This window comes from Microcystis sp. M144S2 (genome assembly GCF_020246065.1).
GTDB lineage: Bacteria > Cyanobacteriota > Cyanobacteriia > Cyanobacteriales > Microcystaceae > Microcystis > Microcystis ichthyoblabe_A.
This window is the reverse complement of sequence record NZ_JADBTR010000113.1, coordinates 1-55965: the sequence shown is the minus strand read 5'-3', so window position 1 is coordinate 55965 and position 55965 is coordinate 1. Positions and strand designations below refer to the sequence as shown.

At 43.3% G+C, this 55965-nt stretch carries 59 protein-coding genes and 1 pseudogene; 37 read left to right on the top strand and 23 right to left on the bottom strand.

The genetic code is table 11. From position 1 onward, the window contains the following. The first annotated feature begins 233 nt into the window (after window positions 1-233). On the top strand, window positions 234-998 hold the full coding sequence (locus IM462_RS13575) for a hypothetical protein (protein WP_287703947.1): 765 nt from the start codon (window positions 234-236) through the stop codon (window positions 996-998). A 29-nt stretch (window positions 999-1027) separates the two neighbouring features. On the opposite strand, the gene glcD is transcribed toward IM462_RS13575, so the two are convergent. Continuing rightward, window positions 1028-2494, bottom strand: coding sequence for a glycolate oxidase subunit GlcD (gene glcD / locus IM462_RS13570; RefSeq protein WP_287703945.1), 1467 nt, complete (start codon window positions 2492-2494; stop codon window positions 1028-1030). A gap of 452 nt (window positions 2495-2946) precedes the next feature. Beyond that, window positions 2947-3498 (bottom strand): 2'-5' RNA ligase family protein, encoded by a 552-nt coding sequence (locus IM462_RS13565; protein ID WP_287703943.1) that lies wholly within the window; start codon window positions 3496-3498, stop codon window positions 2947-2949. Window positions 3499-3658: 160 nt separating this feature from the next. Here IM462_RS13565 and IM462_RS13560 point away from each other — a divergent pair, with 160 nt between their 5' ends. The 11 genes from IM462_RS13560 (at window position 3659) to rpmE (ending at window position 9067) form a co-directional block, all read left to right on the top strand. Beyond that, on the top strand, window positions 3659-3925 hold the full coding sequence (locus tag IM462_RS13560; protein ID WP_287703941.1) for a YciI family protein: 267 nt from the start codon (window positions 3659-3661) through the stop codon (window positions 3923-3925). A 269-nt stretch (window positions 3926-4194) separates the two neighbouring features. Beyond that, a complete protein-coding gene (infA, locus tag IM462_RS13555) occupies window positions 4195-4425 on the top strand; it encodes a translation initiation factor IF-1 (protein ID WP_002737109.1) in 231 nt (76 codons plus the stop codon). A 127-nt stretch (window positions 4426-4552) separates the two neighbouring features. Beyond that, entirely contained in the window at window positions 4553-4666 is a 114-nt protein-coding gene (gene rpmJ / locus IM462_RS13550; protein ID WP_012593611.1) for a 50S ribosomal protein L36, read from the top strand. A 93-nt stretch (window positions 4667-4759) separates the two neighbouring features. After that, window positions 4760-5143 (top strand): 30S ribosomal protein S13, encoded by a 384-nt coding sequence (gene rpsM / locus IM462_RS13545; RefSeq protein ID WP_002735415.1) that lies wholly within the window; start codon window positions 4760-4762, stop codon window positions 5141-5143. 39 nt (window positions 5144-5182) lie between these two features. Beyond that, complete coding sequence (gene rpsK / locus IM462_RS13540; RefSeq protein ID WP_002735413.1) at window positions 5183-5575, top strand: 30S ribosomal protein S11; 393 nt, start codon at window positions 5183-5185, stop codon at window positions 5573-5575. Window positions 5576-5768: 193 nt separating this feature from the next. Further along, window positions 5769-6710, top strand: coding sequence for a DNA-directed RNA polymerase subunit alpha (locus tag IM462_RS13535; protein ID WP_287703939.1), 942 nt, complete (start codon window positions 5769-5771; stop codon window positions 6708-6710). A 21-nt stretch (window positions 6711-6731) separates the two neighbouring features. Next, on the top strand, window positions 6732-7082 hold the full coding sequence (rplQ, locus tag IM462_RS13530) for a 50S ribosomal protein L17 (protein WP_002736334.1): 351 nt from the start codon (window positions 6732-6734) through the stop codon (window positions 7080-7082). Between the two features lie 2 nt (window positions 7083-7084). Further along, window positions 7085-7900 (top strand): tRNA pseudouridine(38-40) synthase TruA, encoded by an 816-nt coding sequence (gene truA, locus IM462_RS13525; RefSeq protein WP_002735236.1) that lies wholly within the window; start codon window positions 7085-7087, stop codon window positions 7898-7900. Window positions 7901-7940: 40 nt separating this feature from the next. Then, the gene (rplM, locus tag IM462_RS13520; RefSeq protein WP_002735375.1) at window positions 7941-8396 is read left to right on the top strand and encodes a 50S ribosomal protein L13; all 456 of its coding nucleotides are present in this window, start codon (window positions 7941-7943) and stop codon (window positions 8394-8396) included. A gap of 4 nt (window positions 8397-8400) precedes the next feature. Beyond that, window positions 8401-8814, top strand: a complete 414-nt coding sequence (gene rpsI, locus IM462_RS13515; RefSeq protein ID WP_002737094.1) for a 30S ribosomal protein S9 — start codon at window positions 8401-8403, stop codon at window positions 8812-8814. A gap of 19 nt (window positions 8815-8833) precedes the next feature. Beyond that, window positions 8834-9067: a 50S ribosomal protein L31 gene (gene rpmE, locus IM462_RS13510; protein WP_002760058.1), complete on the top strand. Its 234-nt coding sequence runs from the start codon at window positions 8834-8836 to the stop codon at window positions 9065-9067. Between the two features lie 444 nt (window positions 9068-9511). On the opposite strand, the gene IM462_RS13505 is transcribed toward rpmE, so the two are convergent. Beyond that, window positions 9512-9679, bottom strand: a complete 168-nt coding sequence (locus IM462_RS13505; RefSeq protein WP_016514325.1) for a hypothetical protein — start codon at window positions 9677-9679, stop codon at window positions 9512-9514. Window positions 9680-9826: 147 nt separating this feature from the next. On the opposite strand from IM462_RS13505, the gene IM462_RS13500 reads away from it, so the two are divergent. Continuing rightward, on the top strand, window positions 9827-10648 hold the full coding sequence (locus tag IM462_RS13500) for a sulfotransferase family protein (protein WP_287703936.1): 822 nt from the start codon (window positions 9827-9829) through the stop codon (window positions 10646-10648). 96 nt (window positions 10649-10744) lie between these two features. Here IM462_RS13500 and IM462_RS13495 read toward each other — a convergent pair whose 3' ends face one another. After that, window positions 10745-10945, bottom strand: coding sequence for a hypothetical protein (locus IM462_RS13495; RefSeq protein ID WP_002735656.1), 201 nt, complete (start codon window positions 10943-10945; stop codon window positions 10745-10747). Window positions 10946-11427: 482 nt separating this feature from the next. Here IM462_RS13495 and IM462_RS13490 point away from each other — a divergent pair, with 482 nt between their 5' ends. Then, window positions 11428-12381 (top strand): ABC transporter ATP-binding protein, encoded by a 954-nt coding sequence (locus tag IM462_RS13490; protein ID WP_287703934.1) that lies wholly within the window; start codon window positions 11428-11430, stop codon window positions 12379-12381. Between the two features lie 16 nt (window positions 12382-12397). On the opposite strand, the gene IM462_RS13485 is transcribed toward IM462_RS13490, so the two are convergent. Continuing rightward, window positions 12398-13153 carry a tetratricopeptide repeat protein gene (locus tag IM462_RS13485; protein ID WP_287703932.1) on the bottom strand — a complete coding sequence of 252 codons (756 nt, stop codon included), beginning with the start codon at window positions 13151-13153 and terminating at the stop codon, window positions 12398-12400. A gap of 44 nt (window positions 13154-13197) precedes the next feature. On the opposite strand from IM462_RS13485, the gene nblB reads away from it, so the two are divergent. The 4 genes from nblB to IM462_RS13465 all read left to right on the top strand — a co-directional run bounded on the left by nblB (window position 13198) and on the right by IM462_RS13465 (window position 16501). After that, window positions 13198-13863: a phycobilisome degradation protein NblB gene (nblB, locus tag IM462_RS13480; RefSeq protein WP_287703930.1), complete on the top strand. Its 666-nt coding sequence runs from the start codon at window positions 13198-13200 to the stop codon at window positions 13861-13863. 73 nt (window positions 13864-13936) lie between these two features. Further along, window positions 13937-15028 (top strand): tetratricopeptide repeat protein, encoded by a 1092-nt coding sequence (locus tag IM462_RS13475; protein ID WP_287703928.1) that lies wholly within the window; start codon window positions 13937-13939, stop codon window positions 15026-15028. 722 nt (window positions 15029-15750) lie between these two features. Beyond that, window positions 15751-16155 carry a retron system putative HNH endonuclease gene (locus IM462_RS13470; RefSeq protein WP_287703926.1) on the top strand — a complete coding sequence of 135 codons (405 nt, stop codon included), beginning with the start codon at window positions 15751-15753 and terminating at the stop codon, window positions 16153-16155. A gap of 196 nt (window positions 16156-16351) precedes the next feature. Then, a complete protein-coding gene (locus IM462_RS13465; protein ID WP_287703924.1) occupies window positions 16352-16501 on the top strand; it encodes an isochorismate synthase in 150 nt (49 codons plus the stop codon). A 79-nt stretch (window positions 16502-16580) separates the two neighbouring features. Here IM462_RS13465 and IM462_RS13460 read toward each other — a convergent pair whose 3' ends face one another. Both IM462_RS13460 and IM462_RS13455 read right to left on the bottom strand, forming a co-directional pair. Further along, the gene (locus tag IM462_RS13460; protein WP_002752180.1) at window positions 16581-16961 is read right to left on the bottom strand and encodes a hypothetical protein; all 381 of its coding nucleotides are present in this window, start codon (window positions 16959-16961) and stop codon (window positions 16581-16583) included. 59 nt (window positions 16962-17020) lie between these two features. Continuing rightward, a complete protein-coding gene (locus tag IM462_RS13455) occupies window positions 17021-17386 on the bottom strand; it encodes a phasin family protein (protein ID WP_287703922.1) in 366 nt (121 codons plus the stop codon). A 431-nt stretch (window positions 17387-17817) separates the two neighbouring features. On the opposite strand from IM462_RS13455, the gene hemB reads away from it, so the two are divergent. Beyond that, a complete protein-coding gene (hemB, locus tag IM462_RS13450) occupies window positions 17818-18804 on the top strand; it encodes a porphobilinogen synthase (protein WP_287703920.1) in 987 nt (328 codons plus the stop codon). 323 nt (window positions 18805-19127) lie between these two features. Here hemB and IM462_RS13445 read toward each other — a convergent pair whose 3' ends face one another. Beyond that, window positions 19128-21245 (bottom strand): PD-(D/E)XK nuclease family protein, encoded by a 2118-nt coding sequence (locus IM462_RS13445; protein WP_287703918.1) that lies wholly within the window; start codon window positions 21243-21245, stop codon window positions 19128-19130. A gap of 78 nt (window positions 21246-21323) precedes the next feature. On the opposite strand from IM462_RS13445, the gene IM462_RS13440 reads away from it, so the two are divergent. The 3 genes from IM462_RS13440 to IM462_RS13430 all read left to right on the top strand — a co-directional run bounded on the left by IM462_RS13440 (window position 21324) and on the right by IM462_RS13430 (window position 25808). Continuing rightward, entirely contained in the window at window positions 21324-22661 is a 1338-nt protein-coding gene (locus IM462_RS13440) for a proton extrusion protein PcxA (RefSeq protein ID WP_287703916.1), read from the top strand. A gap of 426 nt (window positions 22662-23087) precedes the next feature. Beyond that, window positions 23088-25214 carry a serine/threonine-protein kinase gene (locus tag IM462_RS13435; protein WP_287703914.1) on the top strand — a complete coding sequence of 709 codons (2127 nt, stop codon included), beginning with the start codon at window positions 23088-23090 and terminating at the stop codon, window positions 25212-25214. 399 nt (window positions 25215-25613) lie between these two features. Continuing rightward, a complete protein-coding gene (locus IM462_RS13430) occupies window positions 25614-25808 on the top strand; it encodes a type II toxin-antitoxin system VapB family antitoxin (RefSeq protein WP_002752171.1) in 195 nt (64 codons plus the stop codon). Between the two features lie 110 nt (window positions 25809-25918). On the opposite strand, the gene IM462_RS13425 is transcribed toward IM462_RS13430, so the two are convergent. The 7 genes from IM462_RS13425 to IM462_RS13395 form a co-directional block, all read right to left on the bottom strand. Next, window positions 25919-26527, bottom strand: a complete 609-nt coding sequence (locus IM462_RS13425) for a PIN domain-containing protein (RefSeq protein WP_002752169.1) — start codon at window positions 26525-26527, stop codon at window positions 25919-25921. Then, window positions 26524-27003 (bottom strand): hypothetical protein, encoded by a 480-nt coding sequence (locus tag IM462_RS13420; protein ID WP_008207308.1) that lies wholly within the window; start codon window positions 27001-27003, stop codon window positions 26524-26526. The genes IM462_RS13425 and IM462_RS13420 overlap by 4 nt, the downstream gene beginning before the upstream one ends. Before the next feature lie 20 nt (window positions 27004-27023). Beyond that, window positions 27024-27377 (bottom strand): DUF5615 family PIN-like protein, encoded by a 354-nt coding sequence (locus IM462_RS13415; RefSeq protein ID WP_287703911.1) that lies wholly within the window; start codon window positions 27375-27377, stop codon window positions 27024-27026. Then, the gene (locus IM462_RS13410) at window positions 27374-27610 is read right to left on the bottom strand and encodes a DUF433 domain-containing protein (protein WP_002752166.1); all 237 of its coding nucleotides are present in this window, start codon (window positions 27608-27610) and stop codon (window positions 27374-27376) included. The genes IM462_RS13415 and IM462_RS13410 overlap by 4 nt, the downstream gene beginning before the upstream one ends. 7 nt (window positions 27611-27617) lie before the next feature. After that, window positions 27618-28049 (bottom strand): type II toxin-antitoxin system VapC family toxin, encoded by a 432-nt coding sequence (locus tag IM462_RS13405; RefSeq protein ID WP_287703908.1) that lies wholly within the window; start codon window positions 28047-28049, stop codon window positions 27618-27620. A gap of 1 nt (window position 28050) precedes the next feature. Then, window positions 28051-28263: a hypothetical protein gene (locus IM462_RS13400; RefSeq protein WP_287703906.1), complete on the bottom strand. Its 213-nt coding sequence runs from the start codon at window positions 28261-28263 to the stop codon at window positions 28051-28053. Window positions 28264-28604: 341 nt separating this feature from the next. After that, a complete protein-coding gene (locus IM462_RS13395; RefSeq protein ID WP_419546707.1) occupies window positions 28605-29870 on the bottom strand; it encodes an RNA-guided endonuclease InsQ/TnpB family protein in 1266 nt (421 codons plus the stop codon). 102 nt (window positions 29871-29972) lie between these two features. On the opposite strand from IM462_RS13395, the gene IM462_RS21030 reads away from it, so the two are divergent. Next, on the top strand, window positions 29973-30113 hold the full coding sequence (locus tag IM462_RS21030) for a DUF2191 domain-containing protein (protein WP_071846437.1): 141 nt from the start codon (window positions 29973-29975) through the stop codon (window positions 30111-30113). Window positions 30114-30183: 70 nt separating this feature from the next. On the opposite strand, the gene dxs is transcribed toward IM462_RS21030, so the two are convergent. From dxs to IM462_RS13370, 5 genes are all read right to left on the bottom strand, one after another. Further along, the gene (gene dxs / locus IM462_RS13390) at window positions 30184-32094 is read right to left on the bottom strand and encodes a 1-deoxy-D-xylulose-5-phosphate synthase (protein ID WP_287703904.1); all 1911 of its coding nucleotides are present in this window, start codon (window positions 32092-32094) and stop codon (window positions 30184-30186) included. Between the two features lie 73 nt (window positions 32095-32167). Further along, a complete protein-coding gene (gene larB / locus IM462_RS13385; RefSeq protein ID WP_104395804.1) occupies window positions 32168-32938 on the bottom strand; it encodes a nickel pincer cofactor biosynthesis protein LarB in 771 nt (256 codons plus the stop codon). 181 nt (window positions 32939-33119) lie between these two features. Then, window positions 33120-34868, bottom strand: coding sequence for a ribonuclease J (locus tag IM462_RS13380; RefSeq protein ID WP_287703901.1), 1749 nt, complete (start codon window positions 34866-34868; stop codon window positions 33120-33122). 243 nt (window positions 34869-35111) lie between these two features. Then, window positions 35112-36002 (bottom strand): 4-hydroxy-tetrahydrodipicolinate synthase, encoded by an 891-nt coding sequence (gene dapA / locus IM462_RS13375; protein ID WP_287703899.1) that lies wholly within the window; start codon window positions 36000-36002, stop codon window positions 35112-35114. A 267-nt stretch (window positions 36003-36269) separates the two neighbouring features. Then, window positions 36270-37307, bottom strand: a complete 1038-nt coding sequence (locus IM462_RS13370) for an aspartate-semialdehyde dehydrogenase (protein WP_287703897.1) — start codon at window positions 37305-37307, stop codon at window positions 36270-36272. Between the two features lie 324 nt (window positions 37308-37631). On the opposite strand from IM462_RS13370, the gene tig reads away from it, so the two are divergent. The 12 genes from tig (at window position 37632) to IM462_RS13310 (ending at window position 50473) form a co-directional block, all read left to right on the top strand. Next, window positions 37632-39026 carry a trigger factor gene (gene tig / locus IM462_RS13365; protein WP_287703895.1) on the top strand — a complete coding sequence of 465 codons (1395 nt, stop codon included), beginning with the start codon at window positions 37632-37634 and terminating at the stop codon, window positions 39024-39026. A 405-nt stretch (window positions 39027-39431) separates the two neighbouring features. Continuing rightward, the gene (clpP, locus tag IM462_RS13360) at window positions 39432-40133 is read left to right on the top strand and encodes an ATP-dependent Clp endopeptidase proteolytic subunit ClpP (protein ID WP_002736918.1); all 702 of its coding nucleotides are present in this window, start codon (window positions 39432-39434) and stop codon (window positions 40131-40133) included. A 7-nt stretch (window positions 40134-40140) separates the two neighbouring features. Continuing rightward, window positions 40141-41475, top strand: coding sequence for an ATP-dependent protease ATP-binding subunit ClpX (clpX, locus tag IM462_RS13355; RefSeq protein ID WP_287703893.1), 1335 nt, complete (start codon window positions 40141-40143; stop codon window positions 41473-41475). Window positions 41476-41496: 21 nt separating this feature from the next. Further along, the gene (locus IM462_RS13350; protein WP_004160464.1) at window positions 41497-41706 is read left to right on the top strand and encodes a hypothetical protein; all 210 of its coding nucleotides are present in this window, start codon (window positions 41497-41499) and stop codon (window positions 41704-41706) included. Further along, a complete protein-coding gene (locus IM462_RS13345) occupies window positions 41684-42541 on the top strand; it encodes an alpha/beta fold hydrolase (protein WP_287703891.1) in 858 nt (285 codons plus the stop codon). The genes IM462_RS13350 and IM462_RS13345 overlap by 23 nt, the downstream gene beginning before the upstream one ends. Window positions 42542-42556: 15 nt before the next feature. Beyond that, complete coding sequence (locus IM462_RS13340) at window positions 42557-42781, top strand: peptidylprolyl isomerase (protein WP_287703889.1); 225 nt, start codon at window positions 42557-42559, stop codon at window positions 42779-42781. 487 nt (window positions 42782-43268) lie between these two features. Continuing rightward, on the top strand, window positions 43269-43847 hold the full coding sequence (locus tag IM462_RS13335) for a helix-turn-helix domain-containing protein (protein WP_002737810.1): 579 nt from the start codon (window positions 43269-43271) through the stop codon (window positions 43845-43847). Window positions 43848-43904: 57 nt separating this feature from the next. After that, window positions 43905-46619, top strand: coding sequence for a peptidase domain-containing ABC transporter (locus IM462_RS13330; RefSeq protein ID WP_287703887.1), 2715 nt, complete (start codon window positions 43905-43907; stop codon window positions 46617-46619). 33 nt (window positions 46620-46652) lie between these two features. Continuing rightward, window positions 46653-48347: a beta-barrel domain-containing protein gene (locus IM462_RS13325; RefSeq protein WP_185240925.1), complete on the top strand. Its 1695-nt coding sequence runs from the start codon at window positions 46653-46655 to the stop codon at window positions 48345-48347. Window positions 48348-48398: 51 nt separating this feature from the next. Next, complete coding sequence (locus IM462_RS13320) at window positions 48399-49145, top strand: peptidylprolyl isomerase (RefSeq protein WP_287703885.1); 747 nt, start codon at window positions 48399-48401, stop codon at window positions 49143-49145. A gap of 715 nt (window positions 49146-49860) precedes the next feature. After that, complete coding sequence (locus tag IM462_RS13315; protein ID WP_002738203.1) at window positions 49861-50223, top strand: DUF6972 family protein; 363 nt, start codon at window positions 49861-49863, stop codon at window positions 50221-50223. Next, on the top strand, window positions 50183-50473 hold the full coding sequence (locus IM462_RS13310) for a hypothetical protein (protein ID WP_002737941.1): 291 nt from the start codon (window positions 50183-50185) through the stop codon (window positions 50471-50473). Before IM462_RS13315 ends, IM462_RS13310 begins: the two co-directional genes overlap by 41 nt. A gap of 153 nt (window positions 50474-50626) precedes the next feature. Here IM462_RS13310 and IM462_RS13305 read toward each other — a convergent pair whose 3' ends face one another. Next, window positions 50627-51730 (bottom strand): T3SS effector HopA1 family protein, encoded by a 1104-nt coding sequence (locus IM462_RS13305; protein ID WP_287703881.1) that lies wholly within the window; start codon window positions 51728-51730, stop codon window positions 50627-50629. A gap of 24 nt (window positions 51731-51754) precedes the next feature. Beyond that, a complete protein-coding gene (locus IM462_RS13300) occupies window positions 51755-52924 on the bottom strand; it encodes a phosphotransferase (RefSeq protein ID WP_287703879.1) in 1170 nt (389 codons plus the stop codon). A 218-nt stretch (window positions 52925-53142) separates the two neighbouring features. On the opposite strand from IM462_RS13300, the pseudogene IM462_RS13295 reads away from it, so the two are divergent. Then, a pseudogene (locus tag IM462_RS13295) lies at window positions 53143-53583 on the top strand (alpha/beta fold hydrolase); the annotation flags it as partial. A gap of 12 nt (window positions 53584-53595) precedes the next feature. On the opposite strand, the gene IM462_RS13290 reads toward IM462_RS13295, so the two are convergent. Beyond that, window positions 53596-54546, bottom strand: a complete 951-nt coding sequence (locus IM462_RS13290; RefSeq protein WP_287703877.1) for an undecaprenyl-diphosphate phosphatase — start codon at window positions 54544-54546, stop codon at window positions 53596-53598. A gap of 371 nt (window positions 54547-54917) precedes the next feature. Here IM462_RS13290 and IM462_RS13285 point away from each other — a divergent pair, with 371 nt between their 5' ends. Further along, window positions 54918-55649 (top strand): glutathione peroxidase, encoded by a 732-nt coding sequence (locus IM462_RS13285; protein WP_287703875.1) that lies wholly within the window; start codon window positions 54918-54920, stop codon window positions 55647-55649. Window positions 55650-55965: the final 316 nt, after the last annotated feature.

Sequence of the window (55965 nt, the reverse complement as noted above, 5' to 3'; positions counted from 1 at the left end):
TTTGCTGAATAAATCTAAAAACCTTGTTGGGTAAAACTTTTAGACTTTTTGTCAATCAAAAAGTACCAGGTATGGGAGTGATCAGGGGGAAAATTCCGGGACTTTTTCCCTAAAAATTAGGTAATTGGCCACCTCAAAACCGGTAAAACCCCACACCCCACACCCCACACCCCACACCCTGCCCCCACCGAAAAACTTTTTCAGCAGACCCTAAATATCCAAGGAGAAAATTGATGACTGCCACCACTGACAATAACTCTAATCAACCTCTGGTTAGTTTGCGGGAAATACAAGAACTTGCCATCGCAATTACAGCCAAAAGCCTCAATCCCGCCATGCTAACAGTTGATTTCCTCAAATATTCGGGAATAGTTCCCCCCGACTGGGAATTAAATGGCCAGCCGGTACTTAATCCTAATTACGCTCAAGTTAATTTTCAAAATGGTATCAGCATCGTCGCCCAACCCCGGAAAATTACCTTTGTGGAGATAATTAACTCTCCCGATAGCCTGAACCTAAAACTGCCGGAAATTGTCGGTTTATATCTAGATAAACTCCCTTTAGCCGAATATCAAGCCCTGGGTATCGCCCCAAAAAGTATTGTTCCTCTCCCTAGTAGCCCCGATGCCGCTAAAAAATACATCACCGAAACTCTTCTGGCCCCCGGTCCCTGGCTCAATTTCGGTATAGCCCCTCTACAAGCCGGCATAAATCTACTTTATCAGTTAGAAACCTCTCAGCTATCCGTGGCGATTAACGAGGCAAAATTGCAATTACCCGATGGCCAAACCTTAGCGGCGCTATTATTTGCCGGTAACTTTAACTATAATCTGGCCGAGGGCAGCGATCGATTAAATCTGCTCAAACAATATCTGGGACAATGGCAAAAAGATCTAGAGATTTTCCGAGAATTAGTCACTCAGCGTTTTCTGGAAAGACAAGTCCCAGTTTTCCCCTCTAATATCAATCTGCCCCTAGGACCCCAAGCTGGACTGTAATCAGTCATCAGTCAATACTTGCCGATAACCTAAAACACATCCACCCCCCCAAACCCTTGTATTTTGGCATTAGCGGCTTCCCCACAGCTGCGCGGGGTGGGGAATAATTTCCCCGGGTTAGCTAAACCTTTGGGATTAAAGCAATCCCGCACATAGCCCATAGTTTCTAAGTCAATCTCGTTGAACATAGCGGGCATATAACAATTTTTATCGATGCCGATACCATGTTCCCCCGATAAACTGCCCCCAACCCGCACACAAAGTTTGAGAATTTCACCCCCTAATTCCTCCACTTCTTCCCAGGCCCCCTCTACCTTGTTATCGTAGAGAATCAACGGGTGTAAATTGCCATCCCCGGCGTGAAAAACATTGGCGATTTTATAACCGTATTTTTCACTTAAAGCCTTAATTTCCTGAAGAACATAGACCAATTGAGTGCGGGGAATCACCCCATCTTGCACAAAATAATTAGGGCTAATTTTCCCCGCCGCCGCAAAAGCCGCTTTTCTGCCCTTCCAGAGTTTCAAGCGGGTTTCGGCATCATTAGCTGTGGTGATATTTCTCGCCCCATTTTGACGGCAAATCTCGGCAACCCGATGTTTATTACTGGCGACTTCTACCCCTAAACCATCCAATTCCACTAATAAAACTGACTCGGCATCCCGGGGATAACAGCCGGTAGCCACCACATCTTCCACGGCGTTAATACTGAGATTATCCATAATCTCCATCCCCGCAGGAATCATTCCCGATTTAATAATATCCGCCACCCCTTGGCCCGCCGCCTCGATACTGGTAAAATCGGCCAGTAAAACACAGATAGATTCCGGAGTTTTCAGGATTCTTAAGGTGATTTCCGTGGCAATGCCTAAAGTTCCCTCGGAACCCACAAATAAACCAGTTAAATCATAGCCCGGTTGTTCCGGTACCGCACCCCCCACATCGATAATTGAACCGTCGGGAAGGACGATTTTTAAGCCCATAACGTGATTGGTAGTCACGCCGTATTTTAAACAGTGAACCCCGCCAGAATTTTCCGCCACATTACCGCCGATCGAGCAGATAATTTGACTAGAGGGATCCGGTGCGTAATAAAATCCCGCCCCGCTTACCGCTTGCGTCACCCAATTATTAATCACCCCGGGCTGTACCACCACCCTTTGATTATCTAAATCAACCCTGAGAATCTGATTCATCCGCGCCGTGACGATGAGAATCCCCTCTTCTAAGGGTAACGCCCCCCCCGATAAGCCCGTTCCTGCCCCCCTCGCTACCCAGGCAATCTCGTTATCGTGACAGAGTTTCACCACCGCCGCAATTTCTGCTGTGCTGCGAGGCAGTACCACAAGAGCGGGTCTTTGTCTGTATCCTGTGATACCATCGCACTCATAGGTTAATAATTCATCCTTACGACGGATGACTCCATCTTTACCGAGGATCGTTTCTAGCTGTTTGATCAGATTGGGGGAGATTTTCGGGGGATTTTTGAGTAACATAGGTTTCAGGGCGGCGGAGTCGCCATAAAATCGCTCTATAGGTTAAAATATCGTAAAAAAGCCAGAAATGAAGCTTTAAAAGCTGCTCTCTCCTATTTTAACACTAGAACCCCTTCCTCTGTAGAAATCGGGTGCATCTCGCACTTGCAGCAATACCGACAATCAGCAATTATCGGTGACTTTTAAATTATTACAGATATATCAGCAGCCGTCTGTAAGCATCCCACCGAAAAACTAATGCGCGGGGGGCTTGGGGGCGGCACTTCGACACGCTCAGTGACCGCGCCACGCCCCCAACGGGGGGTTTGGGGGGTTCTACCCCCCAAAAGCTTGGATTGAGGAAAAAAATCGAAAGTAACGCCCGATTTTAGTAGAGAGTTTCCCCTTAAAAATCCCAACTTAGTAGATTTACAAAAATCAGATGCAGCCGCAGAAACCTGCAAGAGTCCGGATTATAGAGAAAATTGCCGATAAATTTCCCAGTGCTTGCCGTTATGAATTAGGAGGGTAATTTCATCGATCATCACCTCAAAAAATAGCTCTTGATTAGCATATTTTGACCAAGCTTTCCAGAAATTATCTTTAGTTAAATCTCGGAAGCCAACGGTTAAATGGGGCGAAAAAGCTCGGCTTTTTGAGACATTATCAATGATATTCAGGGAAGATTCTAGCTGCTGTAAAAGCCGTTTTTGTAGGGTTAATAATTCTGGGGTTTTCTGGACATTAATGTAAATGACTCGCGGTTTAAAGGCGGCAAAATTCTGGAGAATTAGGGGAATAGGAGCGTGCAAGCCAGCAAATTCCTCTAAACATCTTTCTAAATCCGGTAATTGTTCTAAATTCCACCGGAAAGGGGGTTGGAGAGTGACGTGGGGAGGCGATTTCAGGGCGGCGCGACTATTGTAAATTTCTGCAAACTCTACCTTGATTTTTGTGGCAATTTCCTGTACTTCTGGCGGCGGCAAAAGTGCGATAAAAAATAGAGATCCTTGGGGTTGATTCATGGAAGCAAGCAAAGCTACAGAAATGAAGCTGTCACCTCGATTCTAGCAGTCTTCAACAACTCTAGCTAATTGTATAGCTCTGTTACATTGCACCCTCGACGGTCAAGATTAATCGGTATAATTATATGATTGTTAATCAGTCCTAGCCTCCTGAGAATTTATGCCCTGGTTTGTCAAGATAGAAAAAGGCATTGTTGATAAAACTACCTTTGATCGCTATGTCAGCGCCCATAAGGACTATGTGCGTGATTTGATTGGCCAAGGACGAGAAGCAAAAACCGGTTATTGGGCAGAAAGGGGCGGCGGAATGTTATTATTTAAGGCCGATTCTCTTGAGGAAGCCCAAGCAATTATAGTTCGCGATCCTTTAATCGAGAATGGTTGTGTGGAATATGAACTACATGAATGGCGAATTGTCGTCGAGTAATCCAGCTTTTCAGGGAACAGTGAACAGTAATCAGTCATCAGTGAAAAGACAGCAAGGTTAAGCTGTTGATTATCTAAATATGACTCGTTAATACTGCCTGGGAGTGGGGAGTACCAGAGAAGGGCTCCTTTTGGCTGTGAACTGAAAACTCGCATCCGATCGCTGATCACTGATCACTGATAAGCTATACTGGGGGAATTGTGCTAACAGCACGGTTGCTGCTGCCGATCATTAAATAAATTGTCTCCAGTGAAATTGAGGAATTAACTTTGTCTAAACAAGATCTCATCGAAATGGAAGGAACCGTCACCGAATCTTTGCCCAACGCCATGTTTAGGGTGGATTTAGATAACGGTTTCAACGTCTTAGCTCACATATCCGGCAAAATCCGCCGTAATTATATCAAAATCCTCCCCGGCGATCGAGTCAAAGTGGAACTCACCCCCTACGACCTAACCAAAGGAAGAATTACCTATCGCCTGAAAAATCAAAAAAAATAGGGACAAATGGGGGCAGAGAAGCCAAAAAGTCTAATAAGCGGCCAAATTTATTTTAAAAAAATAGGTGACACGAGTAAAAGAAATCTGATATAATAATAAGCTTGCAGTGTTGCCAGAATAGTTAGGCATGAAAGTTAGAGCGTCTGTCAAAAAAATGTGCGAAAAGTGCCGCGTCATCCGTCGGCGCGGTCGAGTCATGGTAATTTGTTCTAACCCCAAACACAAGCAGAGACAAGGTTAAACCACCAAAGTCACTGTCTTGGGGCAGAGAATCGTTACCGTTAATTGTAGTCGTTTTCGGAAAAAAAATCGTTCATAGGGAGAAAAAAAAAGCGTGGCAAGGATAGCTGGTGTAGACCTACCTCGCGATAAGCGTGTGGAAATCGCCCTGACCTACCTCTACGGAGTGGGTCTATCGCGTTCCCAAGAAGTCTTATCTGCGACGGGTGTTAACCCTGACACTCGGGTCAAGGATCTCAGCGATGAAGACGTGGCGGCGCTACGGACTTATATCGAGACAAATTATCAAATCGAGGGGGATTTGAGACGCTGGGAGGCGATGAACATCAAACGCCTCGCCGATATCGGCACCTATCGAGGTCGTCGGCATCGGCTAGGATTACCCGTGCGCGGGCAACGGACGCGAACCAATGCGCGGACCCGTCGCGGTCGTCGGGTGACAGTGGCAGGGAAGAAAAAAGCCCCCTCCAAGAAATAATTTTTTATTCATTGCGATATCCCCCAATCAAGAAAAACTATGGCGCGACCAACCAAAAAAACCGGACCAAAAAAACAGAAGAAAAATATTCCTACCGGAGTCGCTCACATTCAATCGACCTTCAACAATACCATTGTCACGATCGCCGATACCAAAGGCGATGTGATCTCTTGGGCATCGGCGGGATCGAGTGGTTTTAAAGGAGCCAAAAAAGGAACCCCCTTCGCCGCCCAAACCGCCGCCGATAACGCTGCCCGCCGAGCGATCGAACAGGGAATGCGTCAATTAGAAGTGATGGTTAGTGGCCCTGGGGCAGGACGGGAAACCGCAATCCGGGCCCTGCAAGGAGCAGGATTAGAAATCACCCTGATCCGGGACGTGACTCCCATCCCCCACAATGGTTGTCGTCCTCCCAAACGCCGGAGAGTGTAAACAGTGAACAGCTTTTTCAGGTGACAGGGATCTTGAGGCCAGCAGCCGTTAGCTTTGAGCGCATCAGCAGCAGAATCCGGTCGTCAAAGACCATCTGATCAAAAAGCTGAACGCCGAACGCTAAACGCTGAAAGCCAAAGATAACTGATAACTGATAACTGATAACTGATAACTGAACAAGGGAGGTCAATCGGTGGCGCAATTTCAAATCGAGTGTGTAGAAGCAAAAACTTACAAGAATCAGAGTCAGTACAGTAAATTCGTACTAGACCCTCTGGAAAGAGGCCAGGGTACGACCGTAGGTAATGCCCTGAGACGGATTCTCATTTCCAATCTGGAAGGAGCGGCCGTGACGGCCCTGCGGATCGCGGGAGTCAATCACGAATTTGCCACCGTTGAGGGAGTACGCGAGGACGTGATGGAACTCATGCTCAACATGAAAGAAATCATCCTCAAAAGCTACACCAATCAAACCCAGATCGGGCGTTTAGTGGCAACTGGACCGGCGACAGTAGTGGCGGCACAATTCGATTTACCCTCAGAAATCGAGATAGTTGATCGCAATCAGTACGTCGCCACCCTAGCCGAAGGGGCCAAGCTAGAGATGGAATTTCGCGTGGAAAAAGGCAAAGGCTACCGGGCAATTGATCGCAGTAAAGAAGAAGCCACTTCGCTCGACTTTCTGCAAATCGACTCTATATTTATGCCCGTAACCAAAGTCAACTACAGCGTCGAAGATATCCGTTCCGAAAGCGGTCAAGCTAGAGATCGTCTGCTCTTAGAAATTTGGACAAACGGGAGCATTAACCCCAAAGAAGCCCTTTCCCAAGCGGCCGATATGCTAGTTAATCTCTTTAACCCGCTCAAGGATCTCAACGCCCTCGAATCCTCCGGTAACTTTGACGACCAAGAGATCAACCAAGAAAACCAAATTCCGATCGAGGAACTACAATTATCCGTGCGCGCCTACAATTGCCTGAAGCGAGCGCAGATCAACACCGTAGCCGACCTCCTCGATTACAGCCAAGAAGATCTCTTAGAAATCAAAAACTTTGGGCAGAAATCGGCTGAAGAAGTCATTGAAGCCCTACAAAAACGGTTAGGCATCACCCTACCCCAAGAAAAAAGCAAGTAAACCCAATTCCAGGAAAATACCATGAGACATCGGTGTAAAGTGCCTCAATTGGGTCTGCCGGCTGACCAAAGAAAGGCACTGCTGCGCAGCTTGGCCACCCAGCTAATTCGCCATGGTCAGATCACCACCACTCTAGCGAAAGCGAAAGCGGTGCGAGCAGAGGTAGACCACATTATCACCCTAGCTAAAGACGGTTCCCTGAGCGCCCGTCGCCAAGCCATGGGCTACATCTACGACAAACAACTGGTTCACGCCCTTTTTGAAGGAGCCCAGACCCGTTATGGCAGTCGTAACGGCGGTTATACCAGGGTCGTGCGTACCCTGCGCCGTCGCGGGGATAATGCCCCCATGGCGATTATCGAACTGATGTAACGATGACAGCTTGCCCCCAGTCGCGGATCGCCCTAGTTATCCAGTATGTGGGAACTAATTTCCACGGCTGGCAACGGCAACCCCATCACAGGAGCGTGCAGGAGGAAATCGAGAAGGCTCTGGCCGATATTCTCGGTCATGCCGTCACTCTGCACGGGGCCGGACGGACCGATAGCGGTGTTCACGCCGCCGCCCAAGTTGCCCATTTCCAGCAGCAGAGTCCGATCCCACCTTCCCATTGGGCCAAGGTTCTCAATGCTCGGCTAGATGACGATATCGTCATTCGGGCTTCAGCCCAAGTTCCCGATCGCTGGCACGCCCGTTTCTCGGCCCTCTGGCGACGTTATCGTTACACCCTCTATACCGACCCCATCCCCAATCTCTTTGTTAGTCCCTTTAGTTGGCACTACTACCATCGTCCCCTCGATGCCGATTTGATGGCCAGGGCCTTACAGCCCCTATTGGGAAAGCACCATCTGGCCGCCTTTCACCGTGCCAACTCTAGTCGTGACCATTCCTGGGTAGAAGTACAAGGGGTGGAATGCTACCGTCAAGGGCCATTTGTACAGATGGAAATCCAAGCCAATGGCTTTTTGTACGGGATGGTGCGCCTATTGGTGGGAATGTTGGTGGAGGTGGGAACTGGTGAGCGATCGCTAGAAAACTTTACCGACATCTGGGTTAATCAGCGCCGAGAATTGGTCAAATACGCCGCACCAGCTAAAGGACTATGTTTACTGCGGGTGGGTTACGCCGATTTTCCCTTTGCCGATAGCGTCTGGTTCGAGACTCAGCCTCTTTATTATTTCCGAGCATAGAGATTCAAAGTTTATTTTTGTAAACCAAGGCAAACTGACCATGAACAAAACACCTCTACCAAATTTAGAGACTCTAGAGCAGAAATGGTACGTCATCGATGCGGCCGATCAGCGTCTAGGTCGTCTGGCCACCGAAATCGCGATGATTCTACGGGGCAAAAATAAAGCCACCTTCACCCCCCATCTGGATACGGGGGATTTTGTCATTGTTATTAACGCCGAAAAAGTGACGGTAACGGGCAAAAAACGCCAACAGAAAGTTTATCGCCGCGACTCCGGCAGACCGGGTGGTATGAAGGTAGAAAGCTTCGATAAACTGCAAAAACGCATTCCCGAACGGATTATCGAACACGCTGTTAAGGGAATGCTCCCGAAAAATAGCTTAGGTCGGAAATTGTTCACGAAACTGAAAGTTTATGCCGGTGCGGAACATCCCCATCAGGCACAACAACCGGAAGTTTTAGCGATTAATACGATTCCCGCAGGAGGAAATTAAGTCAATGCAAGCCACGGACAGTAAAAATAAGGTAGTTTATTGGGGAACGGGACGACGCAAATCGGCGGTCGCTTCCGTGCGTCTCGTGCCGGGGACGGGGGCAATTACCGTTAACGGTCGCGATGGAGAAACCCATTTTAACCGCATTCCCACCTATATCCAGACGATCAAGGCTCCTCTGGAGACTTTGGGACTGGAAAACGAGTATGATATCATCGTTAAGGCCGAGGGCGGTGGTTTGACTGGCCAAGCGGACGCAGTGAAATTGGGGGTCGCTAGAGCTTTATGTCAATTAGCACCAGAAAATCGTCCTCCCCTCAAGAGTGAAGGTTATCTGACTCGGGATCCCCGGGCGAAGGAACGGAAAAAATACGGTCTTCACAAAGCGCGCAAAGCGCCTCAATACTCGAAACGTTAGGTTAATAGAGAGGTTTATTATGCCGAAAAAAATTCATCCTACTTGGTATCCGGAAGCCAAGGTGATCTGTAATGGTGAACTGGTGATGACGGTGGGTTCGACAAAACCAGAAATTCATGTGGAGGTTTGGTCGGGTAATCATCCTTTTTATACGGGAACCCAGAAGATGATCGATACGGAGGGCCGGGTTGATCGCTTCTTGCGTAAGTACAAAATGGGTGATAAGTCAAGCAAAAAGGCTGATCAGAAATAATTCTTTACTTTTGCCTTTTTGACCCGGTGGGGAGATTTTCCCGCCGGGTTTTTTGCTATCTTTAGGCTAGTAGAGTCATTATCGCTCTTCTGGAACTTTCGGAAATCCCTGACCGAATCCAGATTCTGAAACCCTTGCTTGACAACTGATCGCTAACTTTTTTTCTAATAAAAACTCTAATTTCGGGTTTCTGTTAGTTGGGACTTGCTGAAAATTACTGGAAGCCTTGCTAGAAAACGGTTTTGGGACTTTTTTCGCCCAAAAAGTGCCAGAAACAAACGTTGAGAAATCGATCCGAGGGACTCAAAACCCTTGCACTTTCCGGAGGCGATGGCAAAGGGTTCCGCTTCCAGACCTGCGAGGTCATTCTGTTATTCTGACTGTTATTCTGACTTCCCCGACCGAAGACCGACGACCGACTCCTAACCCCACCAATAAACTTTTTCAGCAAACCCTAACTAATTTTTCAGCACAGGCTCTTAATTCCTCCATTGTACCCAGTCCGGGGCGATTAACCTTTTCCCCGCTTAAAGGGGCCGTGTCAATAGCGAGTACCTTTTCCTGGAAGGGAAACTGACTCATTTTGACTAGATGGGGAATAGTGTTGATCATAAACCAGACATCGGTTCGCACTGTAAAAAACCAGAGCTAACAACTTGGTAATCCCATTTTGTATAAACCTCACTTTTGTTTGGGTCTTAAATGGGATACATTATAGGGGAATCTTAGCGACAAGTTGACATAATTCCTGATTAACCTATGACTATAGCCCTCGATCGCTTGCCCCAATCTTGGCAGGGTTTAACCCATCGTTTAACTTATAAGTATTTTCAGGCACGCATTGATATACCCAAAGACCCCTATAAAATTCTCTTTCGTCCCCAACCCTATCAGGTTTTATTTATTCTTAGCCATATGCGATCGGGTTCGTCTTTATTGACCCATATCCTCAATTCTAATCCTGAAATTATCGGTTTTGGCGAAACTCATCTGGTTTATGAGAGTGAACAGGATTTTAAAACTTTAATGTTTAAACTCTACTGGCGTTTGAAAGATTTAAACATGAATCATAAATATATTTTAGATAAAGTTCTTCACGATGAGAAGTTTTTATATCATAGTTTTTTGCAATCTGATGCGGTTAAGACCATATTTTTACTACGAGAACCGAAGCGCACTTTAGCTAGTATTCTAGATATTAAACCCCATCACAATGAGCAGCAAGCCCTGGGTTATTATACTGGTCGTTTAGCCACCTTAGAAAGTTATGCTCGATTAATTAACAGCAAAGAAAAGAGTTTATTTATCACCCACGATCAAGTATTAAACCAAAGTCAATTGGTGTTTAATAGTTTACAGAGTCATCTCGATACTAAAACGGGATTTTCTGAAGAATATCGAGTTTTAAACACTACTGGCAGCCGTGGTATAGGAGATTCTTCCGAGAATATCAAAGCGGGTAAAATTATCAAACAAGCCAGAAAATTAGATATAGAAATTTCCGACGATGTTTTAACCCAAGCCCAAAAAGCCTACGATCAATGCTACGAAACCCTTAGCCATTATTGTCATTGTATCTAAGCTGAATTGGGGATGAGCAATAGCCTTGATTCTCTCCTCCGAGTCCCAAGAAAACCCCCCTAATTCAACTCTAAGTTAATCATTTAAAAGGTCTGATTAGCCTTCAATATTAGCAATTGTAAAGCCCATCTGACACTCGTAGAGATTGGGCTGTTGGCTGCCCCCTTTGCCCAAGGAGTGACCACAGCCTAGTTTACCCTCTCGCCACCGGGGTTGCCCCTGCTGGTTGGCTAAAAGACAGCCCTGACACACAGAACCCGTATCGAGAATGTGTTCGTCGGTTAAAATCACTAACATGACGTTCACCCCCATTGATCTCCGATCACTTTTGTCTCTATTGTAAGAGGTTTTTTCTGAGATGTAGTGGCGCGCTATACATTCCGCTACTTTTTGGCTTTTTTTCGCCTAGACTCTTCTTATACAAGGTATTTACCGATCAATTATTAATGGTCAGAAGATGAGGCGGCTCTTCTAGGTTCTGTGTGAGGATGTTATAATATCAATACAGAATAGGAGGTGGGTTATGTGGATAAATTTTGATCAACTCCTCGATTTACCAAATGTAACAGTGGTCAATTATCAAAAAATTGATGAGACAATTTAAGCTGTTTGCTTGCTTTAATTGATCACAAAAAGTAACAAAGGCTCAAACAATTTGACCACAATTGACAACAACCGTGAAAACCCTGACGCGCATTACCTTTAATCTGGAAGTCATGGGAGATAAACTCTCTATTCGTGATTAGCGAGTCACCCTCAGAACCTAACTAAAAAACTTTATGAACCCACCAGAATTAGCCATTGCCACCGTTTGTTTAACCAAACAATTTGACCGCCATGGGGCTGTTAATCAAGTGGATTTACAGATTGAAGCGGGGGAAGTTTACGGGTTAATCGGTCCAAATGGAGCGGGAAAAACCACTTTAATTAGGATGTTAGCGGCAGCGGAAGAACCGACAACGGGAGAAATATATCTGCACGGAGAACGTCTTTTAAGAGATGAGATTAATCCCCGTCTGAAAAGAAATTTAGGTTATCTACCCGATAATTTTCCTCTCTACGATGACCTAAATGTCTGGAATTATCTGGATTATTTTGCCCGTCTTTATCATATCCCGCGCTCCCAACGTCATCGCCGCATTTATGAGGTTCTAGAACTGGTACAATTAACCAATAAAAGCCATAATTCGATCGCTACTTTGTCCAGGGGGATGAAACAACGTTTAAGTTTAGCACGAACGATTATCCATGAACCTTTAATTTTACTTCTCGATGAACCAGTTTCTGGATTAGACCCGATCGCTCGCCTACAATTTCGTGAGATTATTAAAGTCTTACAATCGGCGGGTATGACTATTTTAATTTCCTCCCATGTCCTTAGTGATTTAGCGGAACTTTGTAGTTCTGTGGGTATAATGGAATTAGGTTATCTAGTGGAAAGCACCTCTTTAGAGGAATTAAATCAACGTCTAGCCGGTCAATACTTGCAGATCACGACTCTAGGCAATTTAGAAGCCTTAGAAACCGCTCTTAAACAATGTGTTTTTGTGGAAAGTTGGCAAAGAATTATTAATACTAATACTCTCCGGGTTAAATTTACGGGAACCCTAGAAGATAGTGCTGAATTGTTGAAATCTTTAGTGGTTTCTGGTCTGAATTTAAGCGAATTCTATACTTGCCGCGAAGATTTAGAAACTATTTTCCTAAAACTGGGACATCGACAGGCATCTTGAGGGGAAATAATAATTTTTAAATCTCGGATAGTAACTTTTCGACTAATTTAATTTGCTCCTGACTAAAACCCGCTTCCTTCAGGTGTGCCAGAAACCATTTTTGTCGATAACGACCGTCTAGATACCTAGCCTTTTTATAGGTATCCCGAGCCTTTTTACTATCACCTTGGTCTAAATAAATCATTGCCAAAGCCACAAGAGGATGGGGATTATTCGGCTCTAGTTTAACTGCTTTTTCAGCGTTAGTAATAGCTGAATTAAAATCTTTTAAGCGATGATAGGCGAGGGATAAATTATAGTAGGCGATTTCATTATCGGGTTTTAAATTAGCAGCTTTAGTATGAGTGACTACGGCTTTTTCAAGATGACCACCGACAAGATAAACAATACCCAAAGCATTATAGGCAGCCACATGATCGGGAGCAATTTTAATCGTTTCTTCGAGGGTTGTTTGTGCCGCTAAAGGTTGTTTAGCTAGGTGTTGTGTCCATCCTAAAATTACTCTCCCGTCTAGATGATTGGGGTTTAACTGTAGCGATTTTTTTAAAGCCTCAATACTTTTGATAAAATCTCCCTGTTGACGATACTGTAATCCCAATTGACGATAACGATTAGCAGCTTTAATGTCTGATGGGGAAATAATCGGACTGGGAGAAGGAGAAACGATTATTTTAGCCGTCGGTTCTTTTTTAATAGGAGAGGGGGGACTACAGCCCCAAAAAACCGGGGAACTAAAGATGATCAAAATAGTCAGGAGTCGATAACTATTCATGGGACAATTAATACCAGTCCAATTGTTAAGGGTGTCATCAAATTATGAATTATTCCCCTGAATCCGTGCAACGGCTGCTCGATTCCGATGATTATGGCGATCGCTTATCGGGAGTTAATCAACTGCGTTATTTAGCCCCAGAAATCGCCTTCGAGATGTTACAGCCTGTAATTAACGATAGTAACGCTAGGGTGCGTTATTCGGCGGTAAGTCAGCTAGATATCCTGGGTCATCAGAATCCTGATCTGGCCTTAACTATTCTACGCGATCGCTTGTTGCATGATCCCGAAGCAGACGTGAAAGCGGCCGCGGCCGATGCGATCGGGGGGTTAAAATTAACGGCAGCCTACGATGATCTGGTGGCCGTCTATCAACAATCCTCCGACTGGTTAATTCAATTTAGCATTGTGGCAGCTTTGGGCGAATTGGGGGAACCCCGGGGCTTTGAACTGCTCGAAATCGCCCTAAACTCCGATAATGAATTGGTAAAAACGGCCGCTGTTAGTGCTTTCGGGGAACTAGGCGACCCTCGCGCCGTCTCTTTACTTGTTCCCTTGGCTAATGATGATGACTGGCAACTGCGCTATCGTCTTGCTCAAGCTTTAGGCCGCTTAGGGGGGGAAGAGGCGATCGCTGTTTTGACCCAGTTAACCAGCGATAAAAGCGCCCAAGTCGCCCAAGAGGCCCGCAATAATCTCGTCCAAGGGTGATGCAGAATAGTTAATTTTTGTCAATAGCATTTACAATAAACTTTAATTAAGAATCGTTAACAAAGGTAAAGCGATGAAACAATTTACCCGTTTAATCTTGCTCATCGGTCTCCTCGCGGGGGGCTGTTTCTCTCCCTCAATTGCGATCGCTGATAATCCGGCGGGGGCAATCGTGAGCAAGAATTCACAAGTTAACGAACTACTGCGTCAAGCGCGGCAATTGGTCAAAAATGGCAATTATGGGGAAGCTATAGCCGTTTACGAGCAGGCTGCCGCCCTTGATGGCAATAATGCCAAAATTTTCTCTGGGATCGGCTTTTTACAAACGCGGCAAGGGGATTATAACGCCGCCGCCCAAGCATACCAAAAAGCTTTAAGTCTCGATCCGAGTAATCCCGACTTTTTCCATGCTCTCGGTTATAGTTTGGCTAATATCGGCGATTATGACAATGCCGCCACCGCTTACTACTACGCTATCCAAATAGAACCGAAAAACGTCCAACACTACCTCGGTTTAGGGGTGGTATTATTACGGCAAAAAAACTATGCTAAAGCGGGCGAAGTTTACCAATGGGTTTTAGCTCTCGACCCCAATAATCAGCAAGCCCACGAAATCATGGGTAAAGCCTTGATCGAACAGAATAAAAGCACCGAAGCCCTCGATTTTCTCCAAAAATCCCTGCAAAGATTCCCTAACAATAGTGAATTAAGATTGCAACTGGCCAGCCTTTTGCTCAAACAGGGCGATTTAAATGGTGGAACCCAGATTTTAAAAGAAATAGAACGACAAAATGCAGGAAATTTTTTAATTCAGCTAAAAATAGGGATTTTACTCGAAAAACAAGAGCGTTTTGACGAAGCTCTCCCCTTTTATCGTCGGGCTGTTTTCCTACAACCACAATCTTTGGAAGCACAAGCGGGAATCGGTCGCATCCATCTGGCCAGAAAAGATTATCTTGCAGCAATTATCGCCTATCAAGATTTGGCCGAAATCGCCCCCAATAACGCCGATGTCTATCTTAATCTCGGTCGGGCCTACGCGGGCCGAGGACGAAAAAGAGAGGCGGAGGAGGCTTTTAAGCAAGCGCGAGCGGTTTATGTGCTGAAAAATAATCAATCTGGCCTGGAGGAAGTGGATGTCCTGCTGAAGAAGTTGCTTGAGTGAACCCCAGATCAGTGATCAGCTTCTCAAGGCAACAGGCAAAAGGCAAAAAGCTCTTTTCTTCCAACTCTAACGCAGTCTTAAGGAGTGATTGGCTTCCTTGAGTTTGGTGGGTAAAATGTACTCCATTGATGCAGTCCTGCCAGCGAGCGACTGGAACGAACTACAAAGACACGAAGGACACAAAGATTGATCGCTTCTATATGGGGCTGGCTGAATAATGGTAAAACCCTTTTAAAATAAGGCTTTTGACCTGTTAAAATCCGATGTTCATGCTGCGAAAATAGGATTGGGACTTTCAAAAACCTGGCATTATCCTTATTGTAGTACAAAAATTAGCACAAAAAGGGGCAACAAAGCCTGAAACTGCTGCCTCCTGCCCTCTGCCTGACCCCAGCCTAGTACTTTTTCAGCAAACCCTAATTAGGGGTCTCAAGACCCCCCTGGCGTATTTTTCTCAAGTCCCTAGAGGGGGACAGCCAATGTGATACCATTTTTCTTTATTCGTGGCAGGTATCCTACTCCCCTCTCCCTTTCTAGGAGACGGGTTGGAGGTGAGGGCAATTAACCATCTCTGCCATTACTTTAGAAAAATGGTATGACAGTTGAGGGTGCGGAATGTGGGTTATACCATTTCTCTAAATGAAAACTACACATCGAATTTAAGTCACCCTTTTTAAGGGGGATTTAGGGGGATTAAACTTCTGTAGTCAGACTTTGGAGAATTGGTATTAGATTATGCCAATTTGCTATGTTCCTGTCAGGCAAATCTTAGGACTGGTGAACCTCGGCACTGTGGTAATCTAAAAGATAACTGGTTTGATGAAAATCTCTTAATCTCTCCACTTAATCCCGATTGTGAGTCTCACTTTGCTTTTAATGATGATGGTACAATTAAACCCGCACAAGAAGATGATCAAAAAGCAATTAATACTATCGAAAAGTTGGGATTAAACCTCAATAAACTCAAGGCACTTCGTAAGGCAGCCATCGATCCTTTTTTGGATGAGGAGATAGATAATGCTCAATTACAAGTCTTTGTCAATGGATATTTATGCTTAGATGATCAACAAAGATACAAACCTTTCTGGACAACAATCAAATATTTGTTCAGCGATTTAATTGAATAATTTTTCCTTGACAAAAATACAAGAATTATTATAAAAGTTTAGATAAACCAGAAAAAATATAAAGTCTTATGAAGATTATTCAAGAATTATCTCAAAAGTCAACAATTGATGAGATTCTGTCCAGATAATGGGGATGGAGGGGTGAATCAACCTGATCCGAAAAAGAGATTGTTGTCGAGAGTCGGAGAGAAAAGCAATGAATATCAAGGATACATTACACAATTTTGTCCAGTACCTAACAGAGGCTTTCGCTCGCATTTTTAGTCCCAGCAATGATGAGTATCCCGATGTGGGGATGCAGCCTTTTGATTCTGAACCTTACCATGCTCCCAAGGGTGATTCTTAACTAAAAATGACGGATAATTGCTTTGAGATAAAAGTTATGGGTAGGGATAATAACCCTACCTGATTTTATAGGAAAATAATTAATCCTCTGCTTGCCAATCGGGACAACTATCACTATCCCAACCGTAGGGATGGAAACCGCAGACGAGAAGATTGCCTCCGTAGATATAACCGTGATAATTACGGCAACCGATACAAGCAGCATGGGTGTTAGGATCGGGGTTAACCTTAGGAGTGAGGGTAAAATCCGAGGGTTCGTCTAATTCCGAAAATAGGGATTCATCGAGGTTAAAAAATTCTTCTAATTCCTGGGGTAAAACCTCTTGAATAAACTGTTCCAGATCGATGATAATTTCCTCATTGATTTCTTCAATAGCTTGGGTCACTTCTTGGAAAAAATTTTCAATTCCCAGTGCCACAGTTTCGATCACTTCCCAAAAATCCTTCTGCCAATCGTCCATGTTTATACTTGCATCCCTTGTCTAGTAATAATTAATTATTTGTCGCTAAAATCTAGGTTTTAATCCTGTTGCAGTTTCCGTAATTCCTCCTGAAGACGTTCCACCTGTTGCCGCAATTCATCTACTTTTGGATTGGCTGCCTTGGTGTCTTCCTCATCTTCAATGATTTCTATCCGTCGGGGTTCATGGGGAATATTAGATTCGTTAGCTGTCACCGCTTGCTGTTGTGCCTGTTTTACCAACTCATCGACGTATTTCCTCGCTTCTTCTGCGTTTATTTCGCCACGAGCAATCATCTCATCGGCTAATTTTTGGGCTTGATTTCTTAATTCTTGTAAATTTACTTCAGCTTTTTCGGCGGCATAAGCGGCAATGCCTACGCCCAAATAAACTGCTTTTTTGACTAAATCACCTAAGTTCGCCATAGCAAAAATCCTGAATTGATCGCTCTTACCTACTAGAATAAACGATCCTTCTCCCAAATGGAGATGGGTTTTGGGAGTCAGTGAACAGTGAACAGTAATCGGTGAACGCTTGCACCTCTATCCAAGAGAGCCATCAGTGAACTGAAAACTGATGAGGTAAAGTTTTGTAAAGAGAGGAGGTGGTGGCGACAGCAAAATTGATCGCTATAAAGATTAAATTTTAGTCAAATTGCTGATTTTTAGCCCTCAAAACGACGATAGAGGTTTATTAGGTCAAAAATGACCTAAATAGTTTGATTAAGCTCAAAATAACTAAATATTGCCTATAGCTGCCGGCAGCCAGCTGCTGGCTGAATCGATTTGTGTTCATCCTCAGCAAAGATTTAAACTAAAGAATCGAGACAAGATTCCCGATTTAATCACAAAAAACTATGTTTCCTATTCATCGCCCCCGTCGTCTGCGTCAAACCCCTCAAATGCGCCGTCTGGTGAGTGAAACCGTCTTGACAGCCAATGACTTTATCTATCCTCTTTTCGCCACAACGGGGGAAGGTATTGCCCAGGAAGTGAAATCGATGCCGGGGGTGTACCAATTATCAATCGATAAAATTGTTGACGAAGCCAAGGAAGTGCGTGATTTAGGAATCCCAGCGATTATTTTATTCGGGCTGCCAGAAAGTAAAGACACAGAGGCGACGGGAGCATGGCACGATCATGGTATTGTGCAAAAAGCAGCCACAGCAATTAAAGAGGCAGTTCCCGATCTGCTCATTGTCGCCGATACTTGTTTGTGTGAATATACCAACCATGGTCATTGTGGTTATCTGCAAACGGGAGATTTAACCGGCAGGGTGTTAAACGATCCCACTCTGGGATTATTGCAAAAAACCGCCGTTTCTCAGGTAAAAGCGGGAGTGGATATCATTGCACCTTCGGGAATGATGGATGGTTTTGTGCGGGCAATTCGTCAAGGATTGGATGAGGCGGGTTATAGTGATACACCGATTCTTTCCTATACGGCTAAATATGCCTCTGCCTATTATGGTCCGTTTCGGGATGCGGCTGATTCTACCCCCCAATTCGGCGATCGCAGAACCTACCAAATGGATCCGGGTAATGCCAGAGAAGCCTTAAAAGAGGTGGAATTAGACGTATTAGAGGGAGCAGATATGTTAATGGTAAAACCTGCCCTATCTTACATGGATATTATCTGGAGAATCAAGGAAATGACTAATTTACCCGTGGCTGCCTACAATGTGTCGGGGGAATATTCAATGATTAAAGCGGCGGCGTTAAATGGCTGGATTGACGAAAAACGGGTGACTTTAGAGACTTTAACCAGCTTTAAACGGGCGGGTGCCGATATTATCTTAACCTACCACGCTAAGGATGCCGTGCGCTGGTTAGCAGAGGGTTAAATCGGAAAGGTGACAATTTTTGGCTAACCGATCAGGATAAGGGGGGGTGAGATTGTTACTATTAATTCTAGGGATTACCTGAAAGGGATTAAGTAGTTAGGTATTAAAAACTGTCAGATCCCCCCGCCTATCGTCACCCCCCTTATCAAGGGGGGCAGGGGGGATCAAAGACAAAATCTATCTTCAATTTAATTATAACTACTTACTTAATTCCCACATAATCCTCTAGATTTATGCAACCCAGACCAAGTTCTCTCTACTATCCATCGCCAGGCTGTATTGGTGATGGTGAGATAGGAAGTTTTCCTTAATAGCAACTTAGGTTATACTTCATCTTGATGAGAAACGCTGTAATTATATTCTTTTGCCGCTTGTACTAAGGATAAAAGTTGTCCAGTTTGATCGGTTCCCGATACACTTAAATCACTGTGACAGAGGATAACTTTTTCGCTTACCCTTGCCAATAAATCCCTTAAAACTCTCTGTAAACGGGCCTGATTTTCCTCTAATTCTGCTTCTGTTGTCCAGCGTTGATAGGGACTTTCTCGCCAAAAAATTGGCGCAGCAAAAAGAGTAGCAGCACCTGCTTGTTCCCAGAGTGGAGAAGAACAATCTAGCCAAAAATGCCAACGATGACTAGAACGAAAAGAACGATATTGAAAGATATTGCCTAGGGTAACTGCTGAGGAAGATTTAATAAATTGTCGCACAGGATAGGGATTAGCGGTAATTGTACCACGGCGCAAAAGTTGGATAAACTGATTAATAGTTTCGCTGGGACTTTGAAAAGAGGGTTCACTCTCACGCAAACGGCGATCAATCTCCCAAAAATGTTGGGCAGTTTCCATTAATTCTCGCAAAGCTGCCAAGTGATCGAAGGGCAAATTTTCCCCATCGTTTAATAATTGTTCGATCGCTTGATTTAAGACAAAAATCGGGAAAAGTTTGGCTTCTTGCTGCCGTTTTTTCATCCCTTCGATCCAGCGACAAATTCTTTCGTAGGCAGTACAAGCTTTTTGTCCTAAGCGATCCCAACGGGGAAAAGTTTCGATCGCTAATAAACGGGGATTTTCCAGATCCACTTGATAACAATGATCGGCAATTAATCCAGCGCGAACCGGATCGATATCGGGAATTAAATTTTGTTCTTCATCCCAGCGATAACGGCTAAAAATCACCAGCATTTCCGCTATGGCCTCTTGGGGGGCTAAACGCCCCAAATTTTCATAAACAAGGGCGAAAAGGGTCAATAATGCCCGAATCAGAGGACAACTGATCAGGGGTCGTTGTTCGTTGAGGGGTTGAACGGCTATCCCGGCACCAGTTAAAATTTCCATCAGGCTATAACGGGCGATTTCGTCTAAACCGGGGGCAATAATGGCGATTTCTTCGGCTTTTACTGCTCCTTGCTTGACTGCTTGAATAATAGCTGTGGCTGTCTTCCGTAACAATTCAGCGCGAGAGGTGGTTTGTAGGGAGATGAATTGATCGGGAAGATTGCCAAGATAGTTACCGTCGCTGATTAAGGAGAGAATCGTCTCGCTAAACTGAGCCGCTAACCCGTTATTGGTAGATAATGGCATAATTTGACAGCGTGCCGCTAATTTTTGTAGATAATCGGGATCGGCAGTTAATCCTAAGCGAATTTTTCCCTGGGGATTGTAGGTAAAAACGCTAAAACAATCATGATCGAGGAAAAAACTGAGTAAATCCTTGGCAATAGCCGGATAATCGTCCACATCGTCCGCAAAAACTCCCCGGAAGCGTTTTAATAGTTGCTGTTGATAGCGACTATCAGGGAATAAATAGCGCCAATAGAGTTCGTAGATGATACCATAACTTAATAAACCACGTTCTAGAGACCAATCACGCCATTGAATGATTAATTCTCCCACTTTTTCTGGTGTTTCCTGCTCATTAATCGCTAAAACTCGTTTTAGATCTGTTTCTGATAATCCTTCGGCTAATCTTTCGGGTATCTTTTCTGCGGGAACACCACTAGCACCGGCTAATTGTAACAAATCGAGAACTTGACGGACGAAACGATATTCATTTATGCTAGTAAGCTGGAAGAATTCGGCGATTGCTGGTTGCCAGAGACGGGTGGCGAGTTCCTGCTCCGTTTCTGGGCGTAATCGGCGGGGAAATTGCGCTTTTAGCCCCAAAAACTCGAAAATTAACGGCCAAAACAGGATGACTTCATCGGTGAGAAAACCTAAAGGGGTTTTACAGAGAATCGGATAGCTACCCCTAACAGCAATGGCTAATCGATCGGCTAATTCCCGTTTATTATCATCGTTGGCAGCGAAAACTAAGATCGATCGAGGAAGGGGGGATGATTTTGAGCGATCGCGAGACACCCAGCGCCGAAATTCCCCGACTAAAGTGGTGGTTTTTCCCGATCGCGTGCCACCTTCGATCCAAATTGGTATGATTGACATCGTTTTTTCTCGATTGTATTTGTTAAGATGACTGATCGGTACTCTAGCTTTTCTCCCTTGTGGAAGTAATTGTTTCCTATGAATCTTAATCGGATTTTGCAAGGTGTTAATCAATGGTTATTACAAACTCCTGAACGTTCTTTAGATGAGGCGTATCATGCAGCTTTGAAGATTAAGGAGATAGAAGACAAGCATTTTCAAGGGCGAAAAGTGGCGAATGGGTTCTCGAATTATGGCAGCAGCACTAATTCCTATTTTATCGCAGAAGTTAAAGGTTATCTGCAAAAAATTAAAGTCAGATTGACGGAGTTTAAAGCTAGTCGCTCGATCGTGAATACCTTCGGTCCCAATCAACCGACAATTAATAATGGGGTGATTACTGTCACCACAGATGTTTGTCTGAAAAAACTTCAGTTTATCGATAGTGTTATCGGAAAATATCAAGATAATTATTGGCAAGAAGATCTGCAAGATGTTCCCAAAAGTCTCCAGAACCGAAATTTTGAGCAGGAAACAGCCAAAAATAAAACTTCCAGGAATCGCTCTTTTTTAGCGGCGGGTAGTCTTGAAGATGAGGAAATAATCAAAAGTAATAAATCCCAAAAAGCTACGGAAAAACCGGGGGTTTTACCCCGTTCTTTTGTCAACACTTTTAATCGCATTAAACAGGAAATCGATCCGCAAGCGGAGGAATCGGAGGAGGCAGTTTTAAAGAAATTTCGCAATTCTCGTTATAAAACAGCCATTTCCCTCAAGTTTATTTTACTGTTAATTATTGTTCCTTTATTAACCCAGCAATTAACCAAAACTTTCCTAATTACCCCCTTGATTAATAAATATTTCCAACAACAGGAACAGTTTATTTTTATCAATCAGGATTTAGAAGAAGAGGCTTTTTCGGAATTGAGAAGATTTGAGGAAGCTTTACATTTTCGAGGTATGATTGGTTTAAGTCCCAAATTATCTAACGAAGAAATCGAGGGAGAAATTACTAAAAAAGCGGCGGTACTAAGTGAAGAATTTCGCCAACGAGGTCTAAATGCGATTGCTAATATTTTCGCCGATATTTGTTCCTTGATTGCCTTTGGGTTTGTTATCGCTTTTAGTCGTCGAGAAATCGAGATTGTCAAGTCTTTTCTGGATGGCATTCTCTATAATCTTAGCGATTCAGCTAAAGCTTTTTTAATTATTCTCTTTACCGATATATTTGTCGGTTTCCACTCTCCCCACGGTTGGGAAGTGATCCTAGAAGGGTTAAGTCGTCATTTCGGTTTACCGGAAAATCGCGAGTTTAATTTTCTCTTTATTGCCACTTTTCCCGTTATCTTGGATACAGTCTTAAAATATTGGATTTTCCGTTATCTCAATCGCATTTCTCCCTCGGCAGTGGCTACCTATCGTAATATGAATGAATAGGGTAAAATCAGGGAGAAACTTGATAATTTACCCTTCTAATTTGGGGGGATAATTTGGCTGCATCTCACATTTGCAGAAATACCGACAATCAGCAATTATCAGTGACTCTTAAATTATTACAGATATATCAGCAGCTGTTTGTATGCATCCCACCGAAAAACTAATGCGCGGGGTGTTTTTCAGCTATTTATTCCGAGAAATCGACTAAAAACGATGCCAGATAAGAATTTGAGAGAATAACATTGGAGAGAGTGAAAGGTCCCTAGGGAGCGTTGATTCATGAATCAACCTACAAAGCACGACGTTTTGAAAAATGCAATATCTCTCTTCAATTTAATCATAACTACTTACTTATGATAAAATGCTGTCAAGGTCAGGGAGGGAAAACTTGCAATTATTCACCCGATAAAATAACTGATAGCCGAGATGAAACCCTGTTACTGTATTAATCCCAATTGTTATCAACCAGACCATCCGAGTAATAATAACTCGAATACTCGTTACTGTCAAAGTTGCGGCTCTGAGTTGTTGTTAAATGGTAAATATAGGGTGAGTCGGTTATTGAGTGATACGACCGGTTTTGGGGTTGTTTATGAGGCTTTTGAAGGTTTTACAGCCAAAATCCTCAAGGTATTACAAGAAAAATGGAATAATGACCCGAAGGCAGTGGAATTATTTAAACGGGAATATGACGTTTTATTAGAGTTGAGTCGTCAAAATGTCACCGGTGTTCCTCGCGCAGATGCCTATTTTCAATATTCCACAAGGGAGGGGAAAAGATTACACTGTTTAGTTATGGAAAAAGTGGAGGGGATTAATTTAGAACAGTGGCTAAAGCAGTATGATAATTTAAGTCAAAAACGAGCCTTAAAATGGCTGAGAGAAACCACTTTAATTCTCGATAAAATTCATCAACAGAATTGGCTGCATCGAGATATTAAACCCCCTAATATAATGTTGCGGAATAGTGGCGAGTTGGTGTTAATTGATTTTGGCACAGCAAGGGAAGAAACCCAAACCTATCATCAAAAGGTCAAAGGTCAACAAGTAACAGGTATTACCTCAGCCGGATATACACCCAATGAACAACAACATGGCCAAGCAGTGATTCAATCAGATTTTCATGCTTTAGGACGAACTTTTGTGCATTTATTAACGGGAAAACATCCCTTAGAAATTTATGATCCGATTAATGATGTTTTACCTTGGCGAGAAGAAACGGAAAATATTCACCCGTTATTGTTGGATTTTATTGATGAGTTGATGGGAAGATTACCCAGGAATAGACCAGCTAATACTAGGGTTATTTTACAGCGTTTGGATGAGATTGAACGGCAATTAAAGTTACCTCCTATAACTCCTACTATAACATCTCCACCACCAAATCCGCAGCCTGTTGTAACTCAAAAACAACCGCCAGTTATTCCTAAGATTAATCCTTCTCCGCCGGTTTCACCAGTACCTGCACCCCAAAAATCACCAGTACAACTGGTTAAAAATAATAATCTGAGAAATGGATTAATTGCGATTGGCGGAGTTTTGCTAATAATGCAAGGGTATGGATATTTAAAATATAAAAGATTTCCTGTTACTCCTCAATTTTTAATCTCTGGCTTAGTTGATAATCCCTCTCTTTATAAAACCCTTACTGGTCATTCTCACTTGGTTACGTCAGTAGTATATAGTCCCGATGGCCGCTATTTAGCTAGTGGAAGTTATGACGATACTATCAAAATTTGGGAGGTAGCAACGGGAAAACAATTGCGTACCCTTCCCGGTCATTCTGACTCGGTTCGGTCAGTGGTATATAGTCCCGATGGCCGCTATTTAGCTAGTGGGAGCGTTGACAAAACTATCAAAATTTGGGAGGTAGCAACGGGAAAAGAATTGCGTACCCTTACTGGTCATTCTCGCGGGGTTAGTTCAGTAGCATATAGTCCCGATGGCCGCTATTTAGCTAGTGGTAGTGGGGACAAAACTATCAAAATTTGGGAGGTAGAAACAGGAAAAGAATTGCGTACCCTTACTGGTCATTCTATAGGAGTTTTGTCAGTAGCATATAGTCCCGATGGCCGCTATTTAGCTAGTGGGAGTTATGACTATGACAAAGGTGACAAAGGTGACAAAATTATCAAAACTATCAAAACTATCAAAATTTGGGAGGTAGCAACGGGAAAAGAATTGCGTACCCTTACTGGTCATTCTAACGGGGTTACGTCAGTGGCATATAGTCCCGATGGTCGCTATTTAGCCAGTGGGAGTTGGGACGATACTATCAAAATTTGGGAGGTAGCAACGGGAAAAGAATTGCGTACTCTTACTGGTCATTATGGGGAGGTTTACTCAGTAGCATATAGTCCCGATGGCCGCTATTTAGCCAGTGGGAGTGGGGACAATACTATCAAAATTTGGGAGGTAGCAACGGGAAAAGAATTGCGTACTCTTACTGGTCATTCTAGCGGGGTTTTGTCAGTGGTATATAGTCCCGATGGTCGCTATTTAGCTAGTGGTAGTTGGGACAATACTATCAAAATTTGGCGGGTGGGACAGTAAAGTTGTGTTGGGGGTGACAGCAATAACTTTTGTCTATCAAAAATGAGCGACACTTGCGGGAAACCCAACTGCACCGATGTCTTTTAAAATGTTGGGTTTTGGCTCAAATTATTGAATCGAGCAGTTTTCTCCTAAATAGGGTATGCGGCAAAAAGTACGGGCGAAGCATTCGGATAGAAAATCTACAGTTTCACCGATAGGTTATTGTCCGAATGCTTCGCCCCTACAGGACGCGGGCCGATAAAGACGCAAGATTTTGAACGACGATTCTCTCACAATCTTGCACCTGTGGGAGCGAGAAAAGCCACAAAATCTCTACCTTGCTTACATCTCAAATTTATTCAGCAAACCCTATATAATGTGTATATTAACAATCTACTATACACAACTAGGAATAGGATGATGACTAACATTATCATTGATGACCAACTCATGGCTGATGCTCTTAAAGCTACTGGTTTAAAGACTAAACAAGAAGTTGTTGAATTGGGTCTTAAGACTTTGATTCGGCTCAAACAACAGGAGAAAATTAAAGCCTTTAAAGGTAAGCTTAAATGGGAAGGAAACCTTGAGGAAATGAGGCACAATCAATGATTCTTACGATGTCGTTAAAGAATGTTGGGTTTCGCTCAAATTATTGAATCGAGCAGTTTTCTCCTAAGTATTAAAGCACTCAACTCAACCAAAAAGATTGATCTCAGCTACTAGGACGATAACTGCGACTGAAGAAAACTGTAACCACGATCAAATCGGGGAATCATCCTACAGTTGAATTGATTCAGTTCTTCAACAATGTCAGGACTATCAAAGTCTTTTGAGTTTCGATTCAAAAAACACGCCTGCTGTGGCTGATAACGTCGTAAATGATGAAGTACCGAGGCATAGACAAGAGCATCTTGTGGCGTTAAATCATATATCTTTTCATAAGATGCTGCTTCGATTAAAATATCAGCAGTAAGTGCCACAATTTCTCCTACCTTGAGGAGGCGTTCTCGATATTTATTAAAACGATGTCGTTCTTCTTCATTGCTTTGCACCATTAAACTAGCAATATCTTGAATACTCTTGATCCGACTTGCATAAGAAGCTGTGCGTGAAAGTTGACGTAACTCAGTATCTAGTAACTGTTGAAGTTCCCGACGACTCTTTGCTTGACGAGTCAGTTTTTCGTGAGGTTCAGCTAGACTATATGCTGGAATAATTAGTTTGGCTTGTCCTGTTTCACAAAGTTGCAGAATCTGCTCACAGCTTAGACACTGCTCTTGCTCGAAGGTTAGCTCTAAAACAAAATTTGTTTCAACATAGATATTCACGCCGCTGCCTCACGCTGAAATTTTCCTCCAGCTAAAGCAGCATACAACCCTGAATCAATCAACCAACGCTGAGAATCATCGAGAGCTTCAGGCGGCTTTTCAGAATAAATAATCTCTCCCAACCAAGAAGCAACAATTAGTTCAAGACTTTGCCTACTAATTTGGTCATTCGTTACCCCTGCTCGTTGAAAATAAGGCTGAAGAATGGGACTGGCATCAATCATATAACTAGGTTCACTCTGCTCCTGAAAAGCCCCAACATTACTCCATAAGTAAAATCTGTCAGGAAAGACCAGCAAAAAATAGGGAGCCTTGGCAAAAGTACCGTGTGCCAGAATATTGCGTCGGAGTTTTGCCGCCCATTCTTGGGATACGTTGGTTTTGCACTTGACCTCAACCACAAGAGCGAGTTGACCATTGCGGTTATTAACTGCTAAATCCCAGCCAGAAGCCATAAGATGAACTGATGAAACCATACACAGCACTCCGGGTAAAATTATTGATGAACGATGATTGAGTTGCGACTCATTTCTATTAAGGAATGTTGAGTAAAAAGTGCTTTTATTTGGGTTAGATTATTCTGAAATAATGCTTCTAATTCGACATTCGTAATATTACCAGTAGTCACTAGCAGAAGCTTATAAGGTTCTTGATTAATCAAAAATGAATCAAGAAAATCTCTGTCTTCGGTAATGACAATTCGATTTTGTTGAATTGAAAGAGCGTTAATTTCTGCATCTGTCGTGGCATTTTGTTGGGGTAAATCTTTAGTATGAATTGTACCATGACCAGCAGCTTGCAAAAAACGAGCTAAACGAACTGGCAATTGGGCATCGACTAAAAAGTTCATGGTGCAATTTGGTAGATGCTTTTTACCTGAGTTAATCGAGTGGCAAACAATAACGCCGCTAGAATATCCTCCCGTTCTAAATCATCGTAGTCGGCTAAAATGTCTTCGATACTCATGCCAGAACTAAGTAATTCTAGGATAAATTCAACAGGATAACGCAATCCTCGAAGGCAAGGTTTGCCATGACAGATATTTAAATCGAGGGTGATTCGCTGCAAAAGTTGGTTTTCCATAGGTAATTCAGTTGCTTGTAATCGTCCAATCTTCTGCTCTTAAACCGGCAATTTGCCCAAAATCTGAGAGATTTCTCGTCAGCAGGATAGCCTGATTAACCATTGAGATAGCAGCAATCTTCAAATCCATCGAACCCAAACGAGGGTAAGTTACCCGAAGTTCTTGAAAAACTTGACCTGCCTTTTCATCAAAGCCGACAATGGGAATCGTGCGATAATTAGCGAGGTGCTTTTCTAGCCTTCGATAGGCAACAACTTGGGTTTCAATCGAATTTGCCTTGGCTATGTAACTGAGCCATCCCCGCATTTGTTCTTCGTAGGTGATAATTGTGGTGGCAACTTCGCTGCTCGTAATAGCAGCCAGTTTTTTCAGCAATTGTTGTGCCGGTTGACACCCGCGATCGAGAATGCTAATATGATCGGTGTCAAGGAGATACATTTCAGGGTTCGGATGCTTCCTCGGCTAATGGTTTTAGAGACTGGCGGTACTCTTGACCAAACTGCATTGCCTCTTCGTAAACCGGATCTTCAGCAAAAGTGCCGACAATTTTTTCCCACCAGGGAGTTTCGCTGACAGTAGGTAGCAAACGCTTAAGCAGTGCTACTTCAGCTTCTAAAGCTGCTAGTCTTATCTCTAGATCAGTGCTTAACATGGTTGACATATCCTCCCATTCTGCTCTTGCTCAAAGGTTAGCTCTAAAACAAAATTTGTTTCAACGCCAGAAGCCATACGATGAACTGATGAAACCATACACAGCACTCCGGGTAAAATTACCGATGAACGATTGTACACAATTCTGTCTTTAAGTCAAGTGGCTTTACAAAACTTTAAGCAATTTCTTGACAAAATTTAACCTTTTTTCTCATTTTTGAACCCTCAAAAATTAATTATGCAAGAGGTTTAATCTACTATACACAACTAGGGATACTACGAGAACTAACACTGTCATTGTTGACATCCTCGCCGCCGTAAACGGACGGTGATTCCCAAACCTCACGATTTAGGCTTCGGCCGTGAGCTCAGCGTTCGACCGAGCTCACGCCGAGGTCCGAACGGTTTCTGCTTCTTTCCCGTTCGGCTGACGCTCACGGCGGAAGCCTTGCGGGGTTCCGCACCTGCCTTAACAGATTTACTCTGTTCTGGTCTTATGGTCGCTCTACAGACTGACACCGCAAGCCCTGCGGCCAAAATATTTTTACTGGCGTTAATATCTCGGTCATGGTGTGTCCCACAGTTCGGACAGTCCCACTCTCGAACATTTAACGGCAGCTCTTTCACAATATACCCACAATTACTGCACCGTTTAGAACTGGGAAACCATCTATCTATTTCGATGTAATTTCTGCCGTACCAACGGCATTTATAGGCTAATTGTCGAATGATTTCTCCCCAGCTTACATCAGATATTGCCTGAGATAATTTCGGGTTTTTGACCATATTCTTGACGGCTAAGTTCTCAACCACAATCGTTTGGTTTTCACGGACTAATTGAGTGGTTAGCTTATGTAAATGGTCTTTTCTACTATCGGTGATTTGAGCGTGAATCCTAGCTACTTTGATTCTTGCTTTTTCCAGATTTTTTGACCCTTTCTGTTTTCTAGACAGATTTTTTTGTGCTTTTCGCAGTCTCCGATAATGCTTTTTAAAATGCTTAGGATTAGATACTTTATCGCCATTGCTAGTAATCACGAGGCTACTAATTCCTAAGTCAATTCCGATGGCTTTATCTGTTACTGGTAGAGGCTTAATCGTTGGGTCATCAAATCTTATTGAAATATGCCAACGTCCAGAAGGATGTAATCTGACTGTTACTGTACTTGGGTCACAGCTTTCTGGTATTTGTCTTGACCATCGAATAGGTAAAGGTTCTGTGCATTTGGCTAAATAGATTTGTTTGTCTTTAAATTTAAAGGCTGATTTGGTAAATTCGGCACTTCCTCCCTGATGTTTTTTCTTAAAGTTAGGATACTTAGTACGACCAGCAAAGAAGTTAGTAAAAGCTGTTTGTAAATGTCTTAACCCTTGTTGTAAAGGTACACAGCTTACCTCATTGAGAAAGTCTAATTCTTCTTGCTTTTTCCAATCGGTTAGCATTGAAGAAGTTTGAGCGTAGCCTACTCTTTCTTGCTTTTCGTACCAAGCTTGTGTTCGTTCGTGGAGAGCTTTGTTGTAAACTAATCTTACACAGCCCAAAGTGCGCCGCAATAGCGACTCTTGTTCTGGTGTCGGGTAAAATCGGTAAGAATAGGCTTTTTCCATACCTCACATTTTAGCATATATTTCGTAAACGATGCTCATATTTAACAGTAAAGCCGTCGTTCTACGACGGGGTTTCAGACCCAAATTTTCGATGACCAACTCATGGCTGATGCTCTTAAAGCTACTGGACTCTCCTATTCTTTGTGTGATAAATTTAACTTCTATAGTAGTGATCGATCTTTGTGTCCTTTGTGTCTCTGTGGTTCGTTCCCCTCACTATTTATTGCCGGCAGTCTTCATTGACTATCTAGAGCAAAAAAAAACCAGTCTTCCCTAATTTTTCGGGAAAACTGGCCAAGCTAATCTTGAGATTTTAACCGACGTTAGCGGTTTGTTTTTGGCTAAAAAATGCCGCTAAAACCTGTTGGGCAATCTGGGGACTGGTTAAACCCAAATCAGCGAAGGATTCCTCTGGTTTTGCGTGGTCCACTAATTTATCGGGAACCCCGAAACGCTTGACTGGAACTAGAATATTAGCATCCTGTAAAGCTTCCAAAACCGCAGAACCAAAACCACCCATCAAACAACCTTCTTCTAAAGTCACCACCTTACCAAGACGTTGAGCAAGGGGAAAGATAAGTTCTGTATCAAGGGGCTTGACAAAACGAGCATTAACCACTGTGGCTTCGATGCCGTGTTCGCTGAGGATTTCGGCCACCTGTAGGGAAGTGTTGACCATAGTGCCGTATCCTAACAGGAGAATATCATCGCCACTGCGGAGAATTTCGCCCTTACCGATGGGTAAAGCTTCCCAACCCTCTTCCATCAGGGGAACCCCTAAACCGTTGCCCCGGGGGTAACGCATGGCAATGGGGCCGCTGGTATGATTAATCCCCGTTACGACCATTCTTTGCAGTTCCGCCTCATCTTTCGGGGCCATAATGGTCATATTGGGGATACAACGCAGGTAGGCGATATCGTACATACCTTGGTGGGTCGGTCCATCGGCCCCGACAATACCGGCCCGGTCCATGCAGAAGAAAACCGGTAGATTTTGAATGCAGATATCGTGAATAATCTGATCAAAAGCCCGCTGCAGGAAAGTAGAGTAAATGGTGACAACCGGGCGCATTCCTTCGCAAGCAAGACCACCAGCGAGAGTAACCGCGTGTTGTTCGGCAATTCCCACATCGATATACTGTTTCGGTAGTTTTGCCTGAAATTTATCTAATCCCGTCCCAGTGGCCATAGCGGCGGTGATACCGATAATGCGCGGGTCATTTTCCGCTAATTTAGTGAGAGTATGCCCGAAAACTTTAGAATAAGCCGGAGGTTTCGGTTTACTGGAGGGAATCGGTTTACCCGTGGCTAAATTAAAGGGATTTTGGGCATGATAACCCACTTGATCTTTTTCGGCCCATTCGTAGCCTTTGCCTTTAACGGTGGCAACGTGGACGAAAACCGGTCCGTGGACCTTATGGGCCTGTTTAAAAGTGGCGATTAATTCGGGAATATTATGACCATCAATCGGGCCAAAATATTTAAAGCCCAATTCCTCAATCACTGCGCCAACCTTGGGAACTGCTAACCGTTTCATTCCTTCTTTGACTCGTTCCATTTCGGGAGTGAGGGAGTCACCGAAGAAGGGTAGATTTTTAAATTGTTCTTCGAGATTATCGGCGATAAACTGGACGGGTTCGCTCAGACGCACTTTATTGAGATAGCGGGAAATTGCCCCGACGTTGGGGGAAATGGACATCTCGTTATCGTTGAGGATAACCATGATGTTGGTGTTCGGTAAATGTCCAGCATGGTTAATCGCTTCTAGGGCCATACCCCCGGTTAAAGCGCCATCCCCGATGATCGATACTACCTTGAAATCTTCTCCCTTGGCATCCCGGGCTAAAGCCATTCCTAACCCCGCAGAAATGCTCGTGGAGGCGTGTCCAGCCCCAAAATGGTCAAATTTGCTCTCGCAACGTTTTAGATAGCCCGCAACGCCGTTTTTTTGGCGCAGGGTGTGAAAATCGTTATAGCGACCGGTGAGGAGTTTATGCGGATAAGCTTGGTGTCCCACGTCCCAAAGGACTTTATCTCGATCGAGATCGAGGGTTTGGTAAAGGGCGATCGTTAGTTCTACGACTCCTAACCCCGGTCCCAAATGTCCACCGGTAGCGGCGATCGTCTGGAGGTGTTTTTCGCGAATCTGACGGGCAATATCTTCTAATTGACGGAGTGATAAACCATGTAACTGGTTGGGATGAGTAATTTCACTTAGGTGCATATCGGCTTCTTTTTCAAAGTAGTTTATCCCTATACCAACTGTATAGGATTTTCAGCCTGAGATGAGGGAAAATCTAGGCTAATCTGGCCGCCGTGCGTAAAATTTGGCCGGCTAACATGGCAGCCCCAAAACCATTATCTATATTAACCACACCGATGCCGACCGCGCAGGAATTGAGCATAGTTAACAAAGGAGCAATACCACCGAAACTGGTTCCGTAACCGATACTGGTGGGAACGGCGATCACCGGGCGATCAACTAATCCTGCTACCACACTTGGTAAGGCTCCTTCCATTCCCGCAACAACAATTAACACATCGGCGGCATCCAATAGATGGCGATGATTCAAGAGTCGATGAATTCCCGCTACCCCCACATCCCAGAGACGCTGCACGGAAAAACCGCATAATTGAGCAGTAACCGCCGCCTCCTCCGCTACGGGAATATCGGCAGTTCCCGCCGTTAGGATGGAAATTATCCCTTTTGGGGGATTTTCTGGAGCGGCTGCGGCAATGGCACAGATGCGGGCTAAGGGATAATAAACTAAGTCTGTTACCTGTTCCTGTAGCTGGGCTGCTATCTCTGCTTCAATGCGGGTGGCCATAACCACGGGACTATTTTGACGCAATACACCGATAATTTGGGCGATTTGAGCGGTGGTTTTACCCGGTCCCCAGATAACCTCCGGAAATCCCGTTCTTAATTGACGATGATGGTCAATTTTAGCAAAGTCTTCCACCGGTTCAAAGGCCAGATGTTTAAGTTTATCTAAGGCTGTCTCCGGGTTAATTTCTCCCCTGGCAACGGCGGTCAGCAGCGATCGCAAATCGGCAGCATGGAACATGATCAGTTATCAGTTATCAGTTATCAGTTATCAGTTATCAGTGGGTAAGTTAACAGTTATCAGATTTGAGTTTTAAGTGAGCAGTATGTGTTAAGTGACCAGTATTAAATAGCAGTTTCTTGCCATCTTTTCACTGTTTACTGATCACTGATTACTGATTACTGCTCACTGCTCACTGCTATTAGGAGGCCATGGTGGCTGCGGGACGACGGCGGCGATAAGTACGATTGTTCGCTGGTTCCGTTGCCGCCGCTTGCAGGAGGAAAATCACTAGGGGTTGACTCTGTAACTCCCGTTTGATTAAACGTTGCAAAGTCGTCTCGATTTCGGCCCGCAAACGGTCCCAATCCGGGGACCCCGTGGCGGTTTTAAATTCACCGATGCGATCGCTTAAACAGCGTTCGATCGCCCGAATAATTAACTGATTCAGCAGCGAGATTTCCACTTTTGTCACCACACCGCGCAAATTAATCTCTGGAGGTGCGCTTAATTGTCCCTCAGCGTTAACGAAGGCGGCGATCGTAATCACACCATCTTCGGCTAATTGTTGTCTTTCCTGCATAATGTGTTCGTGGACCACACCTGCTTGATCAACTAACTCGATTCCCGAAGGCACTGGTGCGCCGATGGCAATGCGATCGCCAGTTAACTCGATCGTGTCACCATTTTTGACAATCACCATATTTTCGGCGGGAATCCCCATACTTTGGGCCATCTGAGCGTGTTTGACCAGCATTCGGTGTTCTCCATGCACTGGCACAAAAAACTTCGGCCGGGTCAAAGATAGCATCAATTTATGGTCTTCTTGGGAACCATGGCCGGAAACGTGAATTCCCTTATCGCGTCCGTAAACCACGTTAGCACCCTGCATCATTAAGCGATCAATTGTATTGACTACAGCGATGGTATTACCCGGAATCGGATTAGCGGAAAAGACAATCGTATCTCCCTGACGCACGCGAATATGAGGATGTTCACCCTTAGAAATCCGCGTCATGGCCGCTAAAAGTTCCCCCTGGGAGCCTGTGGTTAAAATAACGATTTTTTCATCGGCTAAATTGCGGGTCGCTTTCAAGGGTTCAAACAGATCATCGGGACATTTTATATACCCCAAATTGCGCGCATGAGCGATGACATTTAACATCGATCGACCCACTACCACCACTTTCCGGTTAAATTTCTGGGCCAATTTCAACACCAGATTAATCCGATGCACCGAGGAAGCAAAGGTAGTGATCATAATCCGTCCCGTTGCTTGGTTAAAAACCCGCTCTAAACCGGGATAAACGGAAGCTTCCGAGGGAGTATAACCGGGTACTTCCGCGTTAGTGGAATCACTCAATAAACATAGCACCCCTTTCTCGCCATGTTCGGCAATTTTTTGCAGATCAAAGAATTCCCCATCCACAGGAGTATGGTCAATTTTAAAATCTCCCGTGTGAATAACTACCCCTAAAGGAGTGTGAATTGCTACACAAAAACTATCGGCGATCGAGTGGGTATTGCGGATATATTCCACCATGAAAGATTTACCTAAACGCACCATTTGCCGAGGAACTACGGTTTCTAATTTGGTACGATTTGCTAATCCTGCTTCTTCCAATTTATCCCGCAATAAAGCCATCGCTAGGCGCGGACCGTAGATAATTGGCACATCAAATTGTTTGAGATGGTAGGGAATGCCACCGATATGATCTTCGTGACCGTGGGTGACGATCATACCCTTAATTTTATGGCGATTTTCCCTTAGATAAGTCATATCGGGAAGCACTACATTGACCCCGTGCATATCATCGGAAGGAAAAGCTAAACCAGCATCCAGGAGAATAATCTCATCATCGTACTCAAAAACACAGGTGTTTTTGCCGATTTCGTGTAATCCTCCTAGGGGAATGATCTTTAGTTTTGCTTGGGTTTTATCTTGATTCATTAGGTATCCTTTGATGGTAAGTTATGGTGATTTTTCAGGTGGTTTTTTTTGGACGGGAAATCTCAAAAAATGAATAGTTAGAATAAGTCGAACTAGGGAAATAACACCTAGCTAAATTCACTTAGTATCAATACTTTCTAGCAGTTCTAAACTATATTTCTTTTCTTCTAGTTAAGCTATTAATATTATAACCTACTTTCTCGAAAAATCCCAGTTTAGTGGGCAAGAATTTCTAGTATTTTTCTAGATTAAAGCCAATTCTTGCATAATTTTTGCTAATCCTTCTTCTAGTTCGGGACTTAAGGAACATAAAGGAAGTCTTAGACCCCCCACTTCCCAACCGACTAGATTTAAGGCCGCTTTAATTGGAATTGGATTAGTGGCACAGAATAAACCTTTAAATAGGGGAAATAATTTCAAGTTAATCTCGATCGCTTTGGCCGCATCTCCGGTTAATAAAGCTTGAATCATCCCTTGGATTTCTTCTCCTACTAGATGACTAGCAACACTGACCACTCCCACCGCACCACAGGTCATCAGGGGTAAGGTGAGAAAATCATCGCCGGAATAAATAGCGAAATTTTCAGGAGTATGACAGTAAATCTTGCAGGTTTGTTCTAAATTACCACTAGCTTCTTTTACCGCCACAATATTATCAACTGCTGCCAGTTTAATAATCGTTTCTGGGGTCATATTTTGACCCGTACGACCAGGGATATTATAAAGCATTACCGGCAGATCGGGACAAGCTTTGGCAATGGCACAAAAATGCTCATATAAACCCTCTTGGGGAGGTTTATTGTAGTAGGGAACCACTTGTAAAGAGCCATCTAAACCCAGTTTAGCAGCCTGTTGGGTCGCTTCGATCGCTTCGGAAGTGGAATTAGAACCCGTCCCCGCAATCACTTTTCCCCGACCATTAACCGCTTTTTTGACAATACTAAATAGTTCGTATTCTTCCTGCCAACTTAGGGTGGGTGATTCTCCCGTCGTCCCACAGACCACTATACCATCGCTACCGTGAGTAACTAGATAATCGGCCAATTTTTCCACCAGGGCATAATTAACTTGACCCTCGACGGTGAAGGGTGTCACCATCGCCGTAATTACTCGTCCAAAATATGTTTCACTCATTGATTAGTTATCAGTTATCAATTATCAGCTTCTGAAGGCAACAGGCAACAGGCAAAAGAAAGAATCTGGCAATCCTCCTACCTAAAAAGAAGGGTAGAAACTAAGTACATCGAAGCTTTTAGCTTAACAAATTAGGTTTTAGATTCGGCCTTTGTTATCAGTTTGCGAGCGATCAGCAATCAGCTTTCAGACTTTACTTATCCGGTTAATTAGCTATTTTTCTAATTATTATCGCCTTGATTTAGCTGAAGGCTGATCGCTTAATTATCAAACTGTTGCTAATCTTGAACCGACGAGATTTTTCTTGACTAAAAGTTCGGCAATTTGTACGGCATTTAAAGCCGCACCCTTGCGAATTTGATCGCCGCATAGCCACAATTCTAGACCGTTAGGATGGGATATATCTTGACGAATACGTCCCACTAATACTTCATCGCGACCGGTAGCATCAATTGGCATGGGAAAATAATTAGCGTCCCAATCTTCCACTAATTTTACCCCCGGAGCGGACTGAAGAATTTCTCTAGCCTTCACCACAGAAAAAGGCCGACTAAATTCTAGGTTAACCGATTCCGAATGGGCCCGCAGGACGGGAACCCTCACACAGGTGGCACTAACCCGCAGCTCTGGACAAGCAAAAATCTTGCGGGTTTCGTTGACCATTTTCATTTCTTCCTCGCAGTACCCCTGACCATTAATCGGGGTATTGTGGGGAAAAAGATTAAAAGCGAGGGGATAGGGGAAGGAATTAGTGGGAGGTTGCCGATTATCAAGAATTGCTTGCGCTTGCTGTTTTACCTCCTCCATGGCTCGCGCTCCAGCACCACTAGCGGACTGATAAGTAGAAACTACTACTCGCTCGATCGCCTGTACTTGGTGGAGAGGCCAGATCGCCACTCCTAAAAGAATTGTCGTACAGTTGGGATTAGCGATAATGCCCCGGTGATTGTCCACACTGTCGGGATTGATTTCCGGGACAACTAAAGGCACTTCGGGATTCATGCGAAAAGCACTGGAGTTATCGATAATCGTCGCACCCGACTCGACAATAGTTTTCGCCCAAGCTTTCGAGGTGGACCCCCCCGCAGAAGCAAGAACTATATCCACGTCCTGAAAAGAGCGCTCGTTTACCGCTTCGATGAGGAGACTTTCGCCCCGAAAATCGAGGGTTTTTCCAGCAGAACGCTCGGAAGCCAGTAATTTTAGACTAGCGAGAGGAAATTGACGACTAGCTAATAACTCTAGTAATTCCGTTCCCACGGCCCCGGTGGCTCCTAAAATAGCGACCCGTACTTTTTGACTCAAATTGTGTGACCTCCTGACGAGTTGGGTGATGATAATGATCCGAAGAAATCGTTACAGTAAAAAATCTTTTTTGTCCACCGAGTTATTCTCAAGCTTGGATTGATCGGCTTTTGATCAGCAAAATTTTCTGATTGGGCTTAACTGCCCCAAGGACGGAATAAATTAAATATACCCCATTGACCGCTAAAATAAAAAGATTGTGACAGCTTGGGGAACAACTGCAGCTATTCCCCTAGAATATCATGAGCGGGACGGATCCACCGCAGGCGTAAACACCGCTCACCCTATTATAAACGTTCCTTGTCGTAAGAGCTAGAAAAATCAATGAAAGTTATTCAGGAAAAGCTTCCTGCCAGTCAGATAGGTTTAGAAATTGAAATTCCCGCCGAAACCACGAAAAACACCCACGAGAAAGTGGTAAATAATTTAGCGAAGTCGGCCAATATACCCGGTTTTCGCCCCGGTAAGGTTCCCCGTCAGATTCTTCTGCAAAGATTGGGAACTAAAGCGGTAAAAGCGGCAGTAATTGAGGAATTAATCGAAAATTGCCTCGAATCTGCCCTAAAACAGGAGGGGATCGAGTCCCTGGGTAATCCCCAGCTATTGTCTCAGTTTGAGGATTTGATCGCTGCCTATGAACCGGGTAAAGCTTTGACTTTTTCAGTTTCCGTGGATGTGGCCCCGACAATTATTCTCGGAGATTACGAAAATCTGAGCGTTACTGCCGAAGAAACCGTTTATGATCCCGAATCCGTGGAAAATTGGTTTAAAGAGCGTCAAGAACAGTTAGCGACATTGGTTCCCGTGGAAGATCGCGGGGCGCAGCTGGGAGATGTGGCGATCGTTGATTATCGGGGAAAATCCGCCGAAACTGGCGAGGATATCCCAGATATTGACGGCGAAGATCTGCGGGTGGATATGGAAGCAGGACGCTTTATCGAGGGGATGGTGGAAGGAATTGTCGGCATGAAACCGGAAGAAGTCAAAGAGATGACTTTAACTTTCCCAGAAGATTATCCCAAAGAAGATGTGGCGGCAAAAGCGGTAATTTTTACCATTACGATGAAAGAGTTAAAGGCAAAGGAATTACCGGAGCTTGACGACGATTTTGCCCAAGAAGTCAGCGATCAGGAGACAATCGCCGAATTAAGAGCAAGTTTAGAGAAACGTTTCCAAGAACAAGCGGAGAAGGAAACCAAAGACAGCATTTATGAGGCCTTAACTGAGGAATTGGTCAAAGGTGCGACTTTAGATTTACCGGAGACGCTGATCGAAAAGGAAGTGACGCATATTTTGACCCAAAGCTTCATGGAATTTCAACAAATGGGGCTAGATGTCAACCAGTTGTTTACAAAAGATAATATTCCCAAAATGCGGGAAAGCACCCGTCCCGATGCGATCGAAAGTCTGAAACAGACTCTCGTGGTGCAGGAATTGGCTAAAGTCGCCGGCATTGAAGTCAGTCCCGAAGCGGTAACGGAAAAAATCGCTAATATCATGGCCCAATTGTCCGATCGCGACATAGATATGCAGCGTCTGGAACAGGTGATCACCGAAGAAATCCTGGCGGAAAACACCCTGGCATGGCTGAAGGAAAAAGCTACTATCACCCTCGTCCCCAAAGGTTCCCTAGAGGAAGAAACAAGCGAGGATGAGGAAACAGAAGAAACCTTCGCATTCACCGAAGTGGAAGTGTTGGCAGCTGAGGAAGAACCGTAAGGAGTTAGCAGTCGTGTTGGGTGTTGGGGTGTTGGGGTATTGGTTGAATTCCCCCATCCCCCCATTCCCCCATTCCCTGATAACTGATCAGTGATCACTGACAACTCGACCGAATCTAAAACCTAATTTATTAAGCTAAAAGCTTTGATCTACTTAGTTTCTAACCTTATTTTTAGGTAAGACAATTGCCAGATTCTTTCTTTTGCCTTTTGCCTTTTGCCTTTTGCCTTCACAAGCTGATCACTGATAACTGATCACCGATAACTGATGACTGATTCCTGCCAACCGGGGGAAACTTAGGGCATAATAGATGGACAGAAGTGCTAAAGATGCTTAACATTTGCCAGTAAAAGCTCCACAGCCAAGCAAAACCCCTAAGATTGTGATAGCGGAACCGAAAAAATTATGCTCGAATCGAGATCACCTGACTACCCAATTACCAGTAATTGTCGCCCTGCTATCTACGCCAACACGGGGAGAAACTCCCTAGCTAACGTTTTACCCGTGGTAATCGAACAGTCTGGCATGGGTGAACGGGCTTTTGATATCTATTCTCGACTCCTGCGCGAGAGAATTGTCTTTTTGGGAACCCCCGTCGATGATCAGGTCGCTGATTCGATCGTCGCCCAACTCCTCTACTTGGAAGCAGAAGATCCCGAAAAGGATATCCAACTTTATATCAACTCCCCCGGTGGTTCCGTTTATGCCGGACTAGCTATCTACGACACCATGCAACAAATTCGCCCCGACGTGGCGACAATTTGTTTCGGTTTAGCCGCTAGTATGGGAGCATTCCTGCTTTGTGGTGGCGCGGCAGGTAAACGGATGTCCCTACCCAGTAGCCGGATCATGATTCACCAACCCCTCGGCGGCGCCCAAGGTCAAGCTAGTGATATCGCCATCCAAGCCAAAGAGATCCTCTATATTAAACAGAGACTCAATACCATGCTGGCTCATCACACTGGTCAACCCTACGATCGCATCGCCAACGACACCGAACGGGACTTTTTCATGTCCGCCGTCGAAGCCAAAGAATATGGGTTAATCGATCTGGTGATTTCCCGTCCCGAACTGCCCGATCCTACCGTTCCCGTTACTTCCCTGTAAATAAACTATGTCTAAGTACGACTCCCACCTCAAGTGTTCATTTTGCGGCAAATCCCAGGAACAAGTGCGAAAATTAATCGCCGGGCCGGGGGTCTATATTTGTGACGAGTGTGTGGAACTGTGTAACGAAATTCTCGATGAGGAATTGATGGAACCGCCCAGTCCGGTCGCCCCAGTGGAGGAACGTCCCAACAAACGGCGATCGGGCCAAAACAAAACCACTTGGGAACAAATTCCCAAACCCAGAGAGATTAAAAAATACCTCGATGACTACGTTATCGGTCAAAATGAGGCGAAAAAAGTGCTTTCTGTGGCCGTTTATAACCATTACAAACGCCTCAAAGATATCCAAACCCAAAAAGCCGGTGGCGGTAGTCCAGAAGATAGCATCGAACTGCAAAAATCTAATATTCTGTTAATTGGTCCCACAGGATCGGGAAAAACCCTTCTAGCTCAAACTCTGGCTAAAATCCTCGATGTACCTTTTGCTGTCGCCGATGCCACCACTTTAACCGAGGCCGGTTATGTGGGGGAAGATGTGGAAAATATTCTCTTGCGTCTGTTACAAGTGGCAGATTTAGACGTGGAAGAAGCGCAGCGAGGCATTATCTACATCGATGAAATCGATAAAATTGCCCGCAAGAGCGAAAATACCTCGATTACCCGGGATGTGTCCGGAGAAGGGGTACAGCAAGCTTTACTGAAAATGTTAGAGGGAACGATCGCCAATGTTCCCCCCCAAGGCGGCCGCAAACACCCCTATCAGGATTGTATTCAGATTGACACCAGCAATATCCTGTTTATCTGCGGTGGGGCGTTTGTCGGTTTAGATAAGGTGATCGATCAGCGTCTCGGTAAAAAATCCATGGGCTTTATTCAACCGGGAGATGGCCAAGCTAGTAAGGATAAGGTAGCGGCAGGGTTATTAAAACAAATGACTCCCGATGATTTAGTCAAATTTGGCATGATTCCAGAGTTTGTCGGTCGGATTCCCGTCCTAGCGGCACTGTCACCCCTGGATGAGGAAGCTTTAATCGCTATCCTGACGCAACCCCGCAACGCTTTGGTGAAACAGTATCAAAAACTGTTGAAGATGGACAATGTACAGTTAGAGTTTAAATCTGATGCCGTCCTAGCGATCGCCCAAGAGGCCTATCGTCGCAAAACTGGGGCCCGGGCCCTGCGGGGTATTGTCGAGGAATTAATGCTCGATGTCATGTACGAATTGCCCTCGCGCAAAGACGTGAAACGATGTTTAATCACCCGCGAAATGGTGGAAAAACGTTCCACGGCAGATCTATTGGTTCATCCTTCCTCTCTACCCACTCAAGAATCCGCTTAAGGGGAAAAATCGAGGTTAACCATGCTGAACACCGTTCCCGCGATCATCAAAGAAGGCCGGATCGAACTCCTCGAATCCGTGCCGATTCCAGAGGGTACTAGGGTTTTAGTCACCCTCATCCCGGAGGAGACAAACTCGGATTTCTGGCAAAAAGTCAGCGAAACTGCACTGGCTAAGATTTGGGATAATCTGGAAGACGACATCTATCATGAAAACTCAAATAATAGATAAAACAATCACTGTCCGAGGTGTTCCCCACTATTACGAGTGGATTCGACAGTCGGAATCTGCCCAGAAAAAGCCGGTGATGGTGTTTATTCATGGTTGGGGAGGATCGGGACGCTATTGGCGATCAACGGCTGCGGCAATTTGCGATCGCTTTGATTGTTTATTGTACGATATGCGGGGTTTTGGTCGGTCTAAATTGCCGGAAAAATCCTCCGATCTTTCCTACGATTTAGAAGAATATGCCCTTGATCTAGCATTGTTTTTAGATAGTTTGGAAATTGAAAAAATCTATCTCAATAGTCACTCTATGGGGGCATCGGTGGCGACTTTTTTTATTACTATGTACCCCGAAAGAGTAGTCAAAGCAATTTTAACCTGTAATGGCATTTTTGAGTATAATGAAGCCGCTTTTACTGCTTTCCATAAATTCGGTAAGTATGTGGTACAGTTTCGTTATGATTGGTTTTTAAAAGTACCTTTTGCTGATCGATTATTTATGGCGAGATTTTTGCATCGATCGATCCCAAAATCAGAAAGAATTGCTTTTTTAGAAGATTTTTTGGCGGCGGATTACGAGGCCGCCCTAGGCACAATTTATACATCTGTGAGTAAAAAGGCAGTGGAAATTATGCCGGGTAAATTTGCCGAGATTAAGGTACCAACTCTTTTAGTATCCGGGGAAAAAGATATTATCATCCCCGCCAAAATGGGCAAAATGGCGGCGGATTTGAATAATAATATCCAGTATGTGGAGATGGCTAATACTGCTCACTTTCCCATGTTAGAAGATGCCCCTACTTATCTACAAAAATTGCAAGATTTTTTAGAAATTAATTAGGGTTTGCTAGGGGAAATGAGTTTCTATGATGTGACTGACAAGTATATTCAGGATAAAGAGTTACGCCGTCAGGGTGGATATTTGGGGGTACAGCGTCGCCAGGATTTAAAACCAGAAATATCTGCTGCTGTGTTTGCTACGAAACCTCCTCAGTTGCTTAAACCTATTGTGAAAGCTAAAGGGATAAGCTTGATTTTAGTGGAGGAAATTATACAGCGGAATTGGATGATAAGTACCTAAGCAAAATTAATTACACATATCTAACTACCTCTTACCTTCTGGGCTCTTCTCAAATTTGTGTGATAATTTTTGCTTATGTAAGGTTAAATGCTTACTGGTCAGGACTTTTAGGACTATTTTGAAAGAAGAAACTATCAGTATAGACCTCGTTTCCACACAGAAACCAGAAGAGCCATAAATGAACAACACTATGTTAAGGAATGTAAAAGAGGCGGTTTTCGCTGCTGCATACAGCTTTCTACCCTATTTACAAAACTTTATACAGCAGCGAAAACTTATGTCCGACTACTTAAACCAGAAGTATCTGGTATAATGCTCAAAAAGCATGGGCGACATACACCGTGCTAACTGCCCACCATCTGTTCTACGAGTACGAGGTAATACCCGTGTCTAATTGATTTATACCGCAAATACGCAACGCCAAATTTTGTTTTGCAAAGATGTCGCAGATTGTCCAAAATCCTCTAATGCCAATGAGTATCAGCTTATGAAATCATCTCAAACTGGTATTAATTTTCCCAATAACTCTGGTCGATTTCTCAGTGCTTTTCAGAGAAAACACTTAGAAAAAAGCCTAGAAAAAGGGTTGTCTAAGCGCCATTTTCAACGAATTCAAATTATGCTGCTGGCAGATGAGGGTAAAACCCAAACCCAAATTTGCCAAGAGTTGGGCTGTTCCCATAGTACAGCACGCCATTGGATAACCCTCGCCAAGTCTGGTCAGGCTCACCAGTGGAATAGTGGCCCAATTGGCAGACCTCAAACTGTAGACGAGGAATGCTTGCAGCGTTTGAGGAAGTTAGTCAGTCAAAGCCCTAGAGAAGTTAAAGTCCCTCACCGTGATTTTAGTTATTCGGCTTCCCGATGGACTGCTAAGAAACTCAGCGAGCACCTGAGCGCAGAATTAGGAATTAAAATCAGCGATCGCCATATCAACAGACTACTCAAACAAATGGGTTTATCTACCAGACCAAAATCGAATAACCTTGAAAAAAATGAGCCGAAAAAATCCAGTAAAAGCGGCATTGTGATTAGGGACATTCCAGAGGAGGTGGCATTTTCTTAATCATCATGAAAAATCTATTAAGTGCTATTAAGTGTTTGCAACACTATCGAGGGAGAAATGACTACCAAAGAATATCTATCTGGTCTAATCGGTCAATTTTTATCAGAAGAGGATTTAGCCAGTTTAGTTGAGTCGGCTGAATTTTCAAAACCTAACCCCGGTTTGTTGTTGGAAAGTATCTCAGCATCCGATGGCTTATATATTTTGGTCGCTGGCAAAGTAAGACTGGTTAACAGTAGCCTGGACTTAATTAGCACCCTGCATCCGGCTCAACTATTTGGGGAATGTACTTTGTTTCCTGAAGCCGGTTTTTTAGATTATGCTGTCAGGGTTTCGCCTCAAGCAGAGCTATGTTATATTCCTGGTAAAGTTTTGCGCTCTATCATTCATAAAAATTCCCGATTTAAGGAGTATTTGTACAATTTAGCTACCGCTAAAGATAATGAACAAAAAAGGAAATTTTCCATAAATACTCAACTAGATTTATCCGTAAACGACGACCAGGAACTAATTGCGGGAATTAGCACAATCAAAGATGAAATATATCTAAAAACCCACAAGCAAAAAGTTAACAAGGCTTATTTCCCTAGCCCCACTCAGCGCGTTACTCATCTATGGCAGCATATTACTAGACGCTATCCTTTTTTTGAGCAACAAAGTGGTTCTGACTGTGGTGCTGCTTGTTTAGTAATGGTTGCCCGTTATTGGGGCAAAAAGTTTAGTGTCAACCGCATTCGAGATATTGCTAATGTAGATGCCAATGGGGCTTCTTTGCGAGGACTATCCGCTGCGGCGGAAAGTATCGGATTTTCCACTAGACCAGTTAAAGCCAGTATTGACCAACTGGCTAAACAAAAATTACCCGCAATCGCTCACTGGGAAGGTAATCATTATATTGTCGTTTATGAAATCACTCGCAATCAAGTCATTGTTGCTGACCCTGCTATTGGTCAACGGAGTTTAACATATCCAGAATTTAAAACAGGTTGGCAGGGTTATACACTACTCCTACAACCGACAGCTTTAATCAAGGAACTCAAAAATCATACTACCCCATTTTGGCAATTTTTTAATTTAGCCAGTCCTCACGGTCAAGTATTACTAGAAGTATTTATTGCTTCCTTAGTCATTCAAATTTTCGGATTAGTTACCCCACTATTTACTCAGTTACTCCTCGACCGGGTAGTTGTTCAAGGCAGTACATTAACCTTAACGGCTGTGGGATTAGGGTTAGTCATTTTTGGTTTATTTCGGGTTGCTTTGACCGGATTACGACAATATCTCCTCGACCACACTGCCAACAAAGTAAATTTAGCCATGATTGTGGGATTTATTACCCACACTTTCCGATTACCCCTGCGTTTTTTTGAGTTTCGCTATGTGGGGGATATCATGGCCAGGGTGCAGGAAAACCGCAAGATTGAGAGATTTCTAACGGGTGAAGCCCTATCTATTGTATTAGATTTACTCACGGTCTTTATCTATGTGGGACTTATGTTCTGGTATAGCTGGAAAATGGCTTTACTGGCATTAGTCATTGTGCCACCTTTTTTCCTGCTTGCTATCATTGCTACTCCTTTCCTACAAAAGATATCCAGAGAAATATTTGCGGCCTTAGCGGAAGAAAGTGGTTATTTAATCCAATCTTTGACTGGTGTACGCACGGTCAAATCTCTGGCAATTGAGCAAGTAGTGCGCTGGCGTTGGGAGGAGTTTCTCAACAAGTCAATTCGCAAAAACTTTTCTGGGCAGATTATTAGCAACCGACTCCAAGTATTTAGCTTAACCATTGAATCTTTAGTGACCACTGGGCTGCTTTGGTTTGGGGCTTGGTTAGTGATTCAAGGAGAATTAACCATCGGGCAGTTGGTGGCTTTTAATATGTTAATTGCCAATGTAATAAACCCTTTTCAGCGGTTAACGGTTCTATGGAATGAGTTACAGGAGGTAATTATTGCAGTGGAGCGAATTAATGATGTGATTGATACCGAACCAGAGGAAGATTTGCAATCTCACGCTCGTTATTATTTAACAGATTTACGAGGAGATATTATTTTTGACAAGGTGACATTTCGTTACCACCCAGAAAGCGAAACTAATGTTTTAGAGAATCTCAGCTTTGAAATCAAAGCCGGACAGACTGTAGCTTTAGTGGGGCGTTCTGGTTCAGGAAAAACTACTATTTCTAAGCTAGTTTTGGGGCTATATACCCCTACAGATGGGAAGATTTTCATTGATGGTCATGACATAACTAGCATTTCTTTATCTTCTTTGCGTCAAAGGGTTGGTGTTGTTGACCAGGATACTTTTTTATTTGGTGGCACAATTCGGGACAACTTGACCCTAGCGCGACCTTCTGCAACTCAGGCGGAAATTATCGAAGCCGCTCAATTAGCAGGTGCTGACGAGTTTATTCAAAAGTTACCGATGAGTTATGAAACCCAGATTGGTGAAGGTGGAGGGTTATTGTCTGGTGGTCAACGGCAAAGATTAGCCATCGCTAGGGCGTTATTAGGCAATCCTCGTCTATTGATTTTTGATGAGGCAACTTCCCACTTAGATGTGGAGTCGGAGCGAATTATTCAGACTAATTTGAATAGAATTCTTAAGGGACGTACTACATTAATTATTGCCCATCGCTTATCTACCGTTAGAAATGCTCATATAATTTTAGTTTTAGATAGAGGAGTATTAATAGAGCAAGGAAATCACGAGCAGTTAATGGCAAAAAAAGGGCATTACTACTATTTAAATCACCAGCAACTTAACTAATGTTCATAAATCTGAGCAAGATTTTCATAAATTATGACCCAGTTTAATGAGATTAACCAAGCAGACTTAAATGGTCGTAAAAGCGACCAAAATCTACCAGGAAGTAACCTAAATTCTTCGGCGGATTGGTCTTTTGCCACAAAGGAACTGTTGGATGCGTTACCTCAGCGGTGGACGCGAGGACTGCTCTATTTTTTAATCGTTTTTGTGGCGATCGCTTTGCCTTGGGGAATGTTGTCTCGGGTAGATGAAACGGGTAGTGCTAGGGGACGGTTAGAACCGCAAGGTGGTACAATTAAGCAAAAGCTAAATTTAACCTATACATCTGCGGCTCTTAATTCCCAAACGGCTAAAGTTGAAATGCTAAATATTGAAGAAGGAGACATGGTAAAAGCTGGGGATATTTTAATGGAACTGGACAGTCTCCCTATTCGTGAGCGAATTACCCAACTGCAAATTCAACTACAAAGTCAAAATAATCGGCTGAATGCACTAAAGCAACAAAAAAATCAGCTAGAAACCGAACTGCGTACCCAAGAACGGCAAAATCAGTCCCAACAATTAGAGAAACTATCTCAGGTAGAACAAGCTCGACAAACCTTTCAGTCTCTTAAGACAACATACAATTTGCAAGAACAGGAAAAACTGACTCAAATTGCTCAAGCGGAGCAAAATCTGGCAGCACTCAGAAGAACCTTAAATTTACAAAGAGAAGAGAAACTGACTCAAGTTGCCCAAGCCAAACAACAGTTAGAGGATAGCAACACCGCTTATAATTTAGCAGAATTGCGCTTACAAAAAGCCTTGAGGGAAGTCGAACGTTACCAGAATCTTTTCCATAATGGAGTGATAGCGGAAGTTCGGGTCGTTGAACAGGAAAATATCGCCGATGAAAGACAAAGTATTTGGAAGCAAAGTCAAGCAGATATTGAGCAAGCCAGACTGCGACTAGAAGAGCAGAAAAGCAGTTATGAGAGAATTGTTAATCAAGGGAAGGCGGATATTGAGCAAGCGGAGTTACGATTAATCGAACAAAAGAGGAGTTATGAGAGAATTGTTAATCAAGGGGAAGCGGACATTGAGCAAGCGAAGTTGCGTTTAGCCGAGCAAGAGAATAGTGTTCAAACCCTTACTCATGCGGGGGAAATTGCTCTGTCTAAAATTCAAGAACAGCTAAAAAGTTTGGATAGCCAAATCAGTAGTCTTAAATCTGAGGTGACGCAAACAAAGAAAGAAATTGATTCTTTGAAGTTTGAGTTAGAGAAACGGATTGTTAGAGCCCAAGAAGGAGGCACTATTTTTAGTTTGCCGATTACTGGGGTGGGAGATGTGGTACAACAAGGAGGAATGATTGTAGAAATAGCGCCCCAAAAAGCGGATATTTTATTGAAAGCAGAAATGGCCACTACACAAAGTGGTTCATTACAGAAAGGAATGGCGGTTAAGATGAAGTTTGATGCTTATCCTTTTCAGGACTATGGCGTAGTTGATGGAAGTTTAATTAAAATTTCCCCAACCACCAAAATGCAAGAAACATCTCAGGGACGAGTAGCAATTTATGAACTAGAAATTCATTTAAATCAAACTTGTATTCCTAGTGCTAATGACTGTATTCCATTACGTCCGGGAGATACAGCTACCGCTGAGGTGGTGGTGCGTCAGCGTCGCGTTATTGATTTTATTCTTGACCCATTCAAGAAGTTACAAAAAGGAGGTTTAGAATTGTAAAAACTTTTTGGCAATCTCTCGATGTTGTAGTTTTTTCAGGAAAAATTAATCATGTCACAATCTATTACCATTACTGCTGAAGATATTCTGAAACAAGTTAAGCTGTCTTTAAAAACTTCTGAACTCATAGAAGCAATTATTACCCGTAAAATGATCGCCAATACGGCAGAAGAGGTAGGAATCAAGCTAGAAGCTGAGGATCTTCAAGAGATGGCAGACAAATACCGAAAAATGTATAAACTTCTTAGTGAAGAGGATACCTGGGCTTGGATGAAAAAAAATCATCTGTCTTTAGATGATTTTGAAGAATTTGTGTACTATCAAGGTCTTGCCAGCAAACTAGCTGTTCATCTTTTTGCGGATAAAATTGAGCCATATTTTTATGAGCATCAATTAGATTATGCTGGGGTAGTGATGTATGAAGTGGTGTTAGAGGATGAAGATTTAGCGATGGAATTATTTTATTCTATTCAGGAAGGGGAAATGAGTTTCTATGATGTGGCTCACAAGTATATTGAGGATAAAGAGTTACGCCGAAAAGGAGGATATCGAGGAATATTATATCGTAAAGATTTGAAGCCAGAGATTTCGGCTGCTGTTTTTGCGGCGACACCACCAGAGGTTCTTAAACCGATTGTGACTTCTAAGGGAGTGCATCTAATTTTAGTCGAAGAGATTATTGAAAGGAAGCTAGACAACTGGCTTCGCAATAAAATTGCTGGAGATTTATTTAACGATTGGGTTAGTAACTCTCTGATTGATTTCCAAGCTAATAAAAATATTGAGATTTGCAATTAAGTTTTTTTAAAAAACATCAAATAAACCGAGATAATAAAACTATCTCGGTTTCATTTTTTGGGAACCTCGAAAAATCATAACAAAAGCAATTAATCAAAGTCTCCTATTCTATTCACTTCTCGACGCAAACCAAAGTCCACGTAATTATGACACGCCAACCTCCTAATGTATCAAGCATTTCCGAATCGGTCAATTCATGCATATAACTTTCAGAATCCGAGAACAAATCTGCACCAGCAGGACGTAAGTCAGAAATAGTAATATTAGCCATTTTCGTTTCCTCTTGGAATAAGTTTTACTTTGAGGTAGTCAGATTAATTATGCTCTTCCTTTCCCTATGACTCTTATTATTGCCTAACTCTCAAATAATGACAAGGGGTTGAGCAACTTTAAGGTTCATCTAACTAGCACAATTATGTCTCAATTTTACCGACCAAAACACCGTAATTTCACGTAGATTATGACCGCAAATTCCCATTATTTCGTATCACCGAGCTTTGTTTTTGAGACAGAACTAACACAATTATGTCTTTTTTATATCTCTCTCCCCTGGGTTCGGGTGGTGGCGGGTCAAAAAAATAGCCCTATGCCCTAATGAGACTAAACTTTAGCGATGGGCCGATTGCTACTTTATTTTAAGATAGGCGATAAGCCTGACGGCATAGCGACCCTTACCGCTTTTTGTTATAGTAAGATGGCTAGTTAAACAAATCACATGAGTGGTATTAACAGAGAAATATATCTAGAAAACCGAACCAGTCTGATTGACAAACATTTACCCGAAACCGAAAAATCCCAAAGAGAACTGGAAATCGAAGGAATCGTCTATTTGTTTAACAATCGCCAGACAATGGAGAGAGTGGCAGAGGAAATTAAGCAAAGAGGAGAGAGAACGGGAGCAGCAGATTCAGAAGACAAATACGAACGCTATGGATTATTTTTTGCCGAACCAATTGGGTATATCCTAAAATTAGATGGAACGAGAATCCCTCTCCACTATGGAGAAATAAAAATAAAAAAAAGCACAGGAAAATATCATGTCATACCTCGTACCAGACCGCGCACCACAAAATCCTGAAAACGCAAAAACGCAAATTACGCCAACAGAAAAAACACAATGGGAATTTGCCGAAATCTGGGTAGATCCTTGGCTTTCACCCCCCTATATTCTGATGTTAGTTAAAGAACAATCCGGTAAATTCTCGATTCAAAATCCCGCACAAAACTATCAATCTATCTTTACCAGCGATACTTACGAAGAAAGTCTTATGTGGTTACTGGAAGATGAATATGAGCGAGTCACAGGTCGCTTTTGCCAACCAGAGTAAAAGCAAGGCGATAAGCCTATTTTACCCGAAAAAGAAACCCGGTTTCTGAGTCTCCGAGTTCTGCGCCAAGAAAGAAACCGGGGTTTTTTCTATGCTTTACCCAGAATAACTCAGGAAAATAGTAAAAACCCGGTTTCTGATTTTCTCTTAGCATCAGCTTGCCAACTCTAATCCCTGATAAACATCCTCAGAATCAGCATTCAAATAAGGACGCTGCCAATCAATCCCCAACCCAGAAAACTGCTCAGAAATAGCAGTAATGCGACCCACCGCAGAATTGTCCTCCTGTTGCCAAGCCATCAACAACCCATTGGCTATAATCTGACAGCGATTCATCCCAAAACTTTCCTCACTGCCAAACTTTTTGTCCGGTTCCTCCGCTAACCCCAATCCCGGTGCTAACTCCAGAGTAAATAAAGGTATTTCAGGCTTAAAAACAGACTGATTCTGCTGATAAACATTAGCCACAACCTGCCTCACCAACTCATAATCTGTTTTGCCAAAATAAAGCACCCCAGCATCATACCGTTGATAATCAACCGGATTATACAAAGCCTTAAAACTAAAAGGAATGCCCCTCTCATTTAACCTTTCAGTCAACCCAGTCATCACAGCCACCGCGCCTTCGGGAGTAACATTAAAATAGAGCCGCACCATCGCTTCCTCTCTCTGTAAACCGGCATTACCCACCGCCATATAAAAGCCATTTTGCACCAAATTCTTAGGCATCAAAATTGACACAACATCCCCCACAGCCGCCGCTTTTTCAGACTCTTGAAGATGCTTGTCCCGTTGGATATGTAACCGCAAACCGCCCTTAGTTACAGCCAAACTGCCATCGGTTTCTTCTCTCAAAACCGACCAACCCGAATCAAAATAACCCTCACCCTTATTCGCTTCCTCTAACTGCCCATAAAAATCCATAGATACGCCAGCAAAACTATTATTCTCCAAATCTAATTGCTGACCCTTATTCTCAGAACCTAATGCTTGCGATGCCTGCATTGACCCATTATAATAAATGCCATAAAGAAAACTCCGCAACTGTAAGCTCATATATTTATCCTGTATTTCCTTCGGTAAAGCCTGAATCCTAGACAACATCTCAGCAGGCAGTTCCCAGGGTTGATAATCAGGATGACGAATCGAAAAATTAGCGGAAATTTCGACATTTTCAGCAATATCTAACAAAACTTCCTTTAACCGACCTCTAACCTCAGGGGCTAAATGATGGAATTGAGAATTAAGTAATGACATAATTTTTCAAGATACTCAACGATATTAAACTTTGCCAACAACAGAAGAATTAATCTGATTTAACTGAGTAGCAGTAGCCCCAAAAATCGTGGGCATTGACGATTCAGGACGAGATAACAAAGCCTTGGCTACCTGAAGCATAGCAATCCCCGTATTATTAAAGGTTTTTTGATACTGAATCATTGCCAAAATCCCAATAATTAAAGAAAAACCGGCCAACTGTACCACTTGCTTTAAGAAATCAGGACGATATTCTAAGATTTCTGGGAAAGTTTCTAAATAAGCTAAAGTTAACCCACCGATAGATGGCTGCAGTAATTCTAGGGGAGTAGTGGCTAGTCGCAAAGATTCTTCAATACTGAGAGAATTACTAATCACCAAGCTACCCAACCAAATTTGTAGATAACTAGCGATCGCCATTCCCAAATCAAATGCTGGATCTCCCCAATCAGACCTTTCCCAATCAATCAACCGGATCCCATTTCCATTAATATCTTCCCAGTTTCGATTCAGAAGAATATTATTGAGCTTGATGTCATTGTGAGTCAGACAAACAGGAGAAATAGTTTCACTGGCTCGATGAACTGCTTCTCCTAAGCTATCATATCGTTGATAAAGTGCAAAAAATTTCAATCCATCCATCGGAGCCATACCAAAAATTTCAGGACCGATCCTTTCCAAACTCTCTAATAATAGCGGAGATACTTTCGGTTTTCCAGCAAACTCTTCTTTGACAAAAAATTCCCGATAAATACTCTGATTCCAGGTATCACGGTGAATTGTCGCCAAACAACTGCCGATTTGAGTAGCAACCTGAGCTGGAAAGAGATTCTCTTTAGAATAAAACTCTGCTAAATCCTGATAATTATCCAGATAAGTAGAAACTAAAATTGAGTTATCAGCATCGTGGAGCAGTAATTCTGGCAGAAAACTACGCCAATGGTCAATTTCAGGAAAGTTCTCTAGAAATTTGGGGATTCGCCATTCCCCAAAAAACTCACCCACCGTTTCCTTTTCTAAATTAATAAATTGTTCTTGTTTAACCAGTAACTTTCGCCCCTCTGGTAAAGTCACTAATAAGTTAAAATTTTTAGCCTGAATCTGCTCTACTCCCGGATTTTCTTGTGAGCGATCGCAGATTTTTTGGTCGATTAAATAGTCATAAACATTTTGAGAACTTAACACAAATTTCATAATTACAATTATTCTCAAATATCGCTGATCTGTTTTTATTGATTTTAATTATAATTGATGATAGCCTTATTGCCAAGCTATTCATCTGCATTAAAAAAACATAATTAACACAATTATGTCTAAACTTAAACTAATCGCGCCAGTCAACCTACCTGTTAGATTGGTTTAGGGCTAATTGCGATCGCTCCATAGACAAAGAAACCGGGTTTCTCCACAGGGACAAGGCGGCTTTTGCTGCCTTTCATAAATTCGGTAAGTATGTGGTACAGTTTCGTTATGATTGGTTTTTAAAAGTACCTTTTGCCGATCAATTATTTATGGCGAGATTTTTGCATCGATCGATCCCAAAATCAGAAAGAATTGCTTTTTTAGAAGATTTTTTAGCGGCGGATTATGAGGCAGCCCTAGGCACAATTTATACATCTGTGAGTAAAAAAGCAGTGGAAATTATGCCAGGTAAATTTGCCGAGATTAAAATACCAACTCTTTTAGTATCAGGGGAAAAAGACATTATTATCCCTGCCAAAATGGGCAAAATGGCGGCGGATTTGAATAATAATATCCAGTATGTGGAGATGGCTAATACCGCTCACTTTCCCATGTTAGAAGATGCCCCCACTTATCTAAAAAAATTGCAAGATTTTTTAGAAATTAATTAGAATGCCAAAAGGTCAGGAAAAACGCCCCCAGGCTACACCAATCAGGATAGTAACCCCGAAAAAGAGACGATACCAGACAAAAACCCAGGTACTCTGTTTTTTGAGATAATCTAATAACCAAGCGATCGAAAGATAGGAAAATATCCCCGAGGAAATTACCCCAATAGCGAGGGGAATTAATTCACTGGTGTTAATCTGGTCGAGAACGCCTTTAAATTCTACTAAACCGGCTAAAGTTATCGCCGGAATCCCCAGCAGAAAGGAAAATCGCGCTGCTACGGCCCTTTCTAAACCCATGAATAACCCGGCAGTTAAGGTGGACCCAGAACGAGATACCCCCGGTATTAGGGCTAAAGCTTGGGCTAATCCCATTAAAACCCCGTCTTTTTGTCGCAAAGTCTCAAAACTGCGTTTATGTTTCCCGATTTTTTCGGCCGTACCTAAGAGTAAAGCCATGACTATGGAGGCACAGGCGATCGCTGTCATGCTTCTCAGGGGGGAGTTATCTAAATCGGGAATGAAAAGTTTCATTAACAAACCGAAGAAAACGATCGGAATTGTGCCTAGGATAATCCCCACGGCTAAACGAAAATCCTGGGAACGATAATCGGAACTAGCCACCGCTTTCACCATTCCCGTGGATATTTGCCTTAAATCCTGCCAAAAATAGGACAATACCGCCGCAATACTGCCCAATTGAATCACTGCTGTATAGGTGACACCAGGATCTCCCCAACCCAAAAAGACGGGAATCGCTTTTAAATGAGCGGTACTGCTAATCGGCAAAAATTCCGTCACTCCCTGCACAAATCCCAAAAAAATCGCCTGTAACCAGTTAATTTTTGCCAGAGGTATGGTGCTAGTGGTTGATTGGGCAATGACGGCGGGTGTAATCGCCAAAATCACCGTTATTATCGCTAGTCCTAGCCATTTATAGCTTTTTTTCAGGAAGGAAAACATCATTTTTCAGTAAAAAAAGGGGTTGGGTGTGGGGAGAAGTGGGAATTATGAATTATGAATTATGAATTGGGAGGTGGGGAAGTGGGGAGACAGGAGACAGTATACAGGAGACAGAAGTAACTGATAACAACGGACGAATCTAAAACCTTATTTGTTCAGCTAAAAGCTTTGATGTACTTAGTTTCTAATCTTCTTTTTAGGTGGGAGAATTGCCAGATTCCTTCTTGGAGACTCTTGCCTGTTGCCTGTTGCCTCCTGTCTCCTATCTCCTGATTTAAGTATAAATACTTGTTGACAACTCGTAGTCGTTATGATTACACTTAATTTATACAAACTCGAAATGAGTACGACTTAGCGATTAGGAGTTGACGATTATGCTACCAAACCGAGAAGGGCAGAGAGTTCCCGATGTCACCTTTCCTGTACGTCAAAATAATCAATGGGTGAACATCACCAGCGAGGAATTATTCAAAGGAAAAACCGTTGTTCTTTTTGCCTTACCCGGGGCATTCACTCCCACCTGTTCCACCTCTCATTTACCCGGATATAACGAATTAGCCCCAGTTTTTCGGGAAAATGGCGTAGATACTATTGTTTGCTTGTCGGTGAATGATACCTTTGTCATGAACGAGTGGGCAAAAGACCAAGAATGTGATAATATCCTTTTAATTCCCGACGGTAACGGCGAATTTAGCGCAGGGATGGGGATGTTAGTCGATAAAGCTGACTTAGGTTTCGGTCAACGTTCTTGGCGCTATTCGATGCTAGTCAAAGATGGTGTTATCGAGAAAATGTTCATCGAACCAGAAGAACCGGGAGATCCTTTCAAAGTCTCCGATGCAGAAACGATGTTAAACTACATCAACCCAGAAGCCAAAAAACCGCCTTTAGTCTCTCTTTTCTCGAAAGTGGGCTGTCCCTACTGCCTCCGGGCCAAGAAAATGTTAGAAGAAAAAGGGCTACAATACGAAGAAATTATCCTCGGACGCGATGCCACCAGTCGTTCTCTGCGGGCCATGAGTGGCAATACCACCACCCCGCAAGTCTTCATTAACGGGCAATTAATTGGCGGTTCGGAAGAATTAGCGGCTTATTTGGGAGCATAATCAATCAGTTAGACCTCAAGTTATCTTTCCATTGCAACTGGAGAGATATCTGTGAGAGGTTTTGCCCGGGCAAGTTAGAGCTTTTTTGTTGGGTGTGATTGTAGTCTGATGTATTTCGTTAATCATTTATAGCGTTTCTCAGTCTTATAAAGTACACCATCTGTTGCCTGTTCCCTAACTAGGGCTTGCTGAATAAATCTAAAAACCTTGTTGGATAAGGCTTTTAGACTTTTTTGACCTCAAAAAGTGCCGACCATTGGAGGGATCGGGGGTAAAATTCAGGTACTTTTTCCCTGAAAATTAGGTAACTGACTAC

Bases quoted from the DNA above. Each gene is read 5' to 3' on its own strand.
- dapA (WP_287703899.1), bottom strand. From the start codon at position 36,002: ATGAGTGAAACATATTTTGGACGAGTAATTACGGCGATGGTGACACCC.
- IM462_RS13395 (WP_419546707.1), bottom strand. From the start codon at position 29,870: ATGGAAAAAGCCTATTCTTACCGATTTTACCCGACACCAGAACAAGAG.
- hemB (WP_287703920.1), top strand. From the start codon at position 17,818: ATGTTTCCTATTCATCGCCCCCGTCGTCTGCGTCAAACCCCTCAAATG.
- IM462_RS13460 (WP_002752180.1), bottom strand. From the start codon at position 16,961: ATGGACGATTGGCAGAAGGATTTTTGGGAAGTGATCGAAACTGTGGCA.
- IM462_RS13560 (WP_287703941.1), top strand. From the start codon at position 3,659: ATGCCCTGGTTTGTCAAGATAGAAAAAGGCATTGTTGATAAAACTACC.
- IM462_RS13475 (WP_287703928.1), top strand. From the start codon at position 13,937: ATGAAACAATTTACCCGTTTAATCTTGCTCATCGGTCTCCTCGCGGGG.
- IM462_RS13410 (WP_002752166.1), bottom strand. From the start codon at position 27,610: ATGGAAAACCAACTTTTGCAGCGAATCACCCTCGATTTAAATATCTGT.
- truA (WP_002735236.1), top strand. From the start codon at position 7,085: ATGACAGCTTGCCCCCAGTCGCGGATCGCCCTAGTTATCCAGTATGTG.
- tig (WP_287703895.1), top strand. From the start codon at position 37,632: ATGAAAGTTATTCAGGAAAAGCTTCCTGCCAGTCAGATAGGTTTAGAA.
- IM462_RS13435 (WP_287703914.1), top strand. From the start codon at position 23,088: ATGAAACCCTGTTACTGTATTAATCCCAATTGTTATCAACCAGACCAT.
- IM462_RS13575 (WP_287703947.1), top strand. From the start codon at position 234: ATGACTGCCACCACTGACAATAACTCTAATCAACCTCTGGTTAGTTTG.
- IM462_RS13420 (WP_008207308.1), bottom strand. From the start codon at position 27,003: ATGGTTTCATCAGTTCATCTTATGGCTTCTGGCTGGGATTTAGCAGTT.
- IM462_RS13305 (WP_287703881.1), bottom strand. From the start codon at position 51,730: ATGTCATTACTTAATTCTCAATTCCATCATTTAGCCCCTGAGGTTAGA.
- nblB (WP_287703930.1), top strand. From the start codon at position 13,198: ATGAATTATTCCCCTGAATCCGTGCAACGGCTGCTCGATTCCGATGAT.
- IM462_RS13340 (WP_287703889.1), top strand. From the start codon at position 42,557: ATGAGTTTCTATGATGTGACTGACAAGTATATTCAGGATAAAGAGTTA.
- rplQ (WP_002736334.1), top strand. From the start codon at position 6,732: ATGAGACATCGGTGTAAAGTGCCTCAATTGGGTCTGCCGGCTGACCAA.
- IM462_RS13485 (WP_287703932.1), bottom strand. From the start codon at position 13,153: ATGAATAGTTATCGACTCCTGACTATTTTGATCATCTTTAGTTCCCCG.
- IM462_RS13300 (WP_287703879.1), bottom strand. From the start codon at position 52,924: ATGAAATTTGTGTTAAGTTCTCAAAATGTTTATGACTATTTAATCGAC.
- IM462_RS13335 (WP_002737810.1), top strand. From the start codon at position 43,269: ATGAAATCATCTCAAACTGGTATTAATTTTCCCAATAACTCTGGTCGA.
- IM462_RS13500 (WP_287703936.1), top strand. From the start codon at position 9,827: ATGACTATAGCCCTCGATCGCTTGCCCCAATCTTGGCAGGGTTTAACC.
- IM462_RS13400 (WP_287703906.1), bottom strand. From the start codon at position 28,263: ATGTTAAGCACTGATCTAGAGATAAGACTAGCAGCTTTAGAAGCTGAA.
- larB (WP_104395804.1), bottom strand. From the start codon at position 32,938: ATGTTCCATGCTGCCGATTTGCGATCGCTGCTGACCGCCGTTGCCAGG.
- IM462_RS13315 (WP_002738203.1), top strand. From the start codon at position 49,861: ATGAGTGGTATTAACAGAGAAATATATCTAGAAAACCGAACCAGTCTG.
- IM462_RS13465 (WP_287703924.1), top strand. From the start codon at position 16,352: ATGAATATCAAGGATACATTACACAATTTTGTCCAGTACCTAACAGAG.
- IM462_RS13445 (WP_287703918.1), bottom strand. From the start codon at position 21,245: ATGTCAATCATACCAATTTGGATCGAAGGTGGCACGCGATCGGGAAAA.
- dxs (WP_287703904.1), bottom strand. From the start codon at position 32,094: ATGCACCTAAGTGAAATTACTCATCCCAACCAGTTACATGGTTTATCA.
- IM462_RS21030 (WP_071846437.1), top strand. From the start codon at position 29,973: ATGGCTGATGCTCTTAAAGCTACTGGACTCTCCTATTCTTTGTGTGAT.
- IM462_RS13440 (WP_287703916.1), top strand. From the start codon at position 21,324: ATGAATCTTAATCGGATTTTGCAAGGTGTTAATCAATGGTTATTACAA.
- rplM (WP_002735375.1), top strand. From the start codon at position 7,941: ATGAACAAAACACCTCTACCAAATTTAGAGACTCTAGAGCAGAAATGG.
- clpP (WP_002736918.1), top strand. From the start codon at position 39,432: ATGCTCGAATCGAGATCACCTGACTACCCAATTACCAGTAATTGTCGC.
- IM462_RS13285 (WP_287703875.1), top strand. From the start codon at position 54,918: ATGCTACCAAACCGAGAAGGGCAGAGAGTTCCCGATGTCACCTTTCCT.
- IM462_RS13380 (WP_287703901.1), bottom strand. From the start codon at position 34,868: ATGAATCAAGATAAAACCCAAGCAAAACTAAAGATCATTCCCCTAGGA.
- IM462_RS13350 (WP_004160464.1), top strand. From the start codon at position 41,497: ATGCTGAACACCGTTCCCGCGATCATCAAAGAAGGCCGGATCGAACTC.
- IM462_RS13310 (WP_002737941.1), top strand. From the start codon at position 50,183: ATGTCATACCTCGTACCAGACCGCGCACCACAAAATCCTGAAAACGCA.
- clpX (WP_287703893.1), top strand. From the start codon at position 40,141: ATGTCTAAGTACGACTCCCACCTCAAGTGTTCATTTTGCGGCAAATCC.
- IM462_RS13495 (WP_002735656.1), bottom strand. From the start codon at position 10,945: ATGTTAGTGATTTTAACCGACGAACACATTCTCGATACGGGTTCTGTG.
- rpmE (WP_002760058.1), top strand. From the start codon at position 8,834: ATGCCGAAAAAAATTCATCCTACTTGGTATCCGGAAGCCAAGGTGATC.
- IM462_RS13290 (WP_287703877.1), bottom strand. From the start codon at position 54,546: ATGATGTTTTCCTTCCTGAAAAAAAGCTATAAATGGCTAGGACTAGCG.
- IM462_RS13330 (WP_287703887.1), top strand. From the start codon at position 43,905: ATGACTACCAAAGAATATCTATCTGGTCTAATCGGTCAATTTTTATCA.
- IM462_RS13505 (WP_016514325.1), bottom strand. From the start codon at position 9,679: ATGATCAACACTATTCCCCATCTAGTCAAAATGAGTCAGTTTCCCTTC.
- rpsI (WP_002737094.1), top strand. From the start codon at position 8,401: ATGCAAGCCACGGACAGTAAAAATAAGGTAGTTTATTGGGGAACGGGA.
- IM462_RS13345 (WP_287703891.1), top strand. From the start codon at position 41,684: ATGAAAACTCAAATAATAGATAAAACAATCACTGTCCGAGGTGTTCCC.
- glcD (WP_287703945.1), bottom strand. From the start codon at position 2,494: ATGTTACTCAAAAATCCCCCGAAAATCTCCCCCAATCTGATCAAACAG.
- rpsK (WP_002735413.1), top strand. From the start codon at position 5,183: ATGGCGCGACCAACCAAAAAAACCGGACCAAAAAAACAGAAGAAAAAT.
- IM462_RS13430 (WP_002752171.1), top strand. From the start codon at position 25,614: ATGATGACTAACATTATCATTGATGACCAACTCATGGCTGATGCTCTT.
- IM462_RS13325 (WP_185240925.1), top strand. From the start codon at position 46,653: ATGACCCAGTTTAATGAGATTAACCAAGCAGACTTAAATGGTCGTAAA.
- IM462_RS13415 (WP_287703911.1), bottom strand. From the start codon at position 27,377: ATGAACTTTTTAGTCGATGCCCAATTGCCAGTTCGTTTAGCTCGTTTT.
- rpmJ (WP_012593611.1), top strand. From the start codon at position 4,553: ATGAAAGTTAGAGCGTCTGTCAAAAAAATGTGCGAAAAGTGCCGCGTC.
- IM462_RS13320 (WP_287703885.1), top strand. From the start codon at position 48,399: ATGTCACAATCTATTACCATTACTGCTGAAGATATTCTGAAACAAGTT.
- IM462_RS13490 (WP_287703934.1), top strand. From the start codon at position 11,428: ATGAACCCACCAGAATTAGCCATTGCCACCGTTTGTTTAACCAAACAA.
- IM462_RS13405 (WP_287703908.1), bottom strand. From the start codon at position 28,049: ATGTATCTCCTTGACACCGATCATATTAGCATTCTCGATCGCGGGTGT.
- IM462_RS13455 (WP_287703922.1), bottom strand. From the start codon at position 17,386: ATGGCGAACTTAGGTGATTTAGTCAAAAAAGCAGTTTATTTGGGCGTA.
- IM462_RS13565 (WP_287703943.1), bottom strand. From the start codon at position 3,498: ATGAATCAACCCCAAGGATCTCTATTTTTTATCGCACTTTTGCCGCCG.